We start from the raw sequence: 57,671 nt of genomic DNA, 5'->3' as shown, positions 1-57,671 counted from the left end.
AAGGCTATGATATGGGTGTACTTGACGACGGCTACGACGATCTGTCTGGCATGGATGTGATCGATGATGGTTACGACGAAGGCGTAATCCTGGACGGCGGCGATGCCGGAGCGATCATAGAAGAGGAGCCGTAGAGATTTTTTGCGCCCGCTTCCGGGCGGGAAAAGGAGCTGCGGCGCTTCAATAAAAGAGGGGAAACATATGATTTTACAGTTGGACAATATCTACAAAGATTATATTACCGGAAAGATGGTCGTGCCGGTCCTGAAAGATGTCACGCTTCATGTGGAAGAGGGCGAATACGTGGCGATCATGGGACCTTCCGGTTCCGGGAAATCTACGCTGATGAACATTATCGGATGCCTGGACGAACCGACGAAGGGCACCTTCCTTTTGAATGGAAAGAATATTCTTGGATTGTCGGATAATGAGATCGCGGAAGAGCGGCTTCACAATATTGGATTCGTATTCCAGACCTTCCAGCTCCTGCCGCGTCAGACGGCGCTGGACAATGTGGCGCTGCCGCTTGTGTATGCCGGCATCTCCAAAAAAGAGCGGAAGAGGCGGGCAGCACAGGCGCTGGAGAAAGTCGGGCTTGGCGACCGTATGGACTTTTTGCCGACGCAGCTGTCCGGCGGACAAAAGCAGAGGGTGGCGATCGCGCGCGCAATGGTCAACAATCCGAAGATCCTTCTGGCGGACGAGCCGACCGGTGCGCTGGATTCTAAATCAAGTATCCAGGTAATGGAGCTGTTTCACAGGCTCAATGAGGAGGGCGTGACGGTAGTCATGATCACACATGATTCCGGGGTTGCGCAGCACGCAAAGCGGATCGTTTATATTTTCGACGGGGAGCTTTCGGAAAAACGGGGGTAAACAGGGATGAAGAAGACGAAAAAAAGGATCAGAAATGTGATCATTCTGCTGCTGGTGCTTGCGGTGCTGGGGGGAGGAGTCACAGTCGGCGTTCGTTATTTCCTGAAGAACAGCGGACAGAGCGTCGAGGTATATCCGGTATCGCAGCTCAACGGGGCGGACTGGATCAATTACTCTAACGACAGCGTGTACGGCACAGTAGTTTCTGATGTCAGCCAGCAGGTATATGTTCCAGAGGATAAGGTGATCAAGGACGTCTATGTAACGCAGGGCGATGAGGTGAAGATCGGGGACAAGCTTCTGAGCTATGATACAACGCTGCTGGAGCTGGATCTTGAACTGCAGGAGCTGACAGTGCAGGAGATCGAGCTGGAGATAGAATCTGCCGAGGCGGATCTGAAAAAGCTGAGAAATACGACGCCGGTGGAAAAGTCGGCGGATGAAGAGAATGAGCTTCTCGGACCGGATGTGTCGCTGCCGGGCGGTCTGGATATTGGCGATGATGAAGAGGCGCGGATGATCCCGGCGGAGAATATGCTTCTTGCAAGTGCAGATACTGCGCAGGGAAGCGTGGATGCGCAGCAGGTGGAAGTGACTGCGCAGCCGGAAACGACTGCGCAGACAGAAAATGCCGTACAGCCGGAAGCAACTGTGCAGTCAGAGGACGCCGCACAGCCGGAAACAACTGTGCAGTCAGAAAATGCCGCACAGACGGAGGATATGGCACAAACGGAAACGACCGCGCAGCCGGAGAACAGTGCGCAGACGGAGGGAGCCGCGGGGAATTCTGATGAGGAGCAGCTGATTACGGAGGCGGGCGACTATATGAATATCAACGATGCATTGTCCGGCGGTGCTGCAGGCGGCATGTCTTCGGACACTGACGCGGAAAAAGACGAAGGATCTGAAACGGAGCGGCCGAAACTTAACCAGAGTCTGGAAAAGCTTCTTTCACATGTCCGTATCATGGAGCCGGGAGAGGAAGGAGAAAAGCTGCTCGCAGACACCCGCGATGAGGGCGATACCCCTGTCAATGCTCAGCTTTCGCAGGACACTGTAAAGCTGGTTCCGCATTTCAAAGAAACGGCGGAAACACATTTTGAGCGTCTGAACACTTATACCATGGCGATCAGGGGGATTACGCTGAAGGAAGATAAAAGCGGCGTCCTGTACGGCACGGCAAATATAGACGGGAATGATTATCCGGAAATCGGCGGTTATACCTTGATCCGGGATGAGGAGATGCCGGATGTTGCACATCTGACGATCGCCTTTGACGACAGGCTGAACGATCAGCATGAGATCGCGCCGGAACTGGCGGATATGTATGCGCAGATCAGTTTGTCCGCGGAGGAAATTACCGGGGATGTCCTGGTCTTCCGCACGGCGAAAGAGGATACGGATATCAGGATCACGGTCAGCAGACCGGCGGAGGAGACAGAAACAGAGGAAGCTTCCGAAACGGATATCCCGGAGCAGCCGACAGAGGAAATCTCTGAGGAGGAAACTGCGGAACCGATGACAGAGGGAACATCCGAAACGGGTATCACAGAGCCGGAGACGGAAAGCCTGTCAGAGACAGAAACGGAAACTGAGACAGAAACGGAATCGGATGCGGTTCCGCAGAATGTGGTGTTTGACGTCACCTGGTATCATGGCACGAATAATGAGGCGAAGTGGCCGCATTCTCTGGATATCAATTTTTATGAGAAGACGGACGAGGCGCAGGAAAACAGCGTCTGGTACCAGCGGGTATCCGGCAGCATGGAGCCGGAGGAAGAGCCGGATACGGAAGATGCGGTAGGCGACGAGGAACCGGCCGAAGACACGGAGCTGCTGCCGGAGGATGAAACGAACGGCGAAGATGACGGATCGGGCGTTGTGCAGGAAGAAGAAACCGATCATAACAGCTACAGCAGCGTGCATTGGGTGACGGAGCCGCTTGCGTGGAACGCGGCACTGAATCCGCAGGAATACGGAATGGTGGTCAGACCGAAGGATTCGCTGAACTATATTCCGCGCGTTGCGTGGGGGAGGACCGATGAGAACGGTACCAAGACCTGCGTCATCACCATGACTTATCTGGAGCCGGACGATTCGCCGCTCGCAAAGCTGGAGCCGCTGGAAGAGCTGGATTTCTGGACGGGCGAGGACGGACTTTATTATAAGGGCAGCGGGACAAAGGACGATCCATATGTGTTCTTCTGTATTGACGGTGCGCGGATCGAGAGTTCCTTTGTCAATTGGGTGCTCGGTTTTAACGAGGACGGCACGGAACGCCTGCGCAACGCAGACGGCACGGAGCGCACGGGCTATTTTGTGAGATTGGAGATCCGCGAGTCGGATACGATTACCGGAGCGTTCATCAAGAGCATCGGGCTGGACGGCACGATTCGAATGGAGTACGGCTATGGCCCGGGTACCTACTGGATTTTCTCAAGCGATACGGGCATTGTGCGCTACGAGGAGGAAGTTCCCGAGGATGATCCGGGATTTGATCCGGGCTGGGACGACCCGGGTTGGATAGACACGGGCGATACCTATACGGCCGAGGAGCTGGCAGCCGCTATCGCGGAGAAGGAGCGTGAGATCCGCAAGCTGGGAGTGAGCAAGCGTGAGGCGGAATTAAAGCTGAAGGATTACCAGAAGGATATGGATGAATCGACAGTCGTAAGCTCGGTGGACGGTTATGTGAAGTCGATCGGGGAAGGGGTAAATGACTCGGATGCTTACATGGTTGTGGCGAGCGAGGGCGGGCTTTATCTGCGAACCACAGTCAGCGAGGTGAACCTGGATAATGTGGAAAGGGGAGATATCCTGGAGGGAAGCTCCTGGGAGACGATGAGCCAGTTTACTGCGACGATTACGGAGATTTCGTATTTTCCGGATACGTCTTCCGACAGCTATGCCTATTATGGAAGCAGCAATCCAAACTCCTCCAGCTATCCGGTGCTTGCACGGATCGAGGACGGGAGCGGCGTATCCGTTTCCGAGATGGTGGAAGTAAAATACCAGAGTAAGGACAGCGATAAGAGTGAAATTTATCTGTCGTCTCCATATATCCGATCAGAGAATGGGCAGAGCTATGTGTATAAGGTGGGAGAGGACGGGCTGCTGAAAAAGCAGTACGTGCATACCGGCGTTACCAGCAACGGATACGTGGAGATTAAGAGCGGACTTTCGACAGAGGATTCTGTCGCATTCCCTTATGGAAAGAATGTTAAGGACGGCGCAAAGGTGAAGAGCGAGGATGAGGATTCGTTCTCAGGCTATGGCGTAGGCTAAGGATGGGAGGAAACAGACAATGTTGGAAAATATAAGACTTTCCTTTCAGGGAATCTGGTCGCATAAGATGCGTTCGTTTTTGACGATGCTTGGTATTATCATTGGTATTGCTTCTATTATATCAATTGTTTCCACGATCCAGGGAACCAACGAACAGCTGATGCAGAACGTGATCGGGGCGGGAAACAACGCCGTGTCAATTCCTTTAAGCAGAAGCTCGGATTATGAGATGAGCTTCGACTATGAGAGCGTGCCCTACGGCGTCCCGGTGATCGGAGAGGATACAAGAGAAAAGCTTTTAGAGGTGGAGGGTGTGGAGGACGCTACCTTCTACACCAGCCGCTCCTATGCGGATGGTATTTATCATCAGAATACCGCGCTGCAGGGGGCGAGGGTATACGGCATAGATATGCATTATTTTAATGTAAACGGTTATATCGTGCGTACCGGGCGCGGATTTGTAGAGGACGACTATACGGAATTCCGCAAGGTTGTGATTCTTGACCAGACGGCGGCAAGCTCCCTGTTCCAGGAGGAAAATGCAGTTGGAAAGACTATTGAGATCAACAGCGAGCCGTTTACCGTGATCGGAGTTGCGCAGGTGGCGTCGCAGTTTGAACCGGTGATCAACAGTATGGATGATTACTATACGTATATGGGCTACGACAGCTCTTCGGGTACGGTATTTATGCCGTCGAGCGCATGGTGCATCGCATATCAGTACGATGAGCCGCAGCATGTTGCAGTAAAGGCATCGTCTGTGGAGGCGATGACGACGGTTGGCAAGCCGTGCGCGGAAATCCTGAACGCAAATCTGTATACGAACGATACCGATCTGAAGTATCGGGCGAAGAACACGCTGGAGACGGTGGAACAGCAGCAGCAGATCAATGAATCGACAAATCAGCAGCTGATCTGGATCGCCAGCATTTCCCTTCTGGTGGGTGGTATCGGCGTTATGAACATCATGCTGGTGTCCGTGACGGAGCGTACCAGCGAGATCGGTCTGAAAAAGGCGATCGGCGCGAAAAAGCGCATGATCCTGATGCAGTTCCTGACAGAGGCTGCCGTACTGACCAGCATGGGCGGAGTTTTAGGAGTGGTAGCCGGCATCGGCATGGCGCAGGCAATCTCCAGGATGGCGGACGTGCCGGTGGCGATCAACATCCCGGCAACCATTATTGCGGTACTGTTCTCGATGGTGATCGGTCTGATCTTCGGGTTCATGCCTTCTATCAAGGCGGCAAACCTCAATCCGATCGATGCATTACGGCATGAATGACACAGTAACACATTTTTTCATCGGAAAGGGTTTATATAACACATTTTTTTCATCGAAAAGGGCTTGCATACATTGTTTTTATATGGTACTATAAAAAGGTCGCAAAAAATCACGCATCCCTATTCCAAGGGTGGTGCCCGCAGGGTTTCCGAGGAAGCACGGGGTGCGGAAGAAAAACCAAAAGGAGACAGACAAATGAGTGTAATTTCAATGAAACAGTTACTTGAAGCAGGTGTTCATTTCGGACATCAGACCAGAAGATGGAATCCTAAGATGGCTCCGTACATCTACACAGAGAGAAACGGCATCTACATCATCGATCTTCAGAAATCCGTAGGCATGGTAGACGATGCTTACAATGCAGTCGGCGATATCGTGGCAAACGGCGGTACGATCCTGTTTGTCGGCACCAAGAAGCAGGCGCAGGACGCAGTTAAGACTGAGGCGGAAAGATGCGGCATGTTCTATGTGAATGAGAGATGGCTCGGCGGTATGCTGACCAACTTCAAGACCATCCAGAGCCGTGTGGCACGTCTGAAACAGATCGAGACGATGGAAGCAGATGGCACCTTTGATGTTCTGCCGAAGAAGGAAGTTATCGCTCTGAGAAAAGAGATGGAGAAGCTTAACAAGAACCTTGGCGGCATCAAGGAAATGAAGAAGATCCCGGATGCTATCTTCGTTGTTGACCCGAAGAAGGAAAGAATCTGCGTTCAGGAAGCACATACACTGGGTATTCCGTTAATCGGTATCTGTGATACAAACTGTGATCCGGAAGAGCTGGACTACGTAATCCCGGGTAACGACGATGCGATCCGTGCCGTAAAACTGATCGTTTCCAAGATGGCGGACGCTGTTATCGAGGCAAATCAGGGCGCAGAGCAGGACGTTGTATTTGAAGGCGAAGACTACGCAGAAGAAGCTGCAGCAGAGACGGAGGAATAAGACATGGCAATCACAGCAGGAATGGTAAAAGAATTAAGAGAAATGACCGGAGCAGGCATGATGGACTGCAAAAAGGCGCTCACTGCTACTGAGGGCGATATGGACAAGGCTGTAGAATTCCTCAGAGAAAAAGGTCTCGCTACTGCACAGAAGAAAGCAGGCAGAATCGCAGCAGAAGGTCTCTGCAAGGTACTCGTATCTGAGGACGATAAGAAAGCGGTTGTTGTAGAGGTAAACGCTGAGACGGACTTTGTTGCAAAGAATGAAACCTTCCAGGCATATGTTGCAGAGGTAGCAGAGCAGGCTATGGCAACGGAAGCAGCAGATATAGAAGCATTTATGGCAGAGAAATGGCTGCCGGATACCAGCAAGACAGTTGCGGAAGCGCTGGCTGGCAAGATTGCGATCATCGGCGAGAACATGAACATCAGAAGATTCCAGAAAGTAGAAGAGGCAGACGGTTTCGTTGCTTCCTATACACATATGGGCGGCAAAATCGGTGTTCTGGTTGATGTTGTAACAGACGTAGTAAACGATGAAGTTAAAGAAATGGCCAAGAACGTTGCAATGCAGATCGCAGCGCTCAGACCGCAGTACACCAACAGAAGCGAAGTAAGCGAAGAGTATATTGCGCATGAGAAGGAAATCCTTCTGGCTCAGATCATGAACGATCCGAAGGAGTCCCAGAAGCCGCAGAAGGTAATCGACGGCATGATTAACGGACGTATCAACAAAGAACTGAAGGAAATCTGCCTGCTTGATCAGGTATATGTAAAAGCAGAGGACGGCAAACAGACCGTACAGGCTTATGTGGATTCTGTAGCAAAAGCAGCTGGCGCAAAGATCACCGTAAAAGGCTTTGTTCGTTTCGAGACCGGAGAAGGTATCGAGAAGAAGGAAGAAGATTTTGCGGCAGAAGTTGCAAAGCAGATGGCAGGTAAGTAAAAACTGGTGTTTTTGCAGTTTGCTTTTGAAAAGTATTTCTTCAACAGAGCGTATACTGGGAAGAAAAGATTTTTTGAAGCAAAATGGAAGGGTGGACAATATGAAAAATCCGAGAACATCAGGGCCTGTAAAAACAAGTTCAGTCCGTGCGGGCAACAGAAACGACATTTTATCGCCGTTGGATAATATTAATATTCCGGTAGGTAAGATGGATGAAAAGAGTAAAGTGATACCTCCGTCTGATGACGGCGCAATTGGCTGGATTAAGGGATAGCCGGGCTTATAAATAACAAGTATAAAACCACTGTATCATGTGATTGAAAGATCATATTTGATGCGGTGGTTTTTTAATACCAAATATGGGAGTAATGGTACAATTTATTAGTATATAATATAAGATATGGGTTTTTGTATACGAAAGATCATGTGTGGAGGGCGGAAACAAATGAAAGAAAACTATCTGGGAATGCTGCTGATATTAAAAAAGCGTATGAAATGTGCGGAGACGGGCGATAAGTGCCAGTTTAAGGTATTTGGACATTACGATGGCCTGGATATTCATCTGGTAGAGCAGTGGTATCAAATGCGGCCGCATGGAGTGAGAGAGCGGGAGGGAAATATTTCTTTAAAAGATGATTATCGAGATAAATACGTATTAAAGGTTTATTTTCCTGATGAGGATGAGATAAAAGGGCTTTGCGATTTGTCGAAGGAAAAGAAAAATCAAATGGATTATGATTCATGGAAAATTATAGCGCAGATTAAAGATGATGAACAGTCAGATCCTGATAAGCAGGAAAAATATAGAGGGCTCTGCTCGGAATATCCTTTTTTATCACTTGTATTTCTGAATGTATCGAAGCCAATGGTAAAACAGGCCAATCAACAGGCGGATAATAAGATGGATAAACTGCTGAGCCAGATAGGAAAGTGTATGATAGATGCAGCGGAGGGCGCAGGAATATTCCTGAGCGAGGTTCATGGAGCGGTGTTTCCTTCTTTTGGGTTTTGCGATTATGTGCTGCTTTTCCTCAGCAAAACGCCGGAGACGGTGATGGCGATTCTGGATCATCTGAAGGAGGCGAAGGTGCCGGGACAGAAGTTTCCGGCAATCTCAAGTTTTTATCCGCTAACAGGGTTTGAACCGCTGGGGCTTGAACAGATAAAAAAATCAAAGATAACAAATGTATGGATATCAATACGTGTGAATTTGCAGGAAGGGGTATCAAACAGACAATTCCAAAATGAAATAGAAACAATGAATGACGTGCCGGAAGAGTTGAAAAAAAGTAAGATTTATCATTTGTTTGGAAGCTCTGACTGTCTGGTGATGCCGGATGTTCTATTTGGAGACTGCATACCGCTATATTTTAATAGAGAAATTTTTGATCCTCAAAACAAAGTATTTTTTCAGAAGTATATTTGTAATATGCGTTCTTCTATCAGAATCGGTAACCAGAATGGTGGTGCTATGGAGCCTTCTTTGGCAGAAAGTGATGAGGACATAGAAAATCGAAAGAAAGAAAAAGAGGCGTACATACAAAGTTACGCAGCGGAGTTTAAAAAACTGATAGAAAAACTGGAAAAGAGCGCTGATGATTACAGGATACCGATTCGGGAGGTTTATGGGCTTCAGAATGTTATGAAATCTTTCCTGGACTTAATCCGATCTTCACATTGTTTTGATCTGCAAGAGGTAATTGGAAAAATGTTTGGTGCGCTGTCCAAGAATATTAACATTAATTTGGAGACTATTGAGCAGTTACACGAAATGGGAGGAAAAGAAAAAGAGAAAGAGGAAAGTATTGCGGATATGTGGAGCGCATTGGGGCTGTTCCGAAAGTATGTGGGCGATTACCTGAGTGATATGCGACGCTCAGACCGTTCGCTCATTGAGGGACATACGCTTGTTCATCAGTCAATAGGTTCATCTACAAAACTGCTGTTATTTTATAACCGGTTTGTCTCTGAAGTGGCGGAAAAGCTTGTTGAAAGTGAAGAGGATTCTAAAGAGCAGAAGTATGTTTTCCTTGTGACGAGCGGCGGAAGCGACGTGACAGCTGCGCATGACTTATTTTCGCATTTAGACCCGACGCTAGAGGGAAAGGAGGATATTATTGTTCTGACAATCCCGGAGATGAGCTTGTATGATATCAGAGGAACCATGTTTCGGCTTCTCCATGAATGCCTTCATTTTTGCGGAGAGAGAAAACGCGAGGAGAGATATGAGCTGGTTATTGATGCGGTGTCCGCCTATTCAGCAATGACATTTTGCAGATTTATTATAAAACAGATGGAGGATTTTCTTGATGAGAGCGTGTACCAGAATCTGACGCACATGTTTCCGGAGGAAACTTTGAAACAAGTGAGAGAAACCTGGGAGTCAGAAATACAAAAAGAAGCTGTAAAGGAGGAACAGCGTTTAAAGGAACATATAAAAGAGAATTTCCTGAAAAATATGGAAATGAGCCAAGAGGATTATTACGGCAGATACTTATATGAATTTATCGAGCTTGTTGCTGTACACGAAGTTTTTGTCCCGGTAGTGCCGATAAATGAGAAAGTGCGGGAGGACAGTCTCTTTTATTCGCTGTATGAAGCTTTTCTGAGGCTGAGAATAAGCTTATCGTCAAAGCTGACGGAAATACTAAGGCAGGAGCCGATGGAGATACCTTTTAGTAATGCTCAGTTTATTGAAAATATAGACAGAGAAAAGCTGGATATGCAAAAGCAGGGAAAATATGTCATAGAAGATCAGTGGTTTATAGACAGCTTTATGGAATATTACATGGGAAAACGAACGGAGGACCGCTATCTTCGGCTCGCGGAAACGGATAAAATAGGCTTTTCCGGTCTGGTGGAAACATTAAAGCTTATGTTTAAGGAATGCTATGCGGATTGTATGGCGGCGATAATTCTCGGAGCGGATATCACAGATATCATAATGGGAATTGCTTACGAAACATGGGATATCGAACGTGCTTTTCCGGCAACAGATTTTGAAAAGCTGCGCAGAATGGTGGAAATGGATGTCTTGTATAAGAAACCGGAGCTGGTTGAACAAGACATGAAGGAACGGATTGAATGCTGGCTTGAAAATGGGTATGAGACTCGCGCGTGTCAAAATGAAAATGACAGGGATATGTTATTTAAAAGAGTGATAGGAAATATTGGGAAGGAAGAACACGAGGCGTATGCCTGCCTGCTGGAACCTGTGGAGGAATATCTGAGAATATGCATTGAGAAGATGCAGGAAGAGCTGGGAAAATTTCAATATGAAAGAGAAATATTCAGGTATGCTGCTTTTGAGAACGAAGGAGATCTGCAGCTTTTTCTGAAGGAAATGAATTGTTCGTGGAAAAAATATGCGGGGGATGAAAAGAATGCTGGAGCTTAAAGAAATTCTTGGAGAAGATATTGATAGTGAAAATAAAAAGTATCTGCAAAATATGAGAAGAAAACTGGATGAAGATAAACTGACATGGATTCTGGGAGCGGGAATCAGCGTCCCGGCAGGGCTGCCCCAGTGGGATTTGCTGCTGATGAATATGTGGGGACTGCTGACAGAGGTCAACAGAACAGGAAGTCAGGCACCGGATGTATTTGAAGGTACCTATGATAAGTTGATGAGTGAGCTTAAGAGGGATTCTTCATATAAAAAAGAATATCTTGAAAAATTCACGGAAGAGATACGCGGAAAAGGAACTGGATATCTGGAAGGAATTAACGTACTTGAAGCGGCGGAATATTTATGGAATATCATAGAGGAAAAAAACATAGGAAGCCATCTTGAAAAAACAGATATGATGAATTTGAAATCTCTGATACAAGAAGCTTTGAGGCTTGGAATGCAATATTCGGCAGGTGATCTGGACAAGAAGGAAAGTGAGCTGCTCAAGGGGAAAATAGAGAATGAGTGCGCCGGTATTATTGCGAAAATTTTAGGACGGCACGGACAGGGGGAAGCAATCGTATACAATTTTGATGATCTGTTTGAATTTTGCCTGGAAAGGGTGGCAGGTCTGGAAGAAAAGGAAGTGTGGATCGGCTGCGATAATTGCCGGTATCCGGGAAATCAAAAGATACGTGTCTATCATCCGCATGGGAAAATTCATTTGTTTTCAGAATGGAAGCCAAGGGAATCAGATAATATTGTTCTGACAGAATCCAGCTATTATTCCATGGAAAGTAAGGTTTATAATTGGGCAAATTCTATACAGGCAAAAGCGCTTGCGGAAAAGTCCTGCGTATTTGTAGGATTTTCCGGGGCTGATTATAATTTTCGGAGAATTATCAAAAATTGCCACGAGCTAAAGGATGGGGAGGAAGCGAGACATTATATTTTTATTGGGATTAATTCTTTGGTGAAAAAAATTTTTGCAAATGCACTGAAAAAAGAGCATGAAATATCGGGGGAAACAGATACAGACAAGATACTTCGAAAGATATTCCGGGATCCATCTTATATATTTGAGCGGGTTCAGATGATTAATTTGTGTTTTGCCCAGCAAAGATACTGGAAAAAATACGGGATTGTGCCAATCTGGACAACCTATCATGAAATGCCAGGCCTGCTTAATACGCTGCTAAGCTGAAACCGCATTTTTACAAATCCCCATCATACATCTTCCGCAGCTCGGTCGGCGTAAATCCGGTGAGCTTTTTGAACATGCGCAGGAAGGACGAGAGGTTGGAGAAACCGCACTGCAGGGAGATCTCCAGCACTGAGAGATCTTTATGGACCAGAAGATGCTTTGCGTGAGCAATGCGCTTCTGGTTTAAATATTTATAAAAGGAGGTGTCGGCGTACTGCTTGAAAAGCCGCGTAAAGTGATACTTGCTGAAGCCTGCGAGGGAGGCGACTTCTTCCAGGGAGAGCGGCTCCGCATAATGCTCGTTGATATAGTTGCAGATAAAGAGAAATTTCTCCATATATTCCTGCTGTTTGTTGTTTTTTACTTCAAAATTGTGCTGGGTGATTTCTGCGTGATAACGCCCGATCAGAACCAGGATCTCCAGAAATTTGGAGTAGATGGAAGATTCTGTGTAGGGCAGGTTGCGGAAATACTCGTCCCGGATTTCCAGCATCAGCCGATGGATCTGACGGTGGATCTGCGGTGCTTCCTTCGGGCTGATTAAAATAGCAGGGCTGATCATGGCGATCACAAGATCCAGCTCCTGCAGATCGATCTGTGAGAGACTGGCAAGAAAAATAATCCGCGCGCCCGTTGGCGGCGAATACAGCTCATGGATGACGCCGGGGCAGATAATGATGATATCGCCCTCGTTCATCACATATTCTTTATCTCCGCAGTGCACGGTGTAGCCGTTCTTCGTTGGCATGATCAGCTCAAAAGGCGTATGCCAGTGCGGGGGATAATTTTCACACTCAGCATTATTGTGCAGACGGATCTGCATATCCTTTCTGTAATTTACCGTTTCGTGAAGTCCATTCAGATTTTCAATCATAAGCGCACATCCTTTGTATATCGGATTCTAATGTTTTGCTGCTCTCATACGTGCGTGAGCAGCAAAATTATGAGAAATTGCGGGATACATTCAATAATTATTTCTTAACTATAGCAAAATAATGGGAAAAAGGCAATGGATAATAAATAATTGCGAATAATTTCATCAGAATGGATAGGCATGGCCGATATATGGAAGCAATAATTCATAGCTGCTTAGCAACAATTACAAAGAAAAGCTACCGTTTCTTTGCTATATTGGTACTGAATTTAACGAGAAATTCCCGCAGTGCGGGGAAAGAAAGGTGCTTAGTAGTATGATTGAAATACTGAACGGCATGACAGAAACCATCAATTACCGGAATGCTCTGGACTTTCGGTTGTTTCATAACGTGGATTACGAGGATTATCCGACGCACTGGCATGTGGGGATCGAGATCCTGATGCCGGTGACGGAAAATTACGGGGTGATCGTGGAACAGAAAAAATATGTTCTGGAGAAAGGTGATATCCTGATCGTCAATTCGGGTGTGCCGCACGCACTGGAGGCACCGCCCACCGGAGAGCGTATCATTCTTCAATTTGACCCGGCGCTTTTGTATTCTCTGAAGGAGATGGAAACTCTGCTCTTGCTGTTTCCATCGGTTTTTTATGTCACAAAAGAGAATGAGCCGGAGCTGTATCCGCTTATCAGGGCGAAGATGGAAGAAATCATCCGGGAATACGACGGGCAGCAGTCGTTTGCCGGGGCACTGGTTTATGCATCGCTGATTGAAATGTTTGCCGGGATCGGCCGCATGATCAGGGAACGGAGCATAGAGGCTGAGATGCGCGATATGCGGCGCAGCAAGCATGACCGGCAGTGGGAGTATCAGGAGGTGGCGATGAAGGCGTGCAATTATATCAATCAGCATTTCCAGGAGAAGCTCACACTGGAGGAGACGGCGAAGATCGTAGGCTTTTCCAAATACCATTTTACCAGGGTATTTAAGAAATATATGAATATGACATTTTATGAGTATCTTAATAAAAAGAGAGTAAAATGTGCGGAGGGGCTTCTTTACAACACGGAGATGAGTATCACCGATGTGGCAATGAATTCCGGGTTTTCCTCGATGAGCTCTTTCGACAGGACGTTCAAGGCGCTCAACAGATGCTCACCAAGCGAATTTCGTGAAGCGATTCTGGACAGGGTCAGAGAAAAGGGCACAAACTCGTATATGTAACATATTACGGCTGTGCCCTTCGGCTTATAATGCGAAACTCAGCCGCGGCAGCCCTCGTAGAGAACCCAGTCGAAATCGGCGTGATTGCCGGAGGACTGGTGGTTGGAGGAAGCGTACATACCAAGATACGTGCCGGTGAATCCCTCGTTTACCAGGGAGCTTAAGAGCGTCGGATCGGCATTTTCGTACAGCGGCAGGAAGGTCTGGTCGTCGCAGCCGTAGTAAAAATGATAGCCCTCCTCTGTGGCGGCAATGGTAAGGTAGATCCGTTCCTCCCGCGGAAGATCACATTTTGCAAGGATGGTGTCCGCGTGGTTTTTGCAGGAGACGAGCTTTAAGATGCGTGTGCCGTTTTCCATTCCGATCGTAAAACGATAGTGGTAGCGGTCGTCCTGGACGGCGGCAAGCCCGGCTTCCTCAGAAGCAGTTTCCGGCAGAAAATCAACGGCAGCCTGCATACGGAAAGCACTGTGCTGCTGGCGGCGTCCGACAAAGGCAGGCGTGCAGATTTCACTTAATACCTCTGGCAAAAGGTGAAGGCGCAGGCAGCCGGGGCGCTCGGTAAGTGAATAAAACGGCTTATCGGCGGGATGGATGGTATTCCAACGCATGTGAAGCCGCGGCGTCTCGAAATTGTCACTGAAAAATTCCGGCTTCGGCAGAAATACCGGCAGATCCGGGCGGCGCTCGGTGCGGTTCACAAGACCGTTTTCCGTATCTGCGCGCAGCCAGCCGTCTGCATCCCAGATAACCGGAATGAGGAAGGTCTCGCGGCCGAGATTAAAATGTGCATCCCTGTACGGGCGCACGCCGAGCAGTACCATCCACCATTCGCCGCGCTGCGTCTGAACAATATCCGCGTGACCGACGACAGAAATTTCATGCTCCAGAGAGAGGTGTCGGTGCGTTATAATAGGATTGCGGGGGCAGATTTCGTATTCGCCGTCAATCGTGCGGCTTCTCGCCATCATGACAGAGTGGTTAGTGAAGGTGCCGCCTTCGGCAACGATCAGGTAATAATAGCCGTTTTCAAAATAAATATGCGGCGCCTCGATCCATTTGCTACGGGAGGTAAAGCCGTTCCAGATGGTTTTGCGCTCGCCCTTAAACTGGAAGGTTTCCGGGTCCAGTTCACACAGATAAATTCCGTGATGTCCCTCGTAGAGAGCCTCCGGGCAGATATAATTTCCGGCATACCATACGCGGCCGTCCGCGTCAAAGAAAATGCTTGAATCAATGCCGTCCGCGCCCTCGATAAAATGGGCTTTGCTCCAGGGACCGGCAGGGTCTTTGGACGTGATGATATAGTTGTCGCGGCGTGCCTCACGTCCCTCGGAAACGAAGGTGTTAATAATATAATAAGTGCCTTCGTGGTAGCGGATGGTCGGCGCCCACAGACCGAGCGAGGTTTCGCAGTTTTTGTAATCAAGCTGGTCGGGTGAGGAAATGCCGTGCCCGATCTGTTCCCAGTGGATCAGATCACGGCTGTGGAACACCGGGATGCCGGGGAAGTAGACGAAGGAAGAAGTTACCATATAATAATCGTCTCCTACGCGGCAGATGGATGGATCGGGATAAAATCCGCTGAGGATGGGGTTTTCAAAAGTTTGTTTCATAGTGGATGACACCTCCTGATTATATTGTATGTGAAAAGTATAACATAAGTGGCGGGAGGATTCCTGTGAATAATTGCGGAAAATAGAAAAATAATTGCGAAAGGGGAATGAGCAATGAAAAATAATCTGAGACTTCCGAAGATTTTTGGGGAAGGCTGCGTGCTGCAGCAGGGTGAAAACACACGGATATGGGGCTGGGGCGCGCCGGGATCGCGTGTGAGGATTTTGCTGAGAGAGCAGCGGTGCACGGCAGATTTAGCCTTTCAACGGCGCCGGCCAGATATCGTGCTGCCTGGAACAGAGGAAGTCTGCCAGCCGGATGATGGGCACGCGGGAATGATGGAGGATACCGTTCTGTTCACTGCGGAAGCATTTTGCGGCGCGGATGGGCGCTTTGAGACATGCTTTTTGAAGCTTGCGGCGGGCGGTCCGTTTGTCCTGGAGCTTGCCGGGGAGGATGGGCAATCGCTGCAGGTGCGCGAGGTATACGTCGGGGATGTGTTTGTCTGCGGCGGTCAGTCGAACATGGAGCTGCCGATGCGTCGGGTGCGCGTGCGTTTCCCGGAGGAATTCTGTGCTGGCGGCGCGCCGTTTATTTTACATATCTACAAAGTGACAGAGCACTATGATTTTGACGCTCCGCTCACCGATCACATGCAGGCGTCCTGGCAGGCGGCTGTGCGGGAAAACCTGGAGGAGCTTTCTGCATTTTCCTATTTCTTTGGAAAGGAAATCGCGCTGCAGCGCGGGATACCGGTCGGTATATTGAATTTAAGCCTCGGCGGAACGCCGGTGGAAGCGTGGACGAGCAGAGAGGGCTTAAAGGACAGCCCGGAATATCTGAAAATCACCGATCATTTCCGGGATATAAATTTTTGCAAAAATCTGCTTGCAAAAAAAGAGCGGCAGGAGCAGAATTGGTATGATTCTCTTTGCAGACAGGAGGAAGAACGGGGCAAAAAAGAAGACTGGCAGCCGATCACATTGCCGTGCGAGTTTAAGGATACGCTGCTTGCAGATTTTTGTGGAAGTCTCCTGCTTCGGAAGAAATTTATGGTTTCGCAGGAGCAGGCGGGCAGAGCGGGTGTACTGCGCTTTGGCACGCTGGTGGACAGCGACGAGATGTTTCTGAACGGTGTGAAAATCGGGGAAACAGGATACCAGTATCCGCCCAGGCGTTATCCGGTGCCGGAGGGCCTGCTGCGTGAGGGCGAAAACACGCTGGAAATCCGTCTCATCTGCCGCTATGGAACCGGCAGGGTGACGCCGGGCAAGGCGCTGGATATTATCTGGGAGGATGTGTGCAGAGACAGCTGGATACCGGAAACGGAGCGTGCGGCTTTCAAAGCAAAGAAAACGCAGACGGACGCAATGCGCACAGAAGATGTGCATCCCGCTCGCATCGCGCTTGACGGCGCATGGGAGTACCGAATCCTTGCCGCAAGCGAACCGGCGCCGGAGCAGGTGTTTTTAAACCGCACACCGACTGGGCTGTACAATGGGATGGTCGCGCCCTGCCAGCCGTACACGGTGAGCGCCGCCGTCTGGTACCAGGGCGAGTCGAACGACAGCCATCCGGCGGATTATGCGAAGCTGCTTGGCGGAATGATCTTTGACTGGAGACGCGGCTTTCGAAACCGGGAGCTTCCGTTTGTGGTGGTGCAGCTTCCGAACTGCGGCGTGGACATTGCGCCGGGCGACGCCTGGCCGCGTATCCGCGAGGCGCAGCTTTTAGCGGAGCGCATTCCGTATGTCGCTGTGACGGTAAATCTTGATCTCGGCGAGGATAATGATCTGCACCCGCTGAATAAAAAAGCGGTCGCGCAGCGGGCGGCTCTGGCGGTGCGCAGTCTTGTGTACAGAGAAGATGTATGCTGGCAGGGGCCGCGTCTGCAGGCGGTGAGCAGGCAGGGAAACAGTGTGCGCCTAACGTTTCGTCAGGGCGGCTGCCCGGCGGATCCCGGACACGCAGCAGGATGCTGCCGCGTATTCCTTCGGGAATCCGGCGCGAGTGAGAGGGAAAATCCGCGCCTGTTCGAGCTTGCCGGAAGCGACGGCGTCTATTATCCGGCGGAGGTGGAAATCGATGGAAACATTGTCCGGCTGCGCAGCGGTCAGGTAAAGGAGCCGTGCGCTGTGCGCTATGCCTGGGCGGACGCGCCGGGAAAATATTTGCTGTATGGGGAAAACGGGCTTTGCGCAGCGCCGTTTTCCGTGAGGCCTGGCGCGCAACATAGCTGACAAATTTTATACAGTAAAATGAAATGATTCTTAAATGAGCAAAAGGAGAAGATGGATGATGCTGTTTAATGATGGATGGGAATTTAGCAGGCAGCCTCTGCACACGACACTTTCGGAAATGAAGGAGCGGGAGCAGGCGTTTTCACCGGTTGGACTGCCGCATGACTGGCTGATCTATGACACGGATCATCTTTATGAGGACAGTACCGGCTGGTACCGCAAGCGTTTTACGATAGAAAAAGAGGAGCAGAGATTTGTGTTTTTGCGCTTCGACGGCATCTACATGGACAGCCGTGTTTATGTGAACGGCGTGCAGGCGGGTGAGTGGAAGTACGGCTATACCGCATTTGAGCTGGATATTACGCCGCTTTTGAAAAATGGAGAAAATGAAATCTGGGTTTCGGTGGATTTCCAGGCGCCCAACAGCCGCTGGTACTCCGGTGCGGGTATTTACCGCAATGTGTGGCTGAAAAAGCTGCCGCAGGAGCATCTTGTGTCTGATGGGATCTATTTTCATGCCGAGCCGGAGGACGGCGCGGTCTGCATTGCCTGTGCCGGATCAGAAGCGACAGGAAACGACTGCGACCGATCGCAGGAGATGGCGGCAGGAAACGACCCTGAAAGCGCAGAAAAAACTGCCATCTGGAACATCGACCTTGACGTGGAGGCTTTTGGCAGCGGTCTTACCGTGACGGCGGAGCTTCTGGATGTATCCGGCGCCGCGTTCCCGGTGCGGCAGGGCACATGGAGCATTCAACCGAAGGAGGGACAGACTGGCGTCTCGGTTCACAGCGTCCGCCTGCTGGCGGAGCAGCCAAAGCTCTGGGATGTGGAAAACCCGAATCTCTATATTCTGCGCGTGAGCCTCTTTAAGGGAGAGAAGCTTCTGCAGACGGAGGAGCAGCGGGTAGGCTTCCGCACGATCGCCTACCGGCCGGACGGGGGATTTTTTCTCAACGGCAGGCATTTGAAGCTGAATGGTGTCTGCGAGCACCACGACCTGGGCTGTCTGGGAGCGGCTTTCCATGAGCAGGCGATGCGCCGGAAATTTGCGATCATCAAAGAGATGGGCGCAAATGCCGTGCGCTTTGCGCACAACATGCCGGCGAAGGAAGCGATGGAGCTGGCGGATGAGATGGGGCTTCTGGTGATTTCCGAGGCGTTCGACATGTGGGAATCCTCTAAGACGCCGTATGATTATGGGCGCTTTTTCCCGGAATGGTACGAGCGCGATGTGGCAAGCTGGATCCGCCGTGATCGCAACCATCCGAGCGTGATTATGTGGTGCGTTGGAAACGAGATCCACGACACCCACGCCGGGGAACGGGGAAAGAAGTGGATGGAAACGCTGATGGCGGAAGTGAAAAAGCACGATCCGAGGCAGAATGCGCCGACCACGCTTGCTTCAAACTATATGCCGTGGGAGAATACGCAGAAATGTGCGGACGTCATTAAGCTGATCGGTTACAACTACGGGGAAAAATATTACGATAGCCATCACGCGCAGCACCCCGACTGGATCATCTACGGAAGCGAGACCTCTTCGGTGGTGCAGAGCCGTGGAATTTACCATTTCCCCTACAAAAAGTTCGTGCTTGCGGACGACGATGAGCAGTGCTCGGCGCTTGGCAATTCCACGACGAGCTGGGGTGCAAAATCGGCGGAGGCGTGCGTGATCGCGGAGCGTGACCGCGCGTATTCCTGCGGGCAGTTTTTGTGGAGCGGCTTTGATTATATCGGCGAGCCGACGCCGTATCACACCCGCAATTCCTACTTCGGGCAGATCGATACGGCGGGATTTCCGAAGGATCCGTACTATCTCTATCAGGCGGAGTGGTCCGGTGCAGACGCGAAGCCGATGGTGCACCTGTTCCCGTACTGGGATTTCAACGAGGGACAGCTTGTGGATGTGCGCGCGTACACCAACGCTCCGAAGGTGGAGCTGTTTCTGAACGGAAGGAGCTGCGGCGTCTGCGAGATCGATCACGCGCACGGGACGACGCTCTCCGGCAACTGGCAGGTTCCTTACGAAAAAGGGGAAATCCGGGCAATCGCCCGCGATGAAAACGGAAACGTTCTGGCGGAAGATGCGCACCACTCCTTTGGGGAGGCGGCGAACATTGTGCTGACACCGGAGAAAGAGACGCTGCGGGCAGACGGGCATGCCCTCTTGTTTCTGCAGATTTCCATGACGGACGCGGACGGTTATCCGGTGGAAAATGCCAATAACCGCGTGCAGGTAACGGTGACGGGCGCCGGGGCGCTGGTCGGCTGCGACAACGGCGACAGCACGGAGACGGACGGCTACAAGATGGGCTGCCGCAGACTGTTTGGCGGAAAGCTGCTGGCGGTCGTGAAGGCAGGCACACAGGCAGGCGAGATGCGCGTGCAGGTGTCCTCGCCGGGATTGCCGGAGGCCAGTCTTACTGTTCTGGTAAAGGAGGGCGTTGTGGTACCAGGGATCGCCCCGGAAGCATATCTTGCAGAAATCCCGGCGCGCGAAAACATTGCGAAGCAGCAAACGACGGCCGGGGATCTGGCAGGCGCTTGCCTGAAATCGGAAAGCGGAGCAGAAAAAACATGGGCTGCCGGCCGAAAAGCCGCCGGGATCCCTGTGCGTAATATCCGCCTGACGAGCAGCGCAGGCAATCTGCTTTCCACGGAAATCCCGGAGACGGCGGTGACGGCACAGATCTGCCCGGAAAATGCTGACGACCAGGAAGTAATCTGGAGGATCGTGGACGATGCAGGCATTCCGTCGCCGCTCGCCGAGCTGCAGGCGGACGGAAAGACGGCGCATGTGCGCGCGAAGAGCGACGGAAGCTTCCGCCTGCGCTGCATGTCGCGCTGCGGAACGGGGAAGGTGCGCATTATCTCCCAGATAGAATTTACAGTTAGCGGGCTTGGAAAAGCGTTCCGCGATCCCTATTCGTTTGTGAGCGGCGGTCTTTACGACTACAGCAAAGGGGAGGCCGGAAACGGCAACGAACACGGTGTCGCTACCGCGCGCGACGGCGAGACGCAGGTGGGCTACCGCGAGCTGGATTTTGGCTTTGAAGGCTCCGACGAGATCTGCCTGCCGATTTTCGCACTCTCCGATGAGCCTTATGAAATTAAGATTTACGAGGGAATGCCGGGAGAGCCGGGGGCGGAGCTGATCGCGGACGTCATCTACCAGAAGCCGTCCATCTGGAACACCTACCAGGAGGAAACCTACCGCTTAAACAAATGGCTGCGCGGTGTCACCAGTATTTGCTTCGTGCTGCAGAAAAAAATTCATCTGAAGGGCTTTTCCTTTGTGAAGAAAAACCGCGCCTTCGAAAAGCTGGCGGCAGTACAGTGTGATCAGATTTACGGCGACAGCTTTACCGTGGCGGACGGGCAGGTGCGTGAAATCGGCAACAACGTAACTCTGGAATTCCACGATCTGGATTTTGGACAGGGGGGAACCGCCGGAATCACCATCTGCGGAAGTACGCCGCATGAGAAAAATACCATTGTCCTGCGCTTTTCCTCGGAAGCGGGGGAGGAGACGCGGATGCTGGAATTTGTGCAGGGCGAACCGGTGCAGACCTTTGCCCTTGACAATATTTGCGGAAAGCAGACTGTACGATTTGTATTCCTTCCCGGAAGCTGTTTTGACTTTGAATGGATGAAGTTTAAAAAATAACCAAATAACGCTGATTTTGCTTTTTCCCATCCGATGCTGTCGGGTGGGAAAAGTGCTTTTTGCACAAAAATAGAGCAAAAATTTTGTGATTGATGCACAATACGGATAGGAAAGAGACAAAATAGGAGCAATATATGCGCAACGAAAAGCAATATATTTGATGCAAAGAGCATGAATTTGACATATAATGAACCCACCAAAAGCGGAAAATGTGCAACACGACGAAAAAAGAAGGGCTGAAAGAGAAAAAAAGGAGAGTGATGTAGCAAAATGGCACAAACGAAAGCAAAAAAAGAAAAGCTTAAGCATGACGAATCGCTGCTTCGCCATGTGAAAAAGAATTGGAAGCTTTATACGTTTCTGATTCTTCCGATTCTGTACTACGTTATTTTCAAGTACATCCCGATGCTTGGAAATATCATAGCCTTCCGCCGCTATAAAGGCGGACCGAACATCTTCGGTGAAAGATGGGTTGGATTCCGTTACTTTGAACAGTTCCTGACAGACAGCAACTTCTGGCAGGCATTCTGGAACACCCTTCGCTTAAGTATCGGATATCTGCTTGTACGTTTTCCGGCAACATTGATTTTCGCACTGTTAATCAATGAAATCAGAACAAAATGGTGGAAGAAGATCGTGCAGACGATTTCCTACCTGCCGCACTTTATTTCTCTGGTAGTTGTCTGCGGTATGGTAAAAGAGCTTCTTTCCTCCACCGGTCCGATCAACACGCTGCTGGCGTCCCTTGGACTGGACAAGATCGCATTTATGTCAGAACCGGCATGGTTCGATACCGTGTACATAGGGTCCGGCATCTGGCAGGCGTTGGGATGGGGCACGATCCTCTACCTTACGGCGATGACAAACATCGACCCGGGTCTTTATGAGGCGGCGGAAATGGACGGCGCAAACCGGTTCCAGCAGACCATCCATGTAACAATTCCGGGCATCCTTCCGACGATCATGACGCTGCTCATTATGGATATCGGAAACATCATTACCGCGAGCAACATGCAGAAGATCCTGCTTTTGTACAACCCGCTCACACAGTCCCGCGCGGACATCATCGATACACTGGTATACCGCATGGGTATTTCGGGAGGAAACTTCAGCTATGCGTCGGCGGTTGGCCTGTTCTCCGCAGTTATTGGTCTGGTGCTGGTAACATCGGCGAACTATCTGTCAAAGAAGCTGACAGAAACATCACTGTGGTAGAAGGGAGAAAGGACAGATGGAAAATTCAAAAATCAAGGTTTCAACGGGATACCGCGTATTCCAGGTGATTAATACCATCATCATGATTCTGGTCGTGTTTGCTACCTTATATCCGTTCATATATCTGGTAGCGCAGTCCTTCAGCAGTGACACGGCAGTTGCCGCCGGAGAGGTTACCTTTCTCCCGGTAGGATTTACGACCGCCACTTACAAATATCTGCTCAGCGACAACCGGTTCTTCCGTTACTACGGAAACACCATCATATATTCCGTGATCGGTACGGCAATTTCGGTATTCGGAACGGCGCTGCTCGCCTACCCGCTTTCGAAATCAAAGCTTCGCCTGAATAAGTTTTTCACACCGTTCGTTGTATTTACGATGTATTTCACCGGCGGTCTGATCCCGAACTATATTCTTGTTACACAGTGGCTGCATCTTGGCAACACCATCTGGGCGGTAGTGCTTCCGGGCGCGATCAGCACCTTCAACCTGCTGCTTATGAAATCCTTCTTCGCCGGACTTCCGGAGGAGCTGGAGGAGGCTGCCTCCATCGACGGCATGGGCGTTTACGGAATCTTTATAAAGATCATCCTGCCGCTCTCCAAGCCGATCCTGGCAACGATGACGCTGTTTTATCTGGTTGGTCTGTGGAATGAATGGTTCGGTCCGTTCCTTTACTTAGACGACGATGCCCTGAAGCCAATCTCGCTGTGGGTACGCCAACTCGTAGAGGGCGCAAACAATGTGGACATCGGTTCCAGCGGAGAGGCAAGCAGCGTGCAGGCAACGCTGAAATCCGCAACAATGGTACTGACATCTCTGCCGATCATCTGCGTATATCCGTTTGTACAGAAATACTTTGTACAGGGTATGACGATGGGTGCGGTAAAAGGTTAAACATGTTATACAAAGCACAGAGATGCTTTTATAAATAAAACAAGGAGGAAAGAAGTATGAACAAAAAATTAATGGCACTGACAATGGCGGCAGCTATGGTTGGCGCAGTGGGATGCGTAACGGCATCCGCAGAGGAGGCGGAGGGCTACACCTACGGTGTGGACACGACCTTCCATTCCGACGAACCGGTAACGTATACCATGATGTTCTCTGATCATGAGAACTATCCGCTGGATGAGAACTGGCGTCTCTGGAGCGCGATCGAGGAGAGAACGAACGTTACCTTCGACCTTACTTCCGTAGCAAGAACAGACTACAACGATAAGGTATCCGCTATGGTAAACAGCGGAAGCGCTCCGTACATCATTCCGAAGATCTATGATTCTTCACCCTACGAGGACAGCGGTCAGGTCGTTGCGATCAGCGACTGGGTACAGTATATGCCGAACTACTCCAAGCAGGTAGAGGAGTGGGGCATGGAAGAGGACCTGAAGCAGATTTACGCAGCCGATGGTAAATATTACCGTCTTCCGGGTATGTGGGAAGAAGTGGCAGGCGGCTACTCTCTCATCATCCGCAAGGATATCTTCGAGGCGGCAGGCGTTGACATGAGCACAGAGCCGACCTGGACATGGGAAGATTTCTATGAGGCGCTGAAGCTGGTGCAGGAATACACCGGAAAAGACAACATCTGGTCCGACCAGTTCCAGTTTGGCTGCACAATGAACATCGCGGCAATTACCTATAATGTAACGGCTGGTAACTCCCAGGACGGCGGCGACTGGGGACTGAAGGACGGTACAAAATTCAACTTTGACACCAACGAATTCTATTTCGCAGATACAACAGAAGAGTACAAAGAGTTCCTGACATACTTCCACAAGCTGTATGAGGAAGGTATCCTGGATCCGGAAACCTTTACACAGGATTCCACACAGGCACAGGCGAAATTCTTCCGCGGCGACTCCTATGTGCTGGCATCCAACTATCAGATCCTGTCTGATATCATTGCGAACAACAAGGTAACAGATGAAGGCGCAGAGCTGTACTTCATGACCACACCGTCAGGTCCGGCAGGCAATGTGAAGGTTTCCAGCGGCGCAGGACGTCTGGAGAACGGTATTATGATCAGCACAAACGCGCTGAATGAGCTGGGCGAAGAAGAATTCATCAAGATGCTTCGCTTCATCGACTGGCTGTGGTACTCCGATGAAGGTCACGAGCTGAGCCAGTGGGGCGTTGAGGGCGAGACCTATACAAAGGATGCTGACGGAAATATCGTACTCAATGAGGACATTTACTACAACGGCTTCAATGCAGGCGCAGAGAAGCAGCTCAACGTAGACTATGGCTTTGGCGGCGGTGTATTTGCATACGGCGGAAATACCTTCATCCAGCTCTCCAAGTTTACCGAGGGTGAAAAAGAGTGGAACGAGAGAATCAATGCAAATAAGGAACCGGTACAGCTTATGCCGCCGGTACTGGCAGACGAGCTTCAGAAGGAAGACCTGAACCTTATCAAGGTTCCGCTGATGGATTATGTAAATACCTCCGCGCTGGAGTTCATCACCGGCAAGAAGGACCTCGATGCAGACTGGGATGCTTATGTAACAGAGTGTATGGACAATCTGAAAGCATCTAAGTACGTAGAGATGGTTAATGAAATTTTCAATGATACAAAGGATGTGCTTGGATACTAAGCAATAGCAGTAGGATGCTGAGCCATTAAAGCAGGGGCTGCCGCGGGAGACTGCGGCAGCCTCTTGTATCTCATGTAAATGCGTTATTAGCTTATCACAAAAAATTCTTTGGAGAATATTATGGCTTATATAAAATTCAGTAAGGATACGACGATTAATATGATTCTGGATGAGCAGGCGGGAGAAGGTCTGTGCAGAATCCGGGAGAAGGTTGCAAAGGATATTGAAAGGACGACGGGAGCATCCGTGCAGACGGATGCAAACGGAGACTGCGGGCAGGCTGTTCTGGCGGCGACGCTTGGGGAAGGAACGCTGGCGGACGCTCTCGCGGAAAAAATACCGGAGCTGAAAACGCTCTCCGGCAGATGGGAGAGCTACGGTTTTTACCTTGCGGAACATCCGATGGAGGGCGTGGAGAGCGCGCTGGTGATCGTGGGCAGTGACCGCACCGGCACGATCTACGGCATGTTCCATCTTTCCGAGCTGCTTGGGGTGACAGCGCTCGGATTCTGGGGAGACGTCACGCCGCCTGTGTGGGAAAGCGCGCTTCTGACCGATGAGCGGACGGGGGAAAAGGCGTCTGACGGACATCTGGTGAAAATGGTTTCCGGCGGTATCTCGAAGGAGCCGTCAGTAAAATTCCGCGGCTTTTTCATCAACGACGAGTGGCCCTGCTTCGGGAAATGGACGTTTTCGCATTACAACGGTTTTACGGCGGAGATGTATGACCATGTGTTTGAGTATCTTCTGCGCATGAAGGGAAACTATCTCTGGCCGGCAATGTGGACCTCATCCTTCCTTCTGGACGGACCGGGCATCGCTTCCATGCAGCTTGCGACGGAATACGGCATTTATATCGGCATGTCGCACCACGAGCCCTGTATGCGCTCCGGAGAGGAATTTTCCATTTTCAAGGGGGAAAATTCTCCCTACGGAACGGAATGGAATTATGATGTAAATAAAGAGGGACTGCTGAAATTCTGGGAGGACGGTCTGACGCGCGTGAAGGACGAGCAGATTTTCCCGACCGTCGGAATGCGCGGCGAGCGCGACAGTAAGCTGCTCGGCGACGACGCGACGATTGCGGAAAATGTCCGTCAGCTAAAGGAGATTATTATTAACCAGCGAAAGCTGCTCGCACAGCATGTCAACCCTGATCTGAAAAAGGTACCGCAGCTCTTTGCAATCTACAAGGAGGTGGAGGACTACTACTTTGGGGACGGCAGGATTGCCGGCATCCGCGGCTTTGACGAGCTGGAAGACGTGACGCTTTTGTTCTGCGAGGATAACTTTGGTAATATGCGCGCGCTTCCGCAGGAGTCGGAGCGGCAGCATCCGGGCGGCTTCGGCATGTATTACCATGTGGATTACCACGGATCGCCGATCTCCTTCGAGTGGGTAAATTCCACGCCGCTTGTGCGGATCTGGGAGCAGATGACCGAGGCGTATGAGTACGGCGTCCGAAATCTCTGGATCGTGAATGTGGGCGACGTAAAATTCCAGGAGTATCCGCTGGGATATTTTATGGAGCTTGCCTATGATTTTGAAACCTGGGGCGGCGGTTCCTCCGAAAAGGTGCGGGAATACACCGCGCAGTGGGTGCAGAAGCAGTTCGGCGCTTATGCTTCTGAAGAGCAGTGCCGGGAGATCACCTGGGTGCTGGAGGAATCGGTGCGGCTGAACAGCTACCGGCGTCCGGAGGCGCTGAATGATACGATTTATCATCCCGCTCACTACAATGAGGGAAGAAGGATGCTGGAGCGCTGCGAAGAGCTGGAGCAGAAAACGGAGCAGCTTCTTGCGGAGCTTACCGGCACACCGGCGGAAAAAGCTTATTTCAGTATGATCTACTATCCGGCGGCGGGAAGTGCAAATCTTTTGAAAATGCATCTTTTCTCGGGCATGAATCACCTGTATGCTTCACAGGGCAGGGCGGTCGCGAATGTGTACGGCGAAAAAATGCAGGCGTGCATACAGAAGGATGCAAAGCTTGCGGAGCGCATGAGGACGTTTAACGGCGGCAAATGGAGCGGCATGGAGCTGGAGGAGCACATCGGCTTTGTGAACTGGAACGACGAGGACTGGCGCTACCCGGTGCAGCATGTGGTGACGCTTCCGAAAAAGCCTCGTCTGACGGTGTCGCGCGCGGACGGCACAGGAAGCTACACGAACCAGTATTTCCCGATTCCGCTTGTGATCGACGATTTCCGGTATGCGGGAAAAGAAAAAGTGACGATACAGATTGCCAACGGCGGTACGGGAAGCGTAGAATGGAAGATAGAGGAAAGCTGCGATTACCTGGAATTTTCCGCGCGCGAGGGCAGCACGGAGCTGCTTGACGAGGTGGAGATCACCTTCCTGCGGGAGAAGCTTCCGGTCGGACAGGAGGCAGAGTTTGCCTGCAATATCCGCACTGAGCGGGAATCCGTCCAGCTTCGTATTTTGTGCAGAAACGAAAGCATGGCGAAGGTACCGTTCGGAGCATATGTGATGCAGGACGGTCTCTGCGTAGCGAACGCAGCGGACTTTTCCGTAAAGCTTGGAGGCGTGTACAAAGAGGGCAGGGCATCCTTTGAGCGGCTGGCGGATTACGGAAAGTACGGAAGCGGCATGAAGGTTTGCCCGACCACGGCGGATTACGGGAAAGCGGACTGGGAGAACGGCAGCGCTCCTGCGCTTATGTATGAAATCTGGGCGGAGCAGGAACAGACCTATATCCTGGAAATACGCACTTCACCGGCAAATCCGTTGGTAAACGGCGGCTCTCTGCAGACCGGTGTGCGCATAAACAGCGGAGAGGTACAGGCGCTGGCGCTGATCGGAGAGGGTTATCGCGGAGGCGATACAGAGTGTGAGGAATGGTGCCGGGCAGTGCTTAATCAGGAGCACTGTGCGAAGCTGCCGGTGCAGCTCAAAAAGGGCATCAATACCATTACGCTCTATGCCGGAGAAGCCGGTGTGGTTCTGGAGCGCCTGCAGATCTATGCACCGGACAGGCAGCCAAAATCCTCTTATATGGGACCGGACGTAAGCTATCGAAAGGCGTAAGCCTTCGGAGACGTTCCGGCATACGGCGCAGCATCGCGGCAGCGCAGAAAATGGAGGCAGGATTTATATTTTGTGTGACATAAGCTGGCTCTTTTGGCGCTGCGGGGATGCAAAAAGCCGGGAAAGAAAAGAGAAAGGAAACATCGGGAGAATATGAAAAGAGAAGACGCAAGAAAACGGGCGGAAGCGCTGGTCGCGCAGATGACAGTGGAGGAAAAGGCGAGTCAGCTCCGCTATGACGCCCCGGCAATTAAGAGACTTGGGATTCCGGCGTATAACTGGTGGAACGAGGCGCTTCACGGCGTGGCGAGAGCCGGACAGGCAACGGTATTTCCGCAGGCGATCGGGCTTGGCGCAACCTTTGACGATGCGCTGCTCGGTGAGATTGCTGATGTGATTGCGACGGAGGGACGTGCGAAATACAATGCCTATGCAGCAAAGGAAGACCGTGACATTTATAAGGGGCTGACGTTCTGGTCCCCGAATGTAAATATTTTCCGCGATCCGCGCTGGGGACGCGGTCATGAGACGTACGGGGAGGACCCGTATCTCACCAGCCGCCTCGGCGTGGCATTTGTAAAAGGTCTGCAGGGCGAAGGCGAGACGATGAAGGCGGCGGCGTGCGCGAAGCATTTTGCGGTGCATTCCGGACCGGAGGCGGTGCGCCACGAGTTCAATGCGGAGGCGTCGGCAAAGGATATGGAGGAGACATATCTTCCGGCGTTTGAGGCGCTGGTGAAGGAAGCGGATGTGGAAGCGGTCATGGGCGCCTACAACCGCACGAACGGCGAGGCGTGCTGTGCCAGCACGGCGCTGCAGAAAATCCTCCGCGAAGAATGGGGCTTTGAGGGACATTTTGTTTCGGACTGCTGGGCTATCCGCGATTTCCACGAGCACCATATGCTGACGGCGACGGCGAAGGAATCGGCGGCGATGGCAATCAACAGCGGCTGCGATTTAAATTGCGGAAATACATATCTGCATATTCTGCACGCTTACCGGGACGGGCTGGTATCCGAGGAGACTATCACGGCGGCGGCGGTGCGCCTGTTTACGACAAGGTTTATGCTCGGTCTGTTTGACGGCAGCGAGTATGACAGCATTCCGTATACGGAGGTGGAATCGAAGGAGCATCTGGCGCTGGCGGAGAAGGCGGCGCTGGAGAGTGCGGTGCTTCTGAAAAACGATGGGCTTCTGCCGCTTGACAAAGAAAAAATCAGGACGGTGGGCGTGATCGGGCCGAACGCGGACAGCCGGGCGGCGCTGATCGGAAACTATCACGGAACGGCATCGCGCTATGAGACTATCCAGCAGGGGCTGCAGGACTATCTTGGAGAAGAGGTGCGCGTGCTGACAAGCGCAGGCTGCGCGCTGTCGGATGATCGCACAGAGAAGCTTGCCTTTGCGGGCGACCGCCTGACGGAAGCGCAGATTGTTGCAGATAACAGTGATGTGGTGATCCTCTGCGTGGGACTTGACGAGACGCTGGAGGGCGAAGAGGGCGATACCGGAAACAGCTACGCTTCCGGTGACAAGGAAACGCTTCTGCTTCCGAAGGGGCAGCGCGATCTGATGGAGGCTGTGGCGGCGACCGGAAAGCCGGTGGTGCTCTGCATGATGAGTGGAAGCGATATGGATTTAAGCTATGCGCGCGAGCATTTTGACGCGATCCTGCAGCTCTGGTATCCGGGATGCCAGGGTGGAAGCGCAGCCGCAAAGCTGCTGTTCGGCGAGGTATCTCCTTCCGGAAAGCTTCCGGTAACCTTTTATGAGACACTGGAGGCGCTTCCGGAGTTTGAGGATTATTCCATGAAGGGCAGAACCTACCGCTACATGGAGCATGAAGCGCAGTATCCGTTTGGCTTCGGGCTGACCTACGGGGACGTGCGTGTGACGGATGCACAGATTAAGAGCGGCTCTGCTTTCAGGGGAATGGTGCTGGAGGTGACGGCGGAAAACGCCGTAACGACCGCTACTGATGAGGTGCTTCAGGTTTACGTAAAATGTACGGACAGTGCCAATGCAGTTCCGAATCCGGCGCTGGCGGCATTTAAGCGCGTCCATCTGCAGGCGGGCGAGACGGTGACGGTGGAAATGCCGGTATCCGCACGGGCGTTCACGGTGGTGGACGAAACGGGCATGCGCCGCATGGACGGAACGCATTTTTCGATCTATGCGGGCGTCAGCCAGCCGGATGCGCGCAGCCGCGAGCTGACTGGAAAGGCTCCGGCGGAGATAGATTACAGCTTGTAAGGGGAAGATTGCGGCGCCGGGTTTTTAGCCTGGCGCCGTAGTGTGTTGCGGAGATGGATACTGCCCTGCAAAGGAGACAACAGAGATGAAAGAAGGAGCTGGGTGGGGCTGGAGGGCTTTACCTATTCGCATCTCATGCGCATCATGGAGTACCCGCGGATGGCATCCGGGCTGGCGCGCGAAGGAGAATACGGCTGGGATGGATGGCTTGGCTGTTGGCAGATATGGATTCTTGATACAATATGAGAATATTATAAAATTAATCAAAAATGATCTTCTGTGCTCTTGCAATCTCGCAGTTGACATTTCCGTTTGCATGGTGTATAAAAATAATATAAAAGGGAGTAGCGGCATAGGTTCTATGTATCTTTGGTCGTCAGTACAATAACGTGCGTTATTCGTCAAAGATTGAAACAGCGAGACTTTTACTGTGAGAAATTGCAGTAAAAGTCTTTTTTTATTTTCGCAAAAGCAATGAGCCGTGCTAAGCCATCGGCAGAACCGGCCGTGCGTGCTAGCACGCAAACGGCTGGAGCTGCCGGTGTCTCAATAGGGCGAAGCCCGCGACCGAGTGCGCAGAGCGCACGAGGAGCACGGCGAAGAAGAGAGGCGGGGGAGAGGCAGCGGCCGTGCGTGCAAGCACGCAAACGGCTGGAGCTGCCGATGGCTTAATAGGGCGAAGCCCGCGACCGAGTGCGCAGAGCGCACGAGGTGCACGGCGAAGAAAAATGGAACTGTACGCTACCGGAAAGAAGGAGGAAAAGATGGAGTTTTTATTGGAAGGAATCCAGATGCTGACCTGGCAGCAGGTCGTCATGTACGGGATCGGCGCTCTGCTGATCTGGCTGGCAGTGAAGAAGGGCTATGAGCCGGCGCTGCTGCTGCCGATGGGATTCGGCGCGATTCTGGTGAATCTGCCGGCGAGCGGAGTGCTGAACCAGGTGCTGCCGGGAGTCGGCGAGACGCAGGGAATCATTCAGTGGTTATTTGAGGTGGGAATTGAGGCGTCAGAGGCGATGCCGATTCTCTTATTTATCGGGATTGGGGCGATGATCGACTTCGGACCGCTGCTGTCAAATCCGAAGATGTTTCTGTTTGGAGCCGGCGCGCAGTTTGGTATTTTTGCGGCGATACTGCTTGCGGTGGCACTTGGCTTTGATTTAAAGGATGCCGCTTCCATCGGTATTATCGGGGCGGCGGACGGTCCCACATCCATTCTTGTATCGCAGATTTTAAAATCGGACTACATTGGAGCGATCGCGGTGGCGGCGTATTCTTACATGGCGCTTGTCCCCGTGATCCAGCCGTTTGCGATTCGCCTGGTGACGACGAAAAAAGAACGGCAGATCCGCATGAATTACAATCCGGTTTCGGTAAGTAAACTCACTAGGATCATCTTTCCGATCGCAGTGACGATCGTGGTAGGTCTGGTGGCTCCGTCCTCAGTGGCGCTGGTTGGATTTCTGATGTTTGGAAATCTGATCCGCGAGTGCGGTGTACTTGGAACGATGTCAGAGACAGCACAGAATACGCTTTCCAATCTGATCACGCTGCTGCTCGGCATTACGATTTCCTTCAGCATGAAGGCGGAGCGCTTTGTCACGGCCGAGACGCTGCTGATCCTGGTGATCGGCGTGTTCGCCTTTGTAGCCGATACGATCGGAGGCGTCCTGCTTGCCAAATTTATGAATCTGTTTACGAAAGAAAAGATCAATCCGATGATCGGCGGCGCGGGCATCTCCGCATTCCCGATGTCCTCGCGCGTTGTACAGAAAATGGCGATGGAGGAGGATCCGGGAAATGTGCTGCTGATGCATGCGGCGGGGGCGAACGTCTCCGGACAGATCGCTTCGGTTGTGGCGGGCGGTCTTGTGATCAACCTTGTAACGGGATTTTTGGGATAGGAAAGGGTGGTTTGAATGGATAATATATTGATTGCACTGGAAATTATGTGGAAGGGCATGGCAGGAATCTTCGCCGTGGCGCTGATCATCATGGCGATCGTGTATCTGCTTGGCAGAATTGGAAAAAGGTAATTTGCCATCTGTACAGGTGGAAGCTATTTCGTATATAATAAAATAAAAAAGAAGGAAACAGAGGGGAGCGTTTTATTCACTGCCCTCTGTTTCCTTGAGAATATAATCAAACATAACGGTTTTGGATCTGGAGAGATGGTGCACCATGGCGCTGGCGGCTTCCTTCCAGTCATTTTTCAGAGCGGCTTCTACGACCGCGATATGCTCCTCTATCGTTTCGTGCAGACGATCCGTGGAGGTCTGACCGGAGAGGATACGGGTACGGCGGATCTGGTTGCCGATCGTGGAATATAGATTGATAAAATAGGAATTATCGCAGGCATCAATAAATAGCTGGTGAAAGCTGTCATCCATGTCGGAATAGGAGTACACCGGAATTTTCTTATTCAGATAATCCGAATACAGGCGATAATAATGCATGTAGGTTTCCGGCGGTATGCGGTTCCCGTAATTTTTCACTACATAGGGTTCCAACAGATTGCGCGCCTCATATACCATGTTAATATCGTGGACGGTGATCCTGGAAATCTCAACGCCCTTTTTGGGGAGGATTTTTACAAGACCTTCCTGTTCCAGACGACTGAGGGCGTCGCGGATAGGGGTGCGGCTGGCAGAGACTTCCGCGCGGATGCGCTCCTCGTTAATAACGGTTCCCGGCGCATAAACGCAGTTTACAATGTTATCTTTAATGATCTGATAGGCCTGATGCTTTAAAGGTTCTTTACCCATGTTTGCTCCTGCTGCTTTCTTAAATCAGACGGTTCCCGGATAGACGAAAGGATTTTGCCGTTGACGTGATACCCGGAAAATCATGTGCTGCATACGTTAAGTATATCAGATAATATAACGGACGGCAACTGAAATTCATGTGCCGTTGTTGTATACAACATGAACCACGAAAAAGGAAATGGTAATGAAAAATTTAGTAAACATAAGAAAAGAAAACAGATAAAATAAAAGTAAGAAAAACCTATTGACAAAAACAGTGAGGTGATATATGTTGTATACAACAGAAAGAAGAACAGGAGAAAAAATGAAAGCGGTTCTCATTCATGAACCGGGGAATGTGAGCATCGTGGAAATCGCAAAGCCATCCCCAAAAGAGGGGGAAGCGCTTCTGAGGATTCTTTACGGCGGTATCTGCGGAAGCGATCTTGGGACTTATCGCGGGACCTTCGCGTACGCCGGTTATCCGAGAATTCCGGGACATGAATTTTCGGCGCAGATCGTAGAAATCGGAGAGAACGACAGGGGCTTGAAACCGGGGATGATAGTTACCGGAAATCCTTATTTCGATTGTCAGCATTGTTATTCCTGTGAGCGCGGGCTTGTCAACTGCTGTGAATCCAATGAGACGCTTGGCGCGCAGAGGGACGGTGTATTTTCGGAGTACATCACTATGCCGGTCGAGCGAATTTACGATGGCAGGGGGCTTTCTCCAAGACAGCTTGCGCTGATCGAACCGTTCTGCATCAGCTATCACGGCGTATCCAGAGCAAATGTGCAGCCGGGCGATAAGGTGCTGATAGTTGGCGCGGGAACCATCGGCGTTCTGGCTGCGATCGCAGCGAAGGCAAAGGGCGGAGAGGTTTATATCGCAGACGTTGCAGAGGCGAAGCTGAAATATGCATATGAGACATTTGGACTTGCAGGTATGATCCTGAACGACGACCCGGATACCTTCATGGATAAGGTAAACGCAGTGACTGGCGGGCACCACGGCTTTGACGTGACGATTGAGGCGGTCGGACTTCCGTCCACCTTCCAGAACTGTATCGACGCGGCAGCCTATGGAGCGCGCGTAGTACAGATTGGCGTTGGCAGGCAGAAGCTGGATTTTGATTTTACTGTAATCCAGAAGAAGGAACTGAATATTTTCGGTTCCAGAAACGCACTGAAAAAAGATTTTCTGGAGCTGATCGATCTGGTAAAAAATGGTGGGGCAGATCTGGAGAAGATTGTTATGAACAAAGGAGCAATGGAACCGGAAAAACGTTCGGAGTATTCTCTTGATGAAGCGGCTGAGGCATTTGAGGAATTCAGCAGATTCGGGGCAAATAAGCTAAAGGTCGTTATTCACTTTGCAGATCCGCAGTAGGCTTTTATAATGAACCTGTTTTTGCAGACCTGTGTGCAGATATGTACTTTCGGTCTGGTAAGTCTGTTTACTAAAATTTGAAGTTGGGGGAATGTCATGAGAGAGTATATTAGGATCCATCCGAAGGATGTTGTGGCGGTGGCGCTGAAGCCTTTGGAGAAGGGGAAAACAGCGGAGATCGATGGCAGTACCATTATTTTACGGGAAGATATTCCGCAGGGACATAAGTTCGCCCTTACGGATATCGCGGCAGGTTCGCCTGTGATAAAATACGGCTGCTCCATCGGCAATGCAAAGGAGAACATCCCGTGTGGGGCGTGGGTGCATATCCATAATGTAAAAACAGGACTTGGTGATCTGCTCACCTACACGTATGACAAGCAGGATACGACGCTGGAGGAGACGGAGGCGGCTTATTTCCAGGGCTACCGCAGACCGGACGGCAGGGTGGGCGTCCGCAATGAGATCTGGATCATCCCGACCGTCGGCTGTGTAAACAACGTGGCGGAGGCGATTGAGAAGCAGGCACAGAAATATGTCGGAGGTTCCGTGGAGGAGGTTGTTTCCTTTACGCACCCTTACGGCTGTTCCCAGATGGGCGACGACCAGGACAATACCCGGCGGATTCTGGCGGATTTTGTGAATCATCCGAATGCGGGCGGCGTGCTGGTGCTCGGGCTTGGCTGTGAGAACAGCAACATTGATGAGCTGAAGAAGTTTATCGGGGAGTACGACGAGAAACGCGTGAAATTCCTGGTGGCACAGGAGTGTGAGGATGAAATTGAAGAGGCATTGAAGCTGATTGAAGAACTGGCGGCGTATGTGGGAAGCTTTCAGAGAGAACCGATCCCGGCAAGCGAGCTGATCATCGGGATGAAGTGCGGGGGCTCCGACGGGCTTTCCGGGATCACGGCAAACCCGGCAGTGGGACGTTTCTCCGATATTCTGATCTCCAAGGGCGGCACGACGATCCTGACCGAGGTGCCGGAGATGTTCGGAGCGGAGACGCTTCTGATGAACCGCTGCGAGACGCCGGAGTTATTTGAAAAGACCGTTGATCTGATCAACGATTTTAAGAATTATTTTACTTCCCATAATCAGACGATCTACGAGAATCCGTCGCCGGGAAATAAAAAGGGCGGTATCACGACTCTGGAGGATAAATCACTGGGATGTACGCAGAAATCCGGAAGCGCGGCTGTGCGCGGCGTACTGAAATACGGCGAGCCGGTGAGCGAGAAGGGCTTAAATCTTCTGAGCGCACCGGGTAACGACCTGGTGGCTTCCACGGCGCTGGCGGCGAGCGGCGCGCATATTGTACTGTTTACCACCGGGCGCGGGACGCCGTTCGCATCGCCTGTTCCGACCGTGAAGATTTCCACCAATACCGGGCTTTCGCAGAAGAAAAACAACTGGATCGACTTCAACTGCGGCGTGATGGTGGAGGACACCAGCCTGGACGAAATGGGAAAACAGCTTTTTGATTACGTGATGGAGGTTGCCTCCGGAAAGAAAGTGAAAGCAGAGGAGAAGGGCTTCCACGATATGGCAATTTTCAAGCAGGGCGTGACGTTGTGATGAGAGATGTGAGACTTTCATAATCATAAAGAAAGGATAGAGAATAATGAAAAAATTAAGCTATGCAACACTGGAAGAAATGGGTTATGACGGATACCTGCTGAAGGAAGCTCCGGAGAGAGTACTTCAGTTCGGCGAAGGAAATTTCCTGCGCGCGTTTGTAGAGTGTTGGATCGATAAGATGAATGAGAAGGCGGGCTTTAACTCTAAGGTGGTTCTGTGCCAGCCGATCGCTCCGGGGCTTGCAGATATGATCAACGAGCAGGAGGGACTTTACACGCTGATCCTGCGCGGAAATGAAAACGGACAGAAGATCGACGACCGCCGCATCATTTCCTGCGTGAGCAAATGTCTGAATCCGTACAAAGAATATGATGCAGTGCTTGCCTATGCGGAGAGCGAAGACATCCGTTTTGTAGTCTGCAACACGACCGAGGCAGGCATCCAGTACGATCCGTCCTGCCAGTTTACCGACGTTCCGGCAGCAAGCTATCCGGGCAAGCTGACGCAGTGGCTGTACCGCCGCTTCCAGAAGTTCGGACAGGAAAAAGGCAAAGGCATCATCATCCTTTCCTGCGAGCTGATCGATAACAACGGAAAAGAGCTGGAGAAGTGTGTAAATCTGTATGCGGATCAGTGGGAGCTTGGCGGGGAATTTAAGAGCTGGCTGAAAGAGGAATGTGTATTCTGCTCCACGCTGGTTGACCGTATCGTTCCGGGCTATCCGAGAGCGGACGCCGCGGCAATCTGCGAAGAGCTTGGCTACCAGGACAACCTTCTGGATGTCGGCGAGGTGTTTGGCCTCTGGGTAATCGAGGGACCGCAGTGGATGAAGAAGGAGCTTCCGTTTGAGGAGGCGGGGCTGCCGGTCATCATCTGCGACGACCACAAGCCGTACAAGCAGAGAAAGGTCCGCATCCTGAACGGCGCGCACACCTCCATGGTGCTTGGCGCTTATCTTGCAGGACAGGATATCGTGCGTGACTGCATGAATGACGAAGTGATCAACGGCTTTATGAACAAGACGATCTACGACGAGATTATCCCGACGCTGACGCTGCCGGAGGATGAGCTGAAGGAGTTTGCGGCGTCCGTGACAGACCGTTTCAACAACCCGTTTGTTGACCATGCGCTGATGTCGATCTCTCTGAACTCCACCTCTAAGTGGAAAGCGCGCGTGATGCCGAGCCTGAAAGGATATGTTGCAAAATTCGGCAGCCTTCCGAAGTGCATCACAGCCTCCTTTGCGTTCTATATCGCATTCTACCATGGACAGAAGCTGACGGATGAAGGTCTGGTTGGAAGTAGAGAGAAAAATGAATATGTTATCCATGACGACAGAGATATTCTGGAATTCTATGCAGCGCACAAGGATGATTCTGCAAAGGAGCTGGCATATGCAGTCTGCACGAACACCGCTTTCTGGGGAGAGGATTTGAGCGAGATCGCGGGCTTTGAGGCGGCGGTTGCAGATTATCTGGAGCAGATCGAAAAAGACGGAACCTACGAAGTAATGAAGCGTGTATTGGCGTAGTTTTGGCGCAAATTATACATAAACTTGTGCTGACAGACGCAGAATAATCTGATATAATGATGCCAGGGACAAAAAGTCATGTATTTCGCGCTGGCGTGGGGAAGCGTGACTTGGAAGTTCAGGGCATCATTTTTAAATGAAAATTACAGGGAGGGAATTATCATGAAATCTATGGAAGAGCAATTCAAAGAGGTTGGCGTTGTGCCGGTAGTCGTGCTGAATGACGCAAAGGACGCGCTGCCGCTGGCTGAGGCGCTGGTTGAGGGCGGTCTGCCGTGCGCAGAGGTGACCTTCCGCACGGATGCCGCAGAGGAATCCATCCGTCTGATGGCGGAAAAGTATCCGGACATGCTGGTAGGCGCAGGCACGGTTCTGACGATCGACCAGGTAGACCGTGCAGTGGGAGCTGGCGCGAAATTTATTGTCAGCCCGGGCTTCGATCCGGAGATCGTTGACTACTGCATCAGCAAGGAAATTCCGGTATTCCCGGGATGCATCACGCCGTCTGAGGTGGCGCAGGCTGTAAAGCGTGGTCTGAAGGTTGTGAAATTTTTCCCGGCAGAGCAGGCAGGCGGCGTTGCGATGATCAAGGCAATGGCTGCACCGTATACGATGGTAAAATTCATGCCGACCGGCGGCATCAGCACAAAGAATCTGCGCAGCTATCTGGAGTGCGACAAGATCCTCTGCTGCGGCGGAAGCTGGATGGTAAAGGGCGATCTCATCAAAGCCGGTGAGTTCGACAAGATCCGTGAGATGACCAAAGAAGCAGTTGCACTTGCAGCAGAAATCAGAGGTTAATAGATGATTCAAAAATCCCTGCACGGCAGACGCATTGTCTGAAATGCAGGGATTTTTATGTTGCCATGCATCCGAAGAGAGCTGCCGGTGGCAGGTCCTGTAGGTCTTTAATGTCCACCGGAAAGAGATGCAAAAATCATTCCGGAAATCACTCAGAGCGTCGGAAAGAACCGATGGATAATTGCACGGCTTTTTGGCAGGAAGAACTGCACGGCGGGACCAATAAAGAGGGCTGCTGCGATAGTTCCAATACCGAATTTTCCTCCCAGCAGGAAGCCGAGCACTACGAAAAACACATCACAGGCAATGCGGACAAACTGGAACTGAACGTTTGTCTTTTCATTTAGTTTATCTGTCAGTATAATAGCAATCAGATCATTCGGGCCGGTACCACTGTTACTTTCGATAACTATGGACATCCCCAGGCTCAGGATGATGCATCCCGCCAGCATAACAAGCAGGCGCAGCCACATCGGGGAAGCAGCGGTGACGCTGCCTTTAAACAGCCACAAAAAGAAATCGATAATCCAGCCTCCGCAAAATGCGCAGACAACAGTACCTGGCTTGACATAGCCTTTGGTGGTCAGGAGCATAATAATCATCAGAAGGATCAGTGCAATGACGTGTACCGTGCCTATGCTCAGACCGACTGTAAGGGAAATGCCCTGGATCATTACGGTAAAGGTATCCGATCCAAGCTCGGAAAGCAGGAACAGGCTGACGCCCAGATGGGCAATGGTCAGTCCGATGAAGAGGGTTGCAAGCCCCTGTACCCATTCCTTTGGGCTGCGTTTTCTGGTATCCGATGCGAATGTCTGTTTACTCATCTTATTCTTAAATCCCCTTATATATTCTTTTAGTTATGATAGCAAAAACAGGTAGACTTTTCAAGGAATGTCTTATAAAATAGAGCAGGAAAAACTCCGGATCTGCAAAAGCGGGACGGAGGAGGAAAATGAAGGACAGGATGTGACATTATGAAAAATTTACAAATCAGAAATTCCTTGATTCTGCTGCTGACGGCGCTGATCTGGGGCGTGGCGTTTGTGGCGCAGAGCGTTGGCATGGATTATGTGGGACCGTTTACGTTTAATGCGGTGCGCTCTTTGATAGGCGGAATTGTGCTGCTGCCCTGCATTGCGCTGCTGAAAAAGATCAATCCGTCGGAAAAGAAACCGGAGGATCCTGCAAGGGCGAAAAGAAATCTGATCCTTGGAGGCGTCTGCTGCGGGATAGCCCTGTGTGCGGCAAGCTCTCTGCAGCAGATCGGAATTGCCTATACAACGGTGGGAAAGGCAGGCTTTATCACCGCTTTCTATATTGTGATCGTGCCGATCATTGGCATATTTTTCGGGAAAAAATGCGGGATTTCCGTGTGGATCGGTGTGCTGCTCGCGCTTGCAGGTCTGTATTTTCTGTGTATCAACGAAGAGCTGACGATCGGCAGGGGAGATGTGCTGGTATTTTTCGGCGCGCTGCTGTTTGCCGTACATATTATGGTGATCGACCACTTTTCGCCGCTGGTGGATGGGGTTACGATGTCCTGCATCCAGTTTTTTGTCAGCGGCATCATCTGTGCGGTGCCGATGTTTTTGTTTGAAAAGCCGCAATTAGGTCAGCTTCTGGCGGCCTGGCAGCCGATCCTCTATGCGGGCGTGCTGTCCTGCGGCGTTGCCTACACCCTGCAGATCATCGGACAAAAAGGGATGAACCCGACGGTTGCATCCCTTATACTCAGTCTTGAATCGGTGATCTCTGTGCTGGCAGGCATGGTGATCCTGCACCAGAACCTGTCGTCAAGAGAGGTGCTTGGCTGTGTGCTGATGTTTGCGGCTATTCTGCTTGCGCAGCTTCCGCAGAAGCCGGGGAAAGCAGATACTCCAGAAAACGGATAACGTTGTCTGTGCGCTCGGTGTTTGTGAGCACGCAGAGGATTGCTTTTTCGCCCATACCGCCGTATGCCTGGTAGACGGCATTGTCAGAAATGTCGATGCCGTGCGGGGCGGCGGGAAGGGTATTCAGAACGGTGCCGTCATCATCGGTCTCTATCTCACTGGATTCCATGATCTGATCTGCAAACTGGCCGTACAGATCCGCAGGAAGCAGCTCGGAGAGGTCGGCGAGATAACCATGTTCGGAATACTCATTAAACTGATCTTCCGGGCAGACCAGAATGTCGACGGCCTGCGCAGCGATCAAGGTAGTGAGCTTCATCTGATCGCCGTATTCGTCAAGGCTGTAGTTTGAACAGTCGAGCAGCTCATCGTCGCTTGTCAGTTCATAGTATTCGCGCAGAGCGTCGTCCAGCCCGGTGTTGTCCACCAGCCAAGCCTCATTGATAAAGGCGACGGACAGGATCGTGGTCTGGTGGCGAAAAAACATCGTATACACCAGCGAGGCGACCGCGATAACCGCAATGATGACAACGATGACCGTCCGCAGGTAGTAATCTTTGAAATAACCTGCCTTCTGCGAGCGGCTTAAATTGGAAGTATCCTTCTTCTTCAGCGAATCGTCGCGCTTCTGGTAGAGGAGCGAATCGTCGTCCAGCGCTGTCTTTTTGTCATCAATATTCATTTGTGTATCCCTTTCTTTCTGATATCTTTTAACAGTTTACCATGGTTTGAAAAAAAAGTGTATTAAATCTTTGTAAAGTATGTTATACTGTTGCAAATGGATGGCATACTGCCGTCCGCAAAAGATATTGAAACGGAGTGTACAGTATGAAACGTGTATTATTGAAGTTAAGCGGCGAGGCGCTTGCAGGGGAGAAACACACAGGCTTTGACGAGCCGACGGTCGTCGGCGTGGCGAAGCAGGTAAAACAGCTGGTGGATGCCGGCACAGAGGTGGGCGTCGTGATCGGCGGCGGAAATTTCTGGCGGGGACGTTCCAGTGAGAATATCGACCGCACAAAGGCGGACCAGATCGGTATGCTGGCTACGGTCATGAACTGTATCTATGTATCGGAGATTTTTCGTTCTGTCGGCATGAAAACACAGATTTTCACACCGTTTGTCTGCGGCGCATTTACGGAGCTGTTTTCCAAGGACAAGGTAAACGAGTGCTTTGAAAAAGGTATGGTGACGTTTTTCGCGGGCGGCACGGGACATCCGTATTTCTCGACGGACACGACCACGGTGCTGCGTGCGGTCGAGATCGAGGCGGAGGTCATTCTGCTTGCCAAGTCGATCGACGGCGTTTACGACAGCGATCCGAAGTCCAATCCGGATGCGAAAAAATATGATGAGATCACCATTCAGGATGTGATCGACCGGCGCCTTGGAGTGGTAGACCTGGCGGCTTCCATTCTCTGCATGGAAAATAAGATGCCGATGCTGGTGTTCGGTCTGAACGAAGAAAACAGCATCGTAAATACCGTGAGCGGTAAGTTCAGCGGCACGAAGGTGACGGTGTAATATAAACACCGGACATATAAAACAGAAAACCAGGAGGAAGAAATCATGGATGAAAGATTGAAAGTATTTGACGAAAAAATGACAAAGACGTTTAACAACCTGCTCTCGGAGTTTGGCTCCATCCGCGCAGGCCGTGCGAATCCGCACGTGCTTGACCGCATTATGGTTGACTATTACGGGACCCCGACGCCGATCCAGCAGGTGGGCAATGTAAATGTACCGGAGCCGCGCATGATCCAGATCCAGCCGTGGGATTCCAGTATGCTGAAAGCGATCACAAAGGCGATCCAGACCTCAGACCTTGGCATCAACCCGACGAACGACGGCAAGGTGATCCGCCTTGTATTCCCGGAGCTCACTGAGGAGCGCAGAAAGGATCTGGTGAAGGAAGTCAAGAAAAAAGGCGAGGGCGCAAAGGTTGCGGTCCGCAATATCCGCCGCGATGCAAACGATGCCTTCAAGAAGCTGAAGGGCACGGAAGTATCAGAGGATACGATCAAGGAGCTGGAGACTGCTGCGCAGAAGCTCACCGACAAATACATCAAGGATATTGACGCTGCGGTAGAGGAAAAATCGAAAGAGATCATGACGGTATAGGGCGATGGAAAGAAGCGAGCTTACGATCCCGCGTCACGTTGCGATCATTCTGGATGGCAACGGGCGGTGGGCAAAAAGCAAGGGAATGCCGCGCAATTACGGACACTCCAGGGGTGCGAAGAATCTGGAGGTCATCTGTGAGGATGCCTGGAACATTGGCATTAAGTATCTCACGGTCTACCTGTTTTCCACGGAAAACTGGAAGCGTTCCAAAGACGAGGTGGACGGTCTGATGCGGCTGTTCCGCAGCTATACGAAAACCTGTATCAAAACTGCGCAGAAAAATAATATGAAGGTACGTGTGCTTGGCGACCCGACGGCGCTTGCCGAGGATCTGCAGGAGAGCCTGCGCAATCTTGTGGAAAGCTCGAAGAACAACACAGGGCTTAATTTCCAGATTGCGATTAATTACGGAAGCAGGGATGAGATCGTGCGCGCGATCCGCAGAGTATCCGCGGACTGCGTGGACGGAAAGCTAAAGCCGGAGGATATCACGGAGGAGCTGTTTTCCGGGTATCTCGATACCCGCAATGTGCCGGATCCCGACCTTCTCATCCGCACCAGCGGCGAGCTGCGCCTGTCAAACTATCTGATGTGGCAGCTTGCATACAGTGAGTTTTATTTTACCGATATTCCATGGCCGGCGTTTACGAAGGAAAACCTCTGGCAGGCGATCGAAAAATACAACCAAAGGGAACGGCGCTACGGCGGCGTCCTGGACAAGTGATAAAAGAGGGAATGATCATGTTTGCAGTTAGATTAAGAAGCAGTATCATTATTATGGCAGTTGCACTGCTCACGATTATCCCCGGGGGCTACGTTTTGTGGGGGACAGCGCTGGCTGTCTCCCTCATTGGACTCGGGGAGCTGTACCGTGCGGTCGGCGTGTGGAAAAAAGACAGCAAAGGGCTTGCGATAACAGGCTTTGTTGCGGCGGCGCTTTACTATGTGCTGCTGCTTCTGGGACTGGAGGAGTACAGTACCATTTATCTGGTATTTGCGATGGCGGCGGTGCTTGCCGTCTATGTGTTCGCTTTCCCGAAGTACCGGTCGGAGCAGGTGATGGCGTCGTTTTTCGGCATCGTTTATGTGTGTGTGATGCTTTCCTATATTTATCTCACAAGAACGATGCAGGACGGAGCCTTTCTTGTGTGGCTGATCTTCATCTGCTCGTGGGGCTGTGATACCTGCGCATACTGTGTGGGGATCCTGATCGGAAAGCATAAAATGTCGCCGATCCTCAGTCCGAAGAAATCAATCGAGGGCGCTGTCGGCGGCGTGCTTGGCGCAGCGCTCCTTGGCGCGATTTATGCGGCGATCGTCGGCGCGCATCTGGAGGCGGAAAATCCGGTGATCTCTTACGCGGTAATCTGCGCGGCAGGTGCGCTGATCTCCATGGTCGGTGATCTGGCGGCTTCCGCTATCAAACGAAATCATGAAATTAAGGATTACGGGACGCTGATCCCGGGACACGGCGGGATTCTCGACCGCTTCGACAGCGTGATCTTTACCGCGCCGATCATTTACTTTTTGTCGAATCTGATGATCTGAGCCAGGGAACCAATGGACATGAGAAAGGAAAATTTATGAAAACAATTGCAGTTCTGGGAGCTACCGGTTCCATCGGCACACAGACGCTGGAGGTAGCGAGAGCAAATAAGGATATAAAAATTGCCGCGCTGTCAGCGGGGCGCAACATAAAGCTTCTGGAGGCGCAGATCCGCGAATTTCAGCCGCGGCTTGCAGCGGTCTGGGAGGAAAAGGACGCGCAGGCGCTGCGGACGGCGGTGCGTGATCTGGATGTGAAGATCGTTTCCGGGATGGACGGACTTTTAGAGGTCTGCACGCTGCCGGAGGTGGAGATTGTTGTGACAGCGATCGTCGGTATGATCGGTATCCGCCCGACCATTGCGGCAATCAGGGCAGGCAAGGATATTGCGCTTGCAAACAAAGAAACGCTGGTGACAGCCGGACATCTCATCATGCCGCTGGCCAGGCAGTGCGGCGTAAGGATCCTGCCGGTTGACAGCGAGCACAGCGCGATCTTCCAGTCCCTAAACGGAGAAAATCCGCAGCAGATCCACAAGCTGCTGATCACGGCGTCCGGCGGACCGTTCCGCGGACGCAAAAAAGAAGAGCTGAAAAATGTCCGGGTAGAGGACGCCCTGAAGCATCCTAACTGGAGCATGGGGCAGAAGATCACCATTGATTCCGCCACGCTGGTCAATAAGGGACTTGAGGTGATGGAGGCAAGGTGGCTCTTTGGCATGGATCTCGATCAGATCCAGGTTGTAGTACAACCACAGAGCGTCATACACTCTATGGTAGAGTTTGTGGACGGTGCGATCATCGCGCAGCTCGGCACGCCGGACATGAAGCTGCCGATTCAGTACGCGCTTTATTACCCGGAGCGCAGATTTCTATCGGGCGACCGGCTTGATTTTGCGCGTCTCGCGCAGATCACTTTTGAGGAGCCGGACACGGATACCTTCCTGGGGCTTCCGCTGGCATACCGCGCAGCGCGGGCAGGCGGTTCCATGCCGACGGTATTTAACGCGGCGAATGAAAAGGCGGTCAGCAAGTTTTTGCACCGCGAGATCGGCTTTACCGATATTTATGAGATCATCACAGAATGTATGGAGGCACACCAGATACGGCAGAATCCTTCCGTGGAGGAGATTCTGGAAGCGGAACAGGCAACTTACGAGATGATTGAAAGCAGGTGGTAGTTTGAATATTGTCTGGGCGCTGATTCTATTCAGTCTGATTATTTTATTTCACGAATTTGGGCATTTTTTGTTAGCGAAGAAAAACGGCGTGACCGTTGTGGAGTTTTCCCTTGGGATGGGACCGCGGCTGCTGAGTAAGGAGTGGCACGGCACGCGTTATTCCCTGAAAATTCTTCCGTTCGGAGGCTCCTGCATGATGCTCGGCGAGGACGAGGAGGAGAGCGGCGAAGGCTCGTTCGGCAGCAAATCCGTGTGGGCGCGCATCTCCGTGATCGCAGCGGGACCGATCTTTAATTTTATACTTGCGTTTCTTTTGTCGTTGATCATTGTCGGCCTGTATGGATTTGATCCGGCAGTGATACGGAGCGTGGAGGATGGTTCTCCGGCGCAGGAAGCCGGGCTTCTTGAGGGCGACGTCGTGACGAAAATGAACGGTAAGCGCATCTATCTCGCGCGCGAGGTCAGCAATTACATTTCCCTGCACCAGGGCGAAGCGGTCACACTGACGTATGAGCGCGACGGCGAGAAGAATACGGTGCATATTGTCCCGGAGGCGGATGAGGACGGCTACTACCGAATGGGCGTCGGCATCAGCGGCGTCTATGTGAAGGGCAATGTCCTGCAGGTAATAAAATACAGCGCCTGCGAGGTGCGCTACTGGATCGATCTTTCCATCGAGAGCGTGCGGATGCTGGTGACCGGAAAAGCGGGGATCAAAGACCTGTCCGGTCCGGTGGGCGTCGTCAGCATGATTGGGGAAACCTATACCGAGAGCGCGAAGGTCAGCATGATGGCTGTCGTAGTGAATATGCTCAATATGGCGATCTTCCTGTCGGCAACGCTCGGCGTGATGAATCTTCTGCCGCTCCCGGCGCTGGACGGCGGTCGTCTGGTGTTCCTGATCCTGGAGGCGATCCGCGGCAGGCGGATCAATCCGGACAAAGAGGCGATGGTGCATTTTGTTGGGCTGATGGCGCTGATGGTGCTGATGGTCGTCGTGATGTATAATGACGTGACAAGACTATTATAGGATGTTTTGCGGCATGTCGCGGATGAATCTTTTCATCAGCGGCAGGACTGTGAATACGGCGGTGCAGATAAGCATAAGAAGGGCAGGTTCTCCGGATAGGAGCCTGCCTTTTTCCCTTGCGGGAGAAACATAATTCTGCGGGGATTCCCGGAACGTGCGGAGCATGATTTTACGGGTAAAGTTCTGCGATTCTTGTAACGGCAACGTAGATATCCTGGATACGGTACCAGGTGCGCCGTCCGACAATGCCGTCCTGCGTCAGATTAAAGACGCTCTGAAACACCTTCACGGCATTTTCGGTCGCCGGTCCATAGATGCCGTCCACGCTGATCTTTGGAATCAGCGGATAATTGTTGGAAATCGCGTTGAGCTGCTCCTGGATCTGGCGCACGGCGTCCCCGGAGGAACCGATGCGCAGAGCGTAGCCCGGATAGGAGGAAGGAACGCCGGCGACTTCCTCTGCCGCATTAATATAAATAGAGTCGCCGTAGTAGTAGCGGAGGATCTCAATGGAGGAGTATCCCTGATCGGCAAGATTCTTCGAACCCCATTGACTCATCCAGTTTGGACAGGTAACCCGGTTTCCGTCACAATACTGCGTCAGGATCGGCTGCTTTACATTCGGGCGCGAGAGGTAGGCGTCAAAAATTTCGTCCACCACCTCAGAAATGCTCTCAAAAATATTTCGTCCGTAAATCCATTTGTGGTCGAAGGCGGTGGAGGAGGTGATGGTAAAGTTAAAGCCCTTGTTGCGGTACCACTCCGTGTAAACACGGTTCAGCGTAAACGACATGATCGCGAGAATATTTGCCTGCAGCGCCGCGCGCGGCCAGGTAGAATAAATTTCGCTGGAGGCGACGTTCTTGATGTAATCCCGGTAACGCACATAATAATCTGTTGCAGTGGTGTCGCGCGGGGAGCCGTCGTGCACGACGACAAATTCCGGGACGACCACGCGGGAGAGGACAATTTCACCTGTCTGACTGACAGGCTTTACCTCCGCCTCGGCGATCTTGGGCGGATAGTTTCCGTAAAGCGTATGCGCCGGGATGACGACCACGTCCGGCGTTTCGCGTTCCTCAATCGGGCGCAGTCGGATTGTCTGCAGGGAGAGCTGCCCGGAGAGGATTTCAGAACCGGAGACGGTGATTGTTTCAAAGCCCTCCGCCGATACGGAAAACGTATACTCGGAGTAGGGCTGCTGCTCGCCGGGCGACAGGCTGTACTCCAGCGGTGGCGCCTCCAGGGCGACGGTATCCGTGCGCCCGGTGCTGTCGGTGCGCACCTCTTCGATCACGCTTTCAGGATCGCCGGAGTAGGAAATGTCGACCACGGCATTCTCTACAGGCGTATTTCGCAGAGCAGATTCCACGTTAATGCGCAGCAGGCCGGTATCCGTTGACTGCTGCATCGTTCTCATGCGAGAATAGGACATAATGACCTCACACAGAAGTTGTTATGATTATTATATGAAGATGCGGGGAATCTGTGAAAAAACGAAAGAGAATACCCTGGAGAGAAAAGCTTTAAAGCTTATAAGCAACAAGAGCAATTTTCTCGCCGGTTTCTTCTGCAATATCCTGTTCCAGATTTGTAATTTTCTGGCAGCAGGATTGGGTGAGATTGGCATAGATATCTTCCCTTTCCAGTTCTCTTGCCATGTGCTCAGCAGCAGACTTGCAGGAAAGGGGAAGATCAGTAATAGTTGAATGAATATCAGACATAGTCAATACCTCCTTTGCAGTGTAGTATGTGTAGGATTGGAGAAAATATGAGCAGCAAATGCCTAAGTTTTATTTGAAATGCATCAGAGAATGGTATACTATAAATATGGATTTCTGAAAAGAGGGGAAAGACATGATAAAAATAGATTTAATTACAGGTTTTCTGGGTGCAGGAAAGACGACATTTATAAAAAAATATGCGAAGAGCCTGATGGACGCCGGTAATCATATCTGCATTTTGGAAAATGATTACGGGGCGGTGAATGTGGATATGATGCTTCTGCAGGAGCTGGAGGGAGATCAGTGCGAACTGGAAATGGTTGCCGGCGGCTGTGATCCTGATTGCCACAGGAGAAGATTTAAAACAAAATTGATTGCAATGGGAATGTGCGGCTATGACAGGGTGCTGATTGAACCTTCCGGAATCTTTGACGTAGATGAATTTTTCGATGTGTTATGCGAAGAACCGTTAGATAGATGGTATGAGATCGGCAATGTGATTGCGATCGTAGATGCAAGACTGGAGGAAAATCTGTCGGAAAAATCCAATTATCTGCTGGCCTCAGAAGTGGCAAATGCCGGAATGGTTATTTTTAGTAAGAGCCAGGAGGCTACAGATGAGGATCGGAAAAGAAATGCAGCACATTTAAATCGCGCTATGGAGCAGGTACGGTGCAGACGCAGATTTGGGGAGGAGGTTCTATGCAAACCGTGGGATTCTTTAACGGATGAAGACTGGAAAGCGATCTCTTCCTGTGGCTATGTACTGGAATCTTATGAAAAATCTGTGCTGGAAGATGAACACGGATATTCCTCCGTTTATTTTATGGATATACAGATGACTGTGCAGGAATTGCGATCAAGGGTAGAAAGTCTTATGGCTGCATCGGACTGTGGGAATATCGTTCGTGTGAAAGGGTTTATGACGGCAGAGGATGGAACATGGATAGAGCTGAATGCCACCCGCCAAACGATCACCATCCGGCATATTGAAAAGGGGCAGAATGTTATCATTGTTATTGGAGAAGGGCTGATAAAAGATAAAATCAGTGCCTTTTGGAAATAAATTTCATTATCCGGTTTGAGAGACGTCAAAAATCTGTGAAAAAACAGGACCTTCCTCTTGCCAAATGATTATTTTTGTGCTATCATTTTAGCAATTTGGGGTGCGGATTCGAAGGGGAAGAAACGGGCGTTGGGTTTTGTTTCTTTTTTTTTTGCGCATACCGTATCATCAAACTTACTCAGGAAAGGCAGGATGGACAATGAAAGCATTTCTTATTCTGGAAGACGGAACTGTTTTTACCGGGCAGAGCATCGGGGCAAACCGTGAAGTTATCAGTGAGATCGTTTTTAACACGTCGATGACCGGTTATCTCGAAGTCCTCACCGATCCCTCTTACGCGGGACAGGCCGTGGTGATGACATATCCGCTGATCGGCAATTATGGTATCTGCACGCAGGACATGGAGTCGGACAGACCGTGGCCGGACGCATACATTGTAAGAGAATTATCTCGTATTCCCAGCAACTTCCGCTCGGAAGGAACGATTCAGGACTTTCTTTTGAAATATGATATCCCCGGAATCTCCGGAATAGACACCAGAGCATTAACGAAAATTCTTCGTGAAAAAGGTACGATGAACGGCATGATCACGACAGACGAAAGCTTCTGTCTGGAAAAGGTGCTGCCGCAGATCGCCGCTTACCGCACGGGTAAGGTGGTGGAGAAGGTGACGTGCGCGGAAAAATATGTGCTGGAGGGTGACGGTCCGAAGGTGGCGCTTCTGGATCTGGGGGCAAAGCGCAACATCGCGCGCAGCCTCAACAAGCGCGGCTGTCAGGTGACAGTATATCCGGCGCTCACGAAGGCGGAGGAGATCATCGCGGATAAGCCGGACGGCATCATGCTTTCCAACGGACCGGGCGACCCGAAGGAATGCGTTACGATTATAGAAGAAATCCGCAAATTATATCAGACGGATATTCCGATTTTTGCCATCTGTCTGGGACATCAGCTTATGGCACTGGCGAACGGCGCGGACACCTATAAAATGAAGTACGGGCACCGCGGCGGCAATCATCCGGTGAAGGATCTGAAAACAGGCAGGGTCTATATTTCCTCACAGAACCACGGCTACGTGGTGGATACAAAAAATCTGGACGCATCGGTGGCGGTTCCGGCGTTCACAAACGTCAACGACGGAACGAACGAGGGACTTGCTTATACGGGAAAGAATATCTTTACGGTGCAGTTTCATCCGGAAGCGTGTCCGGGACCGCAGGATTCCGGATACCTGTTTGACCGGTTTATGAAGATGATGGAGGTGGACAGATAATGCCGAAGAATCCGGAAATCCAAAAGGTACTTGTGATCGGTTCGGGACCGATCGTGATCGGGCAGGCGGCGGAGTTTGACTATGCGGGCACGCAGGCGTGCCGCTCGCTGAAGGAGGAGGGCATTGAGGTCGTCCTTCTGAATTCAAACCCGGCGACCATTATGACAGATAAAGACATTGCTGACCGCGTGTACATTGAGCCGCTGACGGTGGAAGTGGTGGAGCAGCTTATATTAAAAGAAAAGCCGGACAGCGTGCTGCCGACGCTTGGCGGACAGGCGGGCTTAAATCTCGCTATGGAGCTGGAGGAGCGCGGCTTTTTAAAGGAAAACAATGTGCGGCTTATCGGCACCACTGCGGAGACGATAAAAAAGGCGGAGGACCGCCAGGAATTTAAAAACACGATGGAGAAAATCGGGGAGCCGATTGCAGCTTCAAAAGTCGTGGAAACGATAGAAGAGGGCGTTGCGTTTACAAACACCATCGGCTATCCGGTGGTGCTGCGCCCGGCGTACACGCTCGGCGGAAGCGGCGGCGGCATTGCGCACAATTATGAGGAGTTGACGGAAATCCTGGCGAACGGGCTGCGACTGTCCCGCGTAGGGCAGGTGTTGGTGGAGCGCTGCATTGCCGGATGGAAGGAAATCGAGTACGAGGTGATGCGCGACAGCGCTGGAAACTGCATTACCGTCTGCAACATGGAAAATATTGATCCGGTCGGCGTGCACACCGGCGACAGCATCGTGGTAGCACCGTCCCAGACGCTCGGCGACAAGGAATATCAGATGCTGCGTACCTCGGCGCTGAATATCATCAGCGAGCTGAACATCACCGGCGGCTGCAACGTGCAGTATGCCCTGAATCCGGACAGTTTTGAATACTGTGTGATCGAGGTAAATCCCCGTGTGAGCCGTTCTTCAGCGCTCGCCTCCAAGGCGACCGGCTATCCGATCGCAAAGGTGGCGGCGAAAATTGCCCTTGGCTACACGCTGGATGAGATTAAAAATGCTATCACGGGGAAAACTTACGCCAGCTTTGAGCCGATGCTGGACTACTGTGTGGTGAAGATTCCGCGTCTGCCGTTCGATAAATTCATCAGTGCGAAGCGTACCCTGACCACACAGATGAAGGCGACCGGCGAGGTAATGAGCATCTGCGACAACTTTGAAGGCGCGATGATGAAGGCGATCCGCTCGTTGGAGCAGCATGTGGACAGCCTGCTTTCTTACGATTTTTCGCATCTGGACGACGACCAGCTTATGAAGCAGCTCGCGCTGGTGGACGACCGCCGCATCTGGGTGATCGCGGAAGCGCTGCGCCGCGGCGTTTCCTATGAGACGATTCATGAGATCACGAAAATTGACATCTGGTTTATTGATAAGCTTGCGATCCTTGTGGAGATGGAGCAGGCTCTGAAGACGCAGGAGCTGACCGTGGAGCTTTTGAAAGAGGCGAAGCGCATCGAGTTCCCGGATAACGTGATTGCCCGTCTGACCGGAAAGAGCGAAGAAGAAATCAAAAATATGCGCTATGAGAACGGCATTACGGCGGCGTACAAGATGGTAGATACCTGTGCGGCGGAGTTTGAGGCAACCACGCCGTACTATTATTCCGTGTTTGGAAGTGAAAATGAAGCGCAGGAGACTCATGACCGCAAAAAGGTGCTGGTGCTTGGCTCCGGTCCTATCCGCATCGGGCAGGGAATTGAATTTGATTTCTGCTCTGTGCACTGCACCTGGGCGTTTGCGAAGGAAGGCTACGAAACAATTATTATCAATAACAACCCGGAGACGGTCAGCACCGACTTCGATATCGCGGACAAGCTATATTTTGAGCCGCTGACGCCGGAGGATGTGGAGAATATCGTCCGCCTGGAAAAGCCGGACGGTGCCGTGGTACAGTTTGGCGGACAGACCGCTATCAAGCTGACGGAAAGCCTTATGAAAATGGGTGTGCCGATTCTGGGAACCTCCGCGGAAAACGTGGACGCTGCCGAGGACCGCGAGCTGTTTGACGGCATTCTGGAGAAATGCGGCATTCCGCGTCCGGCAGGTCACACAGTATTTACTGCTGAGGAAGCGAAGAAGGCGGCAAACGAGCTCGGCTATCCGGTGCTTGTGCGTCCGTCCTACGTGCTCGGCGGACAGGGAATGCAGATCGCGATCAGCGATGAGGATGTGGATGAATTTATCGGCATCATCAACCGCATCGCGCAGGAGCATCCGATTCTGGTCGATAAATATCTGGTCGGAAAGGAGATCGAGGTCGACGCAGTATGCGACGGAACGGATATCCTGATCCCGGGCATTATGGAGCATATTGAGCGCGCCGGCATCCACTCCGGGGACAGTATTTCCGTTTACCCGGCGCAGAGCATCGGCGCTAAGGTAAAGGCGACTATTGAGGATTACACACGAAAGCTTGCGCAGTCGCTGCACGTCATTGGTCTGATCAATATTCAGTTTATCGTCTGCGGCGAAGAGGTGTATGTGATCGAGGTAAATCCGCGCTCCAGCCGTACTGTGCCGTACATCAGCAAGGTGACGGGCATTCCGATCGTACCGCTGGCGACGAAGGTGATCCTGGGCGCGAAAATCCGCGAGCTTGGCTATGAGCCGGGACTGCAGCCGGAGGCGGATTACTTCGCCATCAAGATGCCGGTATTCTCCTTCGAGAAGATCCGCGGTGCTGACATCAGCCTCGGACCGGAGATGAAATCCACCGGCGAGTGTCTTGGCATTGCCAAAACCTTCAACGAAGCGCTCTACAAGGCGTTCCTTGGCGCTGGCATCAACCTGCCGAAGCATAAGAACATGATCATGACGGTGCGTGATGAGGACAAGGAGGAGGCAGCAAAGCTGGCAAAGCGTTTCGAGGCGCTCGGCTACAATATTTTTGCCACTAAGGGCACGGCAAAAGCGTTGATGGAGGCGGACGTGCAGGTGCGAATGACGCGTAAGGTGGAGCAGGAGTCGCCCAATATCCTCGACCTGATTCTCGGACATAAGATCGACCTGGTCATCGACACCCCTTCCCAGGGTATCGAGCACTCAAAGGACGGCTTTATCATCCGCCGCAACGCCATCGAGACAGGCGTCAATGTGTTGACGGCAATGGACACGGCGGGCGCGCTGATCTCCAGTCTGGAGAATACCGATAAGAACAAGCTGACGCTGATTGATATCGCGAAGATATAGCCGTCGCAGGCAGGCGGTCTGTAGATGTAATGCGTAAGCTGTTACACAGAATGTAATAAATTTCCGCTTGCGCTTTTTGAAAAAGTGGCGTATGGTAGAAAAGGAGCTGATTTGCAGCAGGGCTTTGCGTCGGATAGACAGCGGCGTAAGGGGATTCCGCATGGCGGCGCTGCATTTGTGTGAGAGGGGCCCGTCGGGGCAAGAGGAGAAATGCATGAGAAAAAAATCACATATTTCGCTGGCAAAGTTTCTGGTATCACAGATGGGAGCAGATAAGCTGCAGCAGCACAGAAAGGCATTTTATCTTGGCTCCATCCTTCCGGACTGCAAGCCTTCCTTTCTGACAGAACGGCACGAATTTTACGGAACCTTTGACAAGGTTTCCGACAATATAAGAAGTCTGCTGAAAATGGATTACACTGATGCGCAGGATGGCATGGCGTTCTGGCGGCATCTGGGAGAGATCATCCATTATATTGCCGATTACTTTACCTTTCCGCATAACCGGACCTACGCCGGGACAATCCGCCAGCATTGCGCATATGAAAAGGAAATGCGCGATTATCTGCGGGAATATATCGACAGCGGCAGAGCAGCGCTGCAGATAGTCGGAGAAAAGGTGTTTGAGAATGTGGAGGTGCTTCTGGAATATATCCGGAAAAAACACGAGGAATACACCAGAGGACGTCATACGATTGAAACAGATGTGCGCTATATCGTACAGCTCTGTCAGCAGGTAGTCCGTGCAGTCGTGCAGTTCGCGGGCGCCGGGGCGATGGAGCTGCTGGCGGCATAATCGATGAAATGAAAATCCGGAGCGTGGGCAGTATAAAACTGTCTGGCTCCGGATTTTTACTTTCCATAGAAAAATTTCCTGGATTTTCTGTGGAAGAAAAAAGTGCTCTTATGTGGTAGCGGAACCTTCACGAAGCGCTTCCTGAATCTTGTTGGATGCAATTCCGGTCAGGGCAGCAATCTCTTCCGGCGGATAGGTCTGGGAAAGCAGCAGAATCAGTTTCTGCTGTTCACTCTCCAGACTCTGTTTTTCGCATTCCAGACTCTGCTTTTCGCATTCCAGGCTCTGTTTTTCGCTTTCCAGATGTTTGTTTTTCTTTTCCAGCTTTTCTATTTCGTACTCCAGAATATCGACATCAAAAATTAATGCATCTTCTGTCATCTGATTCACTCCCTCTTTTTTCAGCTCGTCATATTGCTCATAGATATGGCGGTAGAGATACAGAATCATCCGCGAAAGCTTCAGCGCTTCTGTGGGAGTAATATTTCCGACCTCTACATTTCGGTTTAGTGAATTCAGTATATCATGAGTGATTAATTTTTTCAATGCCTCTATATTTTCTTTTGTACGTTTTTGACTAATGGTCCGGCGCAGTTTTAAAAGCTGGAAGGGAAGGAGCATGATGAGCTTTTTACGGTCTAGCTCGTCCAGCGAGTGTTTTAAATATTTAAAAACAGGTACCTTATATAAAAAACTTCCCTGCTCTCCGAAGCTGATTTTCAGAATATATTCATCAGGAAAGCTCTCATCATCGTAAAGGTATACGATAAGAGGCTCCGGAAAGCAGATGGTATCCTGACTGTCGGCTGTGCGGATGGCGTGATGGAAGCCATATTCCAGCACACGCAGAAGAATATCGCCGTCTTTGGTCATCTGAAATTCAACATGGTAGCTGCTGGAATGATTAATCGTAACAATGGTATCTGCCAGTGTCTTTTTCAGACTGTCATCTGTATTTTCTGTCCAGTGGTAGTCTACGTCGCTGTCGGGAGGATAGTCCGTACCAAAAAGACCGTTAATAAGGAAAACGGTACAGCGGGTGGAAAGAGAGAGACAGCGCTTGGCAATGCGGTCATAGATGTCGTGATATTCATATGCTTCGTTCATAAAACCTCCTTGTTTTCATATGAGTAACCTGTTTGCGTGGATTGAAATTTATATTTCGAAAGATGAGATTATTATACATTATACAACATTGAAAGTCAATAAAAATAATGTACAATCAAAAAGAGATTAATAAAAAGCGGAATTTATAATTATAAAGAGTGGTATGAATGTCCTGTGCATAAAAATGGAGCCATTGCTCCATAAATGATTACTCATTTATTTTGCAACGACTCCTCTGGAGACGTGTGTTACCGGAAACAGCAGTCGGAGAGGCATGGCGCCTAGTTATCCTCCAGCTTGTCATCCATAGTGTAAACTTGGCGTTTTCTTGCCATTTCATCACTTGCGAGATATTCGTCGTAGGTGGTGATCTTGTCGATCATCACGCCGTTCGGCAGGATTTCCATAATGCGGTTGGCAGTCGTCTCGACGAGCTGATGATCGTGAGAGGCGAACAGAATAACGCCGGGAAACTTCACCATGCCGGTATTTAACGAGGAGATGGATTCCATATCCAGATGGTTGGTCGGCTCGTCAAACAGCAGTACGTTTGCACCGGAAATCATCATTTTGGATAAGAGACATCGTACCTTCTCGCCGCCGGAGAGCACCTTTACCTTCTTTACGCCGTCGTCGCCGGCAAACAGCATACGGCCGAGGAAGCCGCGCACATAGGTCACATCCTTGATCTCGGAATACTGTGTCAGCCAGTCTACGATGATCAGATCGTTGTCAAATTCCTTCGTGCTGTCCTTCGGGAAATATGCCTGCGAGGTCGTTACGCCCCATTTGAAGCTGCCGGAATCCGGTTCCATCTCGCCCATAAGAATCTGAAAGAGTATGGTCTTTGCAAATTCATTGCCGCCGACAAAAGCCACCTTATCGTTGTGATTCAGGGTGAACGTGAGATTGTCAAGCACCTTCACGCCGTCGATCGTTTTGGAGAGGTTTTCTACGGAGAGCACCTCGTTCCCAATCTCGCGGTTCGGACGGAAGTCGATATACGGATATTTGCGGCTGGACGGCTTGATCGTATCCAGCTCGATTTTCTCCAGCGCACGTTTTCTGGAGGTCGCCTGCTTGGATTTGGAAGCGTTGGCGCTGAAACGGGAAATGAATTCCTGCAGCTCCTTGATCTTTTCTTCCTTCTTTTTGTTGGCTTCCTTCATCTGCTTGATCATCAGCTGGCTGGACTCGTACCAGAAATCATAGTTTCCGGCGTAAAGCTGAATCTTGCCGTAGTCGATGTCTGCAATGTGCGTACATACTTTATTCAGAAAGTAACGGTCGTGGGAAACCACGATAACCGTATTCGGGAAGTTGATCAAAAATTCCTCCAGCCATTCGATCGCAGCGAGATCCAGATGGTTGGTCGGCTCGTCCAGAAGCAGGATGTCCGGGTTTCCGAACAGCGCCCTTGCGAGAAGCACCTTCACCTTTTCGCTGCCGTTTAAATCCTTCATGATCATGTAATGCATATCGGGTTCGATGCCAAGCCCGTTTAGAAGCTGCGCGGCGTCAGATTCCGCCTCCCAGCCGTTCATCTCGGCAAATTCACCTTCCAGCTCGCTGGCACGGATGCCGTCCGCCTCGGTGAAATCTTCTTTTGCATAGATCGCGTCCTTTTCCTTCATGATATCATACAGGCGCTGGTTGCCCATGATGACGGTATCCAGTACAGGGAATTCGTCGTATTTAAAATGGTCCTGCTCCAGGACGGAGAGACGCTGACCGGGCGTGATGACGATGTCGCCCTTGGTGGTCTCCAGCTTTCCGGAAAGAATCTTCAGAAAGGTGGATTTTCCGGCGCCGTTCGCGCCGATCAGACCGTAACAGTTACCCTCGGTAAATTTGATATTGACGTCCTCAAATAACGCCTTTTTTCCTATTCTAAGTGTCACATTGTTAGCACTGATCATTTTCATTCCTCACTTTAGATATTGTAAGCTCCGCAGTGCGTTGCCCGACTGCATGCAAGCATGCGCGGCCACTCAGTACATCGTCTCCGCGTGCTCCGC

The 57,671-nt window shown here is 51.2% G+C and carries 43 protein-coding genes (1 of these 43 only partly in view); 34 read left to right on the top strand and 9 right to left on the bottom strand.

The window, feature by feature from the left end:
• The 9 genes from ACLU9Q_RS09160 to ACLU9Q_RS09120 form a co-directional block, all read left to right on the top strand.
• Window positions 1-134 carry the final stretch of an efflux RND transporter periplasmic adaptor subunit gene (locus ACLU9Q_RS09160; RefSeq protein WP_296839693.1) on the top strand. Its footprint begins 1,282 nt before the window's first position, so only the last 134 of its 1,416 coding nucleotides appear in the window; its start codon lies off the left edge, out of view; it ends in the stop codon at window positions 132-134.
• 67 nt (window positions 135-201) lie between these two features.
• The gene (locus tag ACLU9Q_RS09155) at window positions 202-876 is read left to right on the top strand and encodes an ABC transporter ATP-binding protein (RefSeq protein ID WP_296839700.1); all 675 of its coding nucleotides are present in this window, start codon (window positions 202-204) and stop codon (window positions 874-876) included.
• Window positions 877-882: 6 nt separating this feature from the next.
• Window positions 883-4,161, top strand: coding sequence for an efflux RND transporter periplasmic adaptor subunit (locus tag ACLU9Q_RS09150; RefSeq protein WP_296839710.1), 3,279 nt, complete (start codon window positions 883-885; stop codon window positions 4,159-4,161).
• Window positions 4,162-4,180: 19 nt separating this feature from the next.
• Complete coding sequence (locus ACLU9Q_RS09145; protein ID WP_296839713.1) at window positions 4,181-5,443, top strand: ABC transporter permease; 1,263 nt, start codon at window positions 4,181-4,183, stop codon at window positions 5,441-5,443.
• A 195-nt stretch (window positions 5,444-5,638) separates the two neighbouring features.
• Window positions 5,639-6,388: a 30S ribosomal protein S2 gene (gene rpsB / locus ACLU9Q_RS09140; protein ID WP_296906744.1), complete on the top strand. Its 750-nt coding sequence runs from the start codon at window positions 5,639-5,641 to the stop codon at window positions 6,386-6,388.
• 3 nt (window positions 6,389-6,391) lie between these two features.
• The gene (gene tsf, locus ACLU9Q_RS09135; protein ID WP_296835858.1) at window positions 6,392-7,333 is read left to right on the top strand and encodes a translation elongation factor Ts; all 942 of its coding nucleotides are present in this window, start codon (window positions 6,392-6,394) and stop codon (window positions 7,331-7,333) included.
• Window positions 7,296-7,607, top strand: coding sequence for a hypothetical protein (locus tag ACLU9Q_RS09130; RefSeq protein WP_296906733.1), 312 nt, complete (start codon window positions 7,296-7,298; stop codon window positions 7,605-7,607). The genes tsf and ACLU9Q_RS09130 overlap by 38 nt, the downstream gene beginning before the upstream one ends.
• Window positions 7,608-7,778: 171 nt before the next feature.
• Window positions 7,779-10,730 carry a hypothetical protein gene (locus ACLU9Q_RS09125; protein ID WP_296835863.1) on the top strand — a complete coding sequence of 984 codons (2,952 nt, stop codon included), beginning with the start codon at window positions 7,779-7,781 and terminating at the stop codon, window positions 10,728-10,730.
• Window positions 10,717-11,928 carry an SIR2 family protein gene (locus ACLU9Q_RS09120; RefSeq protein ID WP_296835866.1) on the top strand — a complete coding sequence of 404 codons (1,212 nt, stop codon included), beginning with the start codon at window positions 10,717-10,719 and terminating at the stop codon, window positions 11,926-11,928. Before ACLU9Q_RS09125 ends, ACLU9Q_RS09120 begins: the two co-directional genes overlap by 14 nt.
• Before the next feature lie 10 nt (window positions 11,929-11,938).
• Here ACLU9Q_RS09120 and ACLU9Q_RS09115 read toward each other — a convergent pair whose 3' ends face one another.
• Complete coding sequence (locus tag ACLU9Q_RS09115) at window positions 11,939-12,802, bottom strand: helix-turn-helix domain-containing protein (protein WP_296835868.1); 864 nt, start codon at window positions 12,800-12,802, stop codon at window positions 11,939-11,941.
• A gap of 316 nt (window positions 12,803-13,118) precedes the next feature.
• Between ACLU9Q_RS09115 and ACLU9Q_RS09110 the strand changes: the two genes are divergently transcribed.
• Window positions 13,119-14,027: an AraC family transcriptional regulator gene (locus ACLU9Q_RS09110; protein ID WP_296906725.1), complete on the top strand. Its 909-nt coding sequence runs from the start codon at window positions 13,119-13,121 to the stop codon at window positions 14,025-14,027.
• 38 nt (window positions 14,028-14,065) lie between these two features.
• Here ACLU9Q_RS09110 and ACLU9Q_RS09105 read toward each other — a convergent pair whose 3' ends face one another.
• Entirely contained in the window at window positions 14,066-15,643 is a 1,578-nt protein-coding gene (locus tag ACLU9Q_RS09105) for a glycoside hydrolase family 43 protein (RefSeq protein WP_296835873.1), read from the bottom strand.
• Window positions 15,644-15,757: 114 nt separating this feature from the next.
• On the opposite strand from ACLU9Q_RS09105, the gene ACLU9Q_RS09100 reads away from it, so the two are divergent.
• From ACLU9Q_RS09100 to ACLU9Q_RS09060, 9 genes are all read left to right on the top strand, one after another.
• The gene (locus tag ACLU9Q_RS09100; RefSeq protein WP_302592165.1) at window positions 15,758-17,884 is read left to right on the top strand and encodes a sialate O-acetylesterase; all 2,127 of its coding nucleotides are present in this window, start codon (window positions 15,758-15,760) and stop codon (window positions 17,882-17,884) included.
• Window positions 17,885-17,939: 55 nt separating this feature from the next.
• Complete coding sequence (locus tag ACLU9Q_RS09095) at window positions 17,940-21,554, top strand: glycoside hydrolase family 2 TIM barrel-domain containing protein (RefSeq protein WP_296835879.1); 3,615 nt, start codon at window positions 17,940-17,942, stop codon at window positions 21,552-21,554.
• A 270-nt stretch (window positions 21,555-21,824) separates the two neighbouring features.
• The gene (locus ACLU9Q_RS09090; protein WP_296835883.1) at window positions 21,825-22,769 is read left to right on the top strand and encodes an ABC transporter permease; all 945 of its coding nucleotides are present in this window, start codon (window positions 21,825-21,827) and stop codon (window positions 22,767-22,769) included.
• Window positions 22,770-22,785: 16 nt separating this feature from the next.
• Complete coding sequence (locus ACLU9Q_RS09085) at window positions 22,786-23,667, top strand: carbohydrate ABC transporter permease (protein WP_296835884.1); 882 nt, start codon at window positions 22,786-22,788, stop codon at window positions 23,665-23,667.
• A gap of 56 nt (window positions 23,668-23,723) precedes the next feature.
• Window positions 23,724-25,367, top strand: a complete 1,644-nt coding sequence (locus ACLU9Q_RS09080) for an extracellular solute-binding protein (protein ID WP_296835887.1) — start codon at window positions 23,724-23,726, stop codon at window positions 25,365-25,367.
• Window positions 25,368-25,487: 120 nt separating this feature from the next.
• On the top strand, window positions 25,488-28,415 hold the full coding sequence (locus ACLU9Q_RS09075; protein WP_412625067.1) for a glycosyl hydrolase 115 family protein: 2,928 nt from the start codon (window positions 25,488-25,490) through the stop codon (window positions 28,413-28,415).
• Window positions 28,416-28,568: 153 nt separating this feature from the next.
• Entirely contained in the window at window positions 28,569-30,668 is a 2,100-nt protein-coding gene (locus tag ACLU9Q_RS09070; protein ID WP_296841266.1) for a glycoside hydrolase family 3 C-terminal domain-containing protein, read from the top strand.
• A 45-nt stretch (window positions 30,669-30,713) separates the two neighbouring features.
• Window positions 30,714-30,914, top strand: coding sequence for a hypothetical protein (locus tag ACLU9Q_RS09065; protein ID WP_296906713.1), 201 nt, complete (start codon window positions 30,714-30,716; stop codon window positions 30,912-30,914).
• A gap of 518 nt (window positions 30,915-31,432) precedes the next feature.
• The gene (locus ACLU9Q_RS09060) at window positions 31,433-32,572 is read left to right on the top strand and encodes a sodium ion-translocating decarboxylase subunit beta (RefSeq protein WP_296833689.1); all 1,140 of its coding nucleotides are present in this window, start codon (window positions 31,433-31,435) and stop codon (window positions 32,570-32,572) included.
• A 204-nt stretch (window positions 32,573-32,776) separates the two neighbouring features.
• On the opposite strand, the gene ACLU9Q_RS09055 is transcribed toward ACLU9Q_RS09060, so the two are convergent.
• Window positions 32,777-33,433, bottom strand: coding sequence for a GntR family transcriptional regulator (locus ACLU9Q_RS09055; RefSeq protein ID WP_412625064.1), 657 nt, complete (start codon window positions 33,431-33,433; stop codon window positions 32,777-32,779).
• 304 nt (window positions 33,434-33,737) lie between these two features.
• On the opposite strand from ACLU9Q_RS09055, the gene ACLU9Q_RS09050 reads away from it, so the two are divergent.
• The 4 genes from ACLU9Q_RS09050 to ACLU9Q_RS09035 all read left to right on the top strand — a co-directional run bounded on the left by ACLU9Q_RS09050 (window position 33,738) and on the right by ACLU9Q_RS09035 (window position 38,715).
• The gene (locus ACLU9Q_RS09050; RefSeq protein ID WP_296833615.1) at window positions 33,738-34,802 is read left to right on the top strand and encodes a zinc-binding alcohol dehydrogenase family protein; all 1,065 of its coding nucleotides are present in this window, start codon (window positions 33,738-33,740) and stop codon (window positions 34,800-34,802) included.
• A gap of 96 nt (window positions 34,803-34,898) precedes the next feature.
• Window positions 34,899-36,380 (top strand): UxaA family hydrolase, encoded by a 1,482-nt coding sequence (locus ACLU9Q_RS09045; protein ID WP_296833618.1) that lies wholly within the window; start codon window positions 34,899-34,901, stop codon window positions 36,378-36,380.
• Between the two features lie 46 nt (window positions 36,381-36,426).
• Window positions 36,427-37,914, top strand: a complete 1,488-nt coding sequence (locus ACLU9Q_RS09040) for a tagaturonate reductase (protein ID WP_412625062.1) — start codon at window positions 36,427-36,429, stop codon at window positions 37,912-37,914.
• A 162-nt stretch (window positions 37,915-38,076) separates the two neighbouring features.
• Window positions 38,077-38,715 carry a bifunctional 4-hydroxy-2-oxoglutarate aldolase/2-dehydro-3-deoxy-phosphogluconate aldolase gene (locus ACLU9Q_RS09035; protein ID WP_296833624.1) on the top strand — a complete coding sequence of 213 codons (639 nt, stop codon included), beginning with the start codon at window positions 38,077-38,079 and terminating at the stop codon, window positions 38,713-38,715.
• Between the two features lie 152 nt (window positions 38,716-38,867).
• Here the strand turns inward: ACLU9Q_RS09035 and ACLU9Q_RS09030 are convergent, their stop codons facing one another.
• Window positions 38,868-39,542: a YczE/YyaS/YitT family protein gene (locus ACLU9Q_RS09030; RefSeq protein ID WP_296833627.1), complete on the bottom strand. Its 675-nt coding sequence runs from the start codon at window positions 39,540-39,542 to the stop codon at window positions 38,868-38,870.
• Window positions 39,543-39,692: 150 nt separating this feature from the next.
• On the opposite strand from ACLU9Q_RS09030, the gene ACLU9Q_RS09025 reads away from it, so the two are divergent.
• Window positions 39,693-40,610: a DMT family transporter gene (locus ACLU9Q_RS09025; RefSeq protein ID WP_302592161.1), complete on the top strand. Its 918-nt coding sequence runs from the start codon at window positions 39,693-39,695 to the stop codon at window positions 40,608-40,610.
• On the opposite strand, the gene ACLU9Q_RS09020 is transcribed toward ACLU9Q_RS09025, so the two are convergent.
• On the bottom strand, window positions 40,549-41,292 hold the full coding sequence (locus tag ACLU9Q_RS09020) for a hypothetical protein (RefSeq protein ID WP_296833633.1): 744 nt from the start codon (window positions 41,290-41,292) through the stop codon (window positions 40,549-40,551). The genes ACLU9Q_RS09025 and ACLU9Q_RS09020 overlap by 62 nt on opposite strands.
• A 146-nt stretch (window positions 41,293-41,438) precedes the next feature.
• On the opposite strand from ACLU9Q_RS09020, the gene pyrH reads away from it, so the two are divergent.
• Genes pyrH through rseP form a run of 6 tightly spaced genes read left to right on the top strand, consistent with a single transcriptional unit; the run spans window position 41,439 to window position 46,490 of the window.
• Window positions 41,439-42,134 (top strand): UMP kinase, encoded by a 696-nt coding sequence (pyrH, locus tag ACLU9Q_RS09015; RefSeq protein WP_296833635.1) that lies wholly within the window; start codon window positions 41,439-41,441, stop codon window positions 42,132-42,134.
• Between the two features lie 45 nt (window positions 42,135-42,179).
• Window positions 42,180-42,731 carry a ribosome recycling factor gene (frr, locus tag ACLU9Q_RS09010; protein ID WP_296833639.1) on the top strand — a complete coding sequence of 184 codons (552 nt, stop codon included), beginning with the start codon at window positions 42,180-42,182 and terminating at the stop codon, window positions 42,729-42,731.
• A gap of 4 nt (window positions 42,732-42,735) precedes the next feature.
• Window positions 42,736-43,458: an isoprenyl transferase gene (locus ACLU9Q_RS09005; RefSeq protein WP_296833641.1), complete on the top strand. Its 723-nt coding sequence runs from the start codon at window positions 42,736-42,738 to the stop codon at window positions 43,456-43,458.
• A gap of 17 nt (window positions 43,459-43,475) precedes the next feature.
• Window positions 43,476-44,282: a phosphatidate cytidylyltransferase gene (locus ACLU9Q_RS09000; protein WP_296833645.1), complete on the top strand. Its 807-nt coding sequence runs from the start codon at window positions 43,476-43,478 to the stop codon at window positions 44,280-44,282.
• 35 nt (window positions 44,283-44,317) lie between these two features.
• Window positions 44,318-45,460 carry a 1-deoxy-D-xylulose-5-phosphate reductoisomerase gene (locus tag ACLU9Q_RS08995; protein ID WP_296833648.1) on the top strand — a complete coding sequence of 381 codons (1,143 nt, stop codon included), beginning with the start codon at window positions 44,318-44,320 and terminating at the stop codon, window positions 45,458-45,460.
• A 1-nt stretch (window position 45,461) separates the two neighbouring features.
• Window positions 45,462-46,490 (top strand): RIP metalloprotease RseP, encoded by a 1,029-nt coding sequence (rseP, locus tag ACLU9Q_RS08990; RefSeq protein WP_296833650.1) that lies wholly within the window; start codon window positions 45,462-45,464, stop codon window positions 46,488-46,490.
• Between the two features lie 169 nt (window positions 46,491-46,659).
• Here rseP and ACLU9Q_RS08985 read toward each other — a convergent pair whose 3' ends face one another.
• Both ACLU9Q_RS08985 and ACLU9Q_RS08980 read right to left on the bottom strand, forming a co-directional pair.
• Complete coding sequence (locus tag ACLU9Q_RS08985) at window positions 46,660-47,925, bottom strand: peptidoglycan-binding protein (protein WP_296833653.1); 1,266 nt, start codon at window positions 47,923-47,925, stop codon at window positions 46,660-46,662.
• Window positions 47,926-48,016: 91 nt separating this feature from the next.
• A complete protein-coding gene (locus tag ACLU9Q_RS08980; protein ID WP_296833655.1) occupies window positions 48,017-48,214 on the bottom strand; it encodes a hypothetical protein in 198 nt (65 codons plus the stop codon).
• Window positions 48,215-48,347: 133 nt separating this feature from the next.
• On the opposite strand from ACLU9Q_RS08980, the gene ACLU9Q_RS08975 reads away from it, so the two are divergent.
• From ACLU9Q_RS08975 to ACLU9Q_RS08960, 4 genes are all read left to right on the top strand, one after another.
• Window positions 48,348-49,280: a GTP-binding protein gene (locus ACLU9Q_RS08975; RefSeq protein ID WP_296833658.1), complete on the top strand. Its 933-nt coding sequence runs from the start codon at window positions 48,348-48,350 to the stop codon at window positions 49,278-49,280.
• A 199-nt stretch (window positions 49,281-49,479) separates the two neighbouring features.
• Complete coding sequence (locus tag ACLU9Q_RS08970) at window positions 49,480-50,553, top strand: carbamoyl phosphate synthase small subunit (protein ID WP_296833661.1); 1,074 nt, start codon at window positions 49,480-49,482, stop codon at window positions 50,551-50,553.
• Window positions 50,553-53,750: a carbamoyl-phosphate synthase large subunit gene (gene carB, locus ACLU9Q_RS08965; RefSeq protein WP_296833664.1), complete on the top strand. Its 3,198-nt coding sequence runs from the start codon at window positions 50,553-50,555 to the stop codon at window positions 53,748-53,750. Before ACLU9Q_RS08970 ends, carB begins: the two co-directional genes overlap by 1 nt.
• Window positions 53,751-53,964: 214 nt before the next feature.
• Window positions 53,965-54,546, top strand: a complete 582-nt coding sequence (locus tag ACLU9Q_RS08960; RefSeq protein WP_302592158.1) for a zinc dependent phospholipase C family protein — start codon at window positions 53,965-53,967, stop codon at window positions 54,544-54,546.
• 108 nt (window positions 54,547-54,654) lie between these two features.
• On the opposite strand, the gene ACLU9Q_RS08955 is transcribed toward ACLU9Q_RS08960, so the two are convergent.
• Window positions 54,655-55,653, bottom strand: coding sequence for a hypothetical protein (locus ACLU9Q_RS08955; protein WP_412625057.1), 999 nt, complete (start codon window positions 55,651-55,653; stop codon window positions 54,655-54,657).
• Window positions 55,654-55,934: 281 nt separating this feature from the next.
• A complete protein-coding gene (locus ACLU9Q_RS08950; protein WP_412625056.1) occupies window positions 55,935-57,572 on the bottom strand; it encodes an ABC-F family ATP-binding cassette domain-containing protein in 1,638 nt (545 codons plus the stop codon).
• Between the last annotated feature and the right edge of the window lie 99 nt (window positions 57,573-57,671).

The sequence above is a fragment of the Marvinbryantia sp. genome (genome assembly GCF_047017445.1).
Classification (GTDB): Bacteria; Bacillota; Clostridia; order Lachnospirales; family Lachnospiraceae; genus Marvinbryantia.
This window is presented reverse-complemented; position numbering and strand designations above follow the sequence as displayed.

Bases quoted from the DNA above. Each gene is read 5' to 3' on its own strand.
- ACLU9Q_RS09155 (WP_296839700.1), top strand. From the start codon at position 202: ATGATTTTACAGTTGGACAATATCTACAAAGATTATATTACCGGAAAG.
- ACLU9Q_RS09150 (WP_296839710.1), top strand. From the start codon at position 883: ATGAAGAAGACGAAAAAAAGGATCAGAAATGTGATCATTCTGCTGCTG.
- ACLU9Q_RS09145 (WP_296839713.1), top strand. From the start codon at position 4,181: ATGTTGGAAAATATAAGACTTTCCTTTCAGGGAATCTGGTCGCATAAG.
- rpsB (WP_296906744.1), top strand. From the start codon at position 5,639: ATGAGTGTAATTTCAATGAAACAGTTACTTGAAGCAGGTGTTCATTTC.
- tsf (WP_296835858.1), top strand. From the start codon at position 6,392: ATGGCAATCACAGCAGGAATGGTAAAAGAATTAAGAGAAATGACCGGA.
- ACLU9Q_RS09125 (WP_296835863.1), top strand. From the start codon at position 7,779: ATGAAAGAAAACTATCTGGGAATGCTGCTGATATTAAAAAAGCGTATG.
- ACLU9Q_RS09120 (WP_296835866.1), top strand. From the start codon at position 10,717: ATGCTGGAGCTTAAAGAAATTCTTGGAGAAGATATTGATAGTGAAAAT.
- ACLU9Q_RS09115 (WP_296835868.1), bottom strand. From the start codon at position 12,802: ATGATTGAAAATCTGAATGGACTTCACGAAACGGTAAATTACAGAAAG.
- ACLU9Q_RS09110 (WP_296906725.1), top strand. From the start codon at position 13,119: ATGATTGAAATACTGAACGGCATGACAGAAACCATCAATTACCGGAAT.
- ACLU9Q_RS09105 (WP_296835873.1), bottom strand. From the start codon at position 15,643: ATGAAACAAACTTTTGAAAACCCCATCCTCAGCGGATTTTATCCCGAT.
- ACLU9Q_RS09100 (WP_302592165.1), top strand. From the start codon at position 15,758: ATGAAAAATAATCTGAGACTTCCGAAGATTTTTGGGGAAGGCTGCGTG.
- ACLU9Q_RS09095 (WP_296835879.1), top strand. From the start codon at position 17,940: ATGATGCTGTTTAATGATGGATGGGAATTTAGCAGGCAGCCTCTGCAC.
- ACLU9Q_RS09090 (WP_296835883.1), top strand. From the start codon at position 21,825: ATGGCACAAACGAAAGCAAAAAAAGAAAAGCTTAAGCATGACGAATCG.
- ACLU9Q_RS09085 (WP_296835884.1), top strand. From the start codon at position 22,786: ATGGAAAATTCAAAAATCAAGGTTTCAACGGGATACCGCGTATTCCAG.
- ACLU9Q_RS09080 (WP_296835887.1), top strand. From the start codon at position 23,724: ATGAACAAAAAATTAATGGCACTGACAATGGCGGCAGCTATGGTTGGC.
- ACLU9Q_RS09075 (WP_412625067.1), top strand. From the start codon at position 25,488: ATGGCTTATATAAAATTCAGTAAGGATACGACGATTAATATGATTCTG.
- ACLU9Q_RS09070 (WP_296841266.1), top strand. From the start codon at position 28,569: ATGAAAAGAGAAGACGCAAGAAAACGGGCGGAAGCGCTGGTCGCGCAG.
- ACLU9Q_RS09060 (WP_296833689.1), top strand. From the start codon at position 31,433: ATGGAGTTTTTATTGGAAGGAATCCAGATGCTGACCTGGCAGCAGGTC.
- ACLU9Q_RS09055 (WP_412625064.1), bottom strand. From the start codon at position 33,433: ATGGGTAAAGAACCTTTAAAGCATCAGGCCTATCAGATCATTAAAGAT.
- ACLU9Q_RS09050 (WP_296833615.1), top strand. From the start codon at position 33,738: ATGAAAGCGGTTCTCATTCATGAACCGGGGAATGTGAGCATCGTGGAA.
- ACLU9Q_RS09045 (WP_296833618.1), top strand. From the start codon at position 34,899: ATGAGAGAGTATATTAGGATCCATCCGAAGGATGTTGTGGCGGTGGCG.
- ACLU9Q_RS09040 (WP_412625062.1), top strand. From the start codon at position 36,427: ATGAAAAAATTAAGCTATGCAACACTGGAAGAAATGGGTTATGACGGA.
- ACLU9Q_RS09035 (WP_296833624.1), top strand. From the start codon at position 38,077: ATGAAATCTATGGAAGAGCAATTCAAAGAGGTTGGCGTTGTGCCGGTA.
- ACLU9Q_RS09030 (WP_296833627.1), bottom strand. From the start codon at position 39,542: ATGAGTAAACAGACATTCGCATCGGATACCAGAAAACGCAGCCCAAAG.
- ACLU9Q_RS09025 (WP_302592161.1), top strand. From the start codon at position 39,693: ATGAAAAATTTACAAATCAGAAATTCCTTGATTCTGCTGCTGACGGCG.
- ACLU9Q_RS09020 (WP_296833633.1), bottom strand. From the start codon at position 41,292: ATGAATATTGATGACAAAAAGACAGCGCTGGACGACGATTCGCTCCTC.
- pyrH (WP_296833635.1), top strand. From the start codon at position 41,439: ATGAAACGTGTATTATTGAAGTTAAGCGGCGAGGCGCTTGCAGGGGAG.
- frr (WP_296833639.1), top strand. From the start codon at position 42,180: ATGGATGAAAGATTGAAAGTATTTGACGAAAAAATGACAAAGACGTTT.
- ACLU9Q_RS09005 (WP_296833641.1), top strand. From the start codon at position 42,736: ATGGAAAGAAGCGAGCTTACGATCCCGCGTCACGTTGCGATCATTCTG.
- ACLU9Q_RS09000 (WP_296833645.1), top strand. From the start codon at position 43,476: ATGTTTGCAGTTAGATTAAGAAGCAGTATCATTATTATGGCAGTTGCA.
- ACLU9Q_RS08995 (WP_296833648.1), top strand. From the start codon at position 44,318: ATGAAAACAATTGCAGTTCTGGGAGCTACCGGTTCCATCGGCACACAG.
- ACLU9Q_RS08985 (WP_296833653.1), bottom strand. From the start codon at position 47,925: ATGTCCTATTCTCGCATGAGAACGATGCAGCAGTCAACGGATACCGGC.
- ACLU9Q_RS08980 (WP_296833655.1), bottom strand. From the start codon at position 48,214: ATGTCTGATATTCATTCAACTATTACTGATCTTCCCCTTTCCTGCAAG.
- ACLU9Q_RS08975 (WP_296833658.1), top strand. From the start codon at position 48,348: ATGATAAAAATAGATTTAATTACAGGTTTTCTGGGTGCAGGAAAGACG.
- ACLU9Q_RS08970 (WP_296833661.1), top strand. From the start codon at position 49,480: ATGAAAGCATTTCTTATTCTGGAAGACGGAACTGTTTTTACCGGGCAG.
- carB (WP_296833664.1), top strand. From the start codon at position 50,553: ATGCCGAAGAATCCGGAAATCCAAAAGGTACTTGTGATCGGTTCGGGA.
- ACLU9Q_RS08960 (WP_302592158.1), top strand. From the start codon at position 53,965: ATGAGAAAAAAATCACATATTTCGCTGGCAAAGTTTCTGGTATCACAG.
- ACLU9Q_RS08955 (WP_412625057.1), bottom strand. From the start codon at position 55,653: ATGAACGAAGCATATGAATATCACGACATCTATGACCGCATTGCCAAG.
- ACLU9Q_RS08950 (WP_412625056.1), bottom strand. From the start codon at position 57,572: ATGATCAGTGCTAACAATGTGACACTTAGAATAGGAAAAAAGGCGTTA.